This is a genomic window from Gimesia alba (genome assembly GCF_007744675.1).
Taxonomy (GTDB): Bacteria; Planctomycetota; Planctomycetia; order Planctomycetales; family Planctomycetaceae; genus Gimesia; species Gimesia alba.
Genome location: NZ_CP036269.1, coordinates 1,238,187 through 1,295,857, shown reverse-complemented (window position 1 = coordinate 1,295,857; position 57,671 = coordinate 1,238,187). Strand labels below are relative to the sequence as shown.

General features: G+C 48.8%; 43 protein-coding genes (2 of these 43 cut by a window edge). 25 read left to right on the top strand and 18 right to left on the bottom strand.

Annotated elements, in window-relative coordinates:
* Together Pan241w_RS04975 and fbaA are read left to right on the top strand one after the other, a co-directional pair.
* Positions 1 to 13, top strand: the final stretch of a protein-coding gene (locus tag Pan241w_RS04975; RefSeq protein WP_145211843.1) for a hypothetical protein. Its footprint begins 2,855 nt before the window's first position; only the last 13 of its 2,868 coding nucleotides appear in the window; its start codon lies beyond the left edge, outside the window; the stop codon is at positions 11 to 13.
* A gap of 437 nt (positions 14 to 450) precedes the next feature.
* Positions 451 to 1,482: a class II fructose-bisphosphate aldolase gene (gene fbaA, locus Pan241w_RS04970; RefSeq protein WP_145211841.1), complete on the top strand. Its 1,032-nt coding sequence runs from the start codon at positions 451 to 453 to the stop codon at positions 1,480 to 1,482.
* Between the two features lie 69 nt (positions 1,483 to 1,551).
* On the opposite strand, the gene Pan241w_RS04965 is transcribed toward fbaA, so the two are convergent.
* Positions 1,552 to 2,436 (bottom strand): hypothetical protein, encoded by an 885-nt coding sequence (locus Pan241w_RS04965; RefSeq protein ID WP_145211838.1) that lies wholly within the window; start codon positions 2,434 to 2,436, stop codon positions 1,552 to 1,554.
* 325 nt (positions 2,437 to 2,761) lie between these two features.
* On the opposite strand from Pan241w_RS04965, the gene ispF reads away from it, so the two are divergent.
* The 5 genes from ispF (at position 2,762) to Pan241w_RS04940 (ending at position 7,735) form a co-directional block, all read left to right on the top strand.
* Positions 2,762 to 3,268: a 2-C-methyl-D-erythritol 2,4-cyclodiphosphate synthase gene (gene ispF / locus Pan241w_RS04960; RefSeq protein WP_145211835.1), complete on the top strand. Its 507-nt coding sequence runs from the start codon at positions 2,762 to 2,764 to the stop codon at positions 3,266 to 3,268.
* 85 nt (positions 3,269 to 3,353) lie between these two features.
* Positions 3,354 to 4,910 (top strand): cysteine--tRNA ligase, encoded by a 1,557-nt coding sequence (cysS, locus tag Pan241w_RS04955; RefSeq protein WP_145211832.1) that lies wholly within the window; start codon positions 3,354 to 3,356, stop codon positions 4,908 to 4,910.
* Between the two features lie 43 nt (positions 4,911 to 4,953).
* Positions 4,954 to 5,484: a crossover junction endodeoxyribonuclease RuvC gene (gene ruvC, locus Pan241w_RS04950; protein ID WP_145211829.1), complete on the top strand. Its 531-nt coding sequence runs from the start codon at positions 4,954 to 4,956 to the stop codon at positions 5,482 to 5,484.
* Positions 5,485 to 5,522: 38 nt separating this feature from the next.
* On the top strand, positions 5,523 to 6,143 hold the full coding sequence (gene ruvA / locus Pan241w_RS04945) for a Holliday junction branch migration protein RuvA (protein WP_145211826.1): 621 nt from the start codon (positions 5,523 to 5,525) through the stop codon (positions 6,141 to 6,143).
* 263 nt (positions 6,144 to 6,406) lie between these two features.
* Positions 6,407 to 7,735: an HD-GYP domain-containing protein gene (locus tag Pan241w_RS04940; protein WP_145211823.1), complete on the top strand. Its 1,329-nt coding sequence runs from the start codon at positions 6,407 to 6,409 to the stop codon at positions 7,733 to 7,735.
* Positions 7,736 to 7,781: 46 nt separating this feature from the next.
* On the opposite strand, the gene Pan241w_RS04935 is transcribed toward Pan241w_RS04940, so the two are convergent.
* The 6 genes from Pan241w_RS04935 to Pan241w_RS04910 form a co-directional block, all read right to left on the bottom strand.
* Positions 7,782 to 9,140, bottom strand: coding sequence for a glycerate kinase type-2 family protein (locus Pan241w_RS04935; RefSeq protein WP_145211819.1), 1,359 nt, complete (start codon positions 9,138 to 9,140; stop codon positions 7,782 to 7,784).
* Between the two features lie 50 nt (positions 9,141 to 9,190).
* Positions 9,191 to 9,748, bottom strand: a complete 558-nt coding sequence (locus Pan241w_RS04930; protein ID WP_145211816.1) for a nuclear transport factor 2 family protein — start codon at positions 9,746 to 9,748, stop codon at positions 9,191 to 9,193.
* Positions 9,748 to 9,966: a hypothetical protein gene (locus tag Pan241w_RS04925; RefSeq protein WP_145211813.1), complete on the bottom strand. Its 219-nt coding sequence runs from the start codon at positions 9,964 to 9,966 to the stop codon at positions 9,748 to 9,750. The genes Pan241w_RS04930 and Pan241w_RS04925 overlap by 1 nt, the downstream gene beginning before the upstream one ends.
* Positions 9,967 to 10,329: 363 nt before the next feature.
* Positions 10,330 to 10,971 carry an HAD family hydrolase gene (locus Pan241w_RS04920; protein ID WP_198000327.1) on the bottom strand — a complete coding sequence of 214 codons (642 nt, stop codon included), beginning with the start codon at positions 10,969 to 10,971 and terminating at the stop codon, positions 10,330 to 10,332.
* A 27-nt stretch (positions 10,972 to 10,998) separates the two neighbouring features.
* Positions 10,999 to 11,310: a Rieske (2Fe-2S) protein gene (locus tag Pan241w_RS04915; RefSeq protein WP_145211808.1), complete on the bottom strand. Its 312-nt coding sequence runs from the start codon at positions 11,308 to 11,310 to the stop codon at positions 10,999 to 11,001.
* Positions 11,311 to 11,456: 146 nt separating this feature from the next.
* Positions 11,457 to 12,437: a lysophospholipid acyltransferase family protein gene (locus Pan241w_RS04910; RefSeq protein WP_232107357.1), complete on the bottom strand. Its 981-nt coding sequence runs from the start codon at positions 12,435 to 12,437 to the stop codon at positions 11,457 to 11,459.
* A 270-nt stretch (positions 12,438 to 12,707) separates the two neighbouring features.
* On the opposite strand from Pan241w_RS04910, the gene Pan241w_RS04905 reads away from it, so the two are divergent.
* The 9 genes from Pan241w_RS04905 (at position 12,708) to mnmA (ending at position 29,771) form a co-directional block, all read left to right on the top strand.
* On the top strand, positions 12,708 to 13,112 hold the full coding sequence (locus Pan241w_RS04905) for a hypothetical protein (RefSeq protein ID WP_145211805.1): 405 nt from the start codon (positions 12,708 to 12,710) through the stop codon (positions 13,110 to 13,112).
* Positions 13,113 to 13,267: 155 nt separating this feature from the next.
* The gene (locus Pan241w_RS04900) at positions 13,268 to 16,081 is read left to right on the top strand and encodes a multiheme c-type cytochrome (RefSeq protein WP_145211802.1); all 2,814 of its coding nucleotides are present in this window, start codon (positions 13,268 to 13,270) and stop codon (positions 16,079 to 16,081) included.
* A gap of 65 nt (positions 16,082 to 16,146) precedes the next feature.
* Positions 16,147 to 18,057 carry a CRTAC1 family protein gene (locus Pan241w_RS04895; protein ID WP_145211799.1) on the top strand — a complete coding sequence of 637 codons (1,911 nt, stop codon included), beginning with the start codon at positions 16,147 to 16,149 and terminating at the stop codon, positions 18,055 to 18,057.
* Between the two features lie 424 nt (positions 18,058 to 18,481).
* Complete coding sequence (locus Pan241w_RS04890) at positions 18,482 to 19,780, top strand: DUF1501 domain-containing protein (protein WP_145211796.1); 1,299 nt, start codon at positions 18,482 to 18,484, stop codon at positions 19,778 to 19,780.
* Positions 19,781 to 19,914: 134 nt separating this feature from the next.
* A complete protein-coding gene (locus Pan241w_RS04885) occupies positions 19,915 to 22,368 on the top strand; it encodes a PPC domain-containing protein (protein ID WP_145211793.1) in 2,454 nt (817 codons plus the stop codon).
* Between the two features lie 99 nt (positions 22,369 to 22,467).
* Positions 22,468 to 25,107: a DUF1549 and DUF1553 domain-containing protein gene (locus Pan241w_RS04880; RefSeq protein WP_145211790.1), complete on the top strand. Its 2,640-nt coding sequence runs from the start codon at positions 22,468 to 22,470 to the stop codon at positions 25,105 to 25,107.
* A gap of 74 nt (positions 25,108 to 25,181) precedes the next feature.
* Positions 25,182 to 27,314, top strand: coding sequence for a c-type cytochrome domain-containing protein (locus Pan241w_RS04875; protein ID WP_198000326.1), 2,133 nt, complete (start codon positions 25,182 to 25,184; stop codon positions 27,312 to 27,314).
* A 150-nt stretch (positions 27,315 to 27,464) separates the two neighbouring features.
* Complete coding sequence (locus tag Pan241w_RS04870; RefSeq protein WP_145211784.1) at positions 27,465 to 28,472, top strand: cation diffusion facilitator family transporter; 1,008 nt, start codon at positions 27,465 to 27,467, stop codon at positions 28,470 to 28,472.
* A 189-nt stretch (positions 28,473 to 28,661) separates the two neighbouring features.
* On the top strand, positions 28,662 to 29,771 hold the full coding sequence (gene mnmA / locus Pan241w_RS04865; RefSeq protein WP_145211781.1) for a tRNA 2-thiouridine(34) synthase MnmA: 1,110 nt from the start codon (positions 28,662 to 28,664) through the stop codon (positions 29,769 to 29,771).
* Between the two features lie 9 nt (positions 29,772 to 29,780).
* Here mnmA and Pan241w_RS04860 read toward each other — a convergent pair whose 3' ends face one another.
* Positions 29,781 to 32,759: an MMPL family transporter gene (locus tag Pan241w_RS04860; RefSeq protein WP_145211778.1), complete on the bottom strand. Its 2,979-nt coding sequence runs from the start codon at positions 32,757 to 32,759 to the stop codon at positions 29,781 to 29,783.
* Between the two features lie 618 nt (positions 32,760 to 33,377).
* Between Pan241w_RS04860 and Pan241w_RS04855 the strand changes: the two genes are divergently transcribed.
* The gene (locus tag Pan241w_RS04855) at positions 33,378 to 34,529 is read left to right on the top strand and encodes a hypothetical protein (RefSeq protein ID WP_145211775.1); all 1,152 of its coding nucleotides are present in this window, start codon (positions 33,378 to 33,380) and stop codon (positions 34,527 to 34,529) included.
* Positions 34,530 to 34,614: 85 nt separating this feature from the next.
* Here the strand turns inward: Pan241w_RS04855 and Pan241w_RS04850 are convergent, their stop codons facing one another.
* Together Pan241w_RS04850 and gltX are read right to left on the bottom strand one after the other, a co-directional pair.
* Positions 34,615 to 36,333: a glutamine--tRNA ligase/YqeY domain fusion protein gene (locus Pan241w_RS04850; protein ID WP_145211772.1), complete on the bottom strand. Its 1,719-nt coding sequence runs from the start codon at positions 36,331 to 36,333 to the stop codon at positions 34,615 to 34,617.
* Positions 36,334 to 36,390: 57 nt separating this feature from the next.
* Positions 36,391 to 37,962, bottom strand: a complete 1,572-nt coding sequence (gene gltX / locus Pan241w_RS04845) for a glutamate--tRNA ligase (RefSeq protein WP_145211769.1) — start codon at positions 37,960 to 37,962, stop codon at positions 36,391 to 36,393.
* A 238-nt stretch (positions 37,963 to 38,200) separates the two neighbouring features.
* Between gltX and Pan241w_RS04840 the strand changes: the two genes are divergently transcribed.
* Positions 38,201 to 38,863 carry a hypothetical protein gene (locus tag Pan241w_RS04840; protein WP_145211766.1) on the top strand — a complete coding sequence of 221 codons (663 nt, stop codon included), beginning with the start codon at positions 38,201 to 38,203 and terminating at the stop codon, positions 38,861 to 38,863.
* A gap of 50 nt (positions 38,864 to 38,913) precedes the next feature.
* On the opposite strand, the gene Pan241w_RS04835 is transcribed toward Pan241w_RS04840, so the two are convergent.
* A complete protein-coding gene (locus Pan241w_RS04835) occupies positions 38,914 to 39,288 on the bottom strand; it encodes a DNA polymerase ligase N-terminal domain-containing protein (RefSeq protein ID WP_145211763.1) in 375 nt (124 codons plus the stop codon).
* 11 nt (positions 39,289 to 39,299) lie between these two features.
* Complete coding sequence (locus Pan241w_RS04830; protein WP_145211760.1) at positions 39,300 to 40,421, bottom strand: glycosyltransferase family 4 protein; 1,122 nt, start codon at positions 40,419 to 40,421, stop codon at positions 39,300 to 39,302.
* A 277-nt stretch (positions 40,422 to 40,698) separates the two neighbouring features.
* Here Pan241w_RS04830 and Pan241w_RS04825 point away from each other — a divergent pair, with 277 nt between their 5' ends.
* Positions 40,699 to 41,730 carry an endonuclease/exonuclease/phosphatase family protein gene (locus tag Pan241w_RS04825; protein WP_145211757.1) on the top strand — a complete coding sequence of 344 codons (1,032 nt, stop codon included), beginning with the start codon at positions 40,699 to 40,701 and terminating at the stop codon, positions 41,728 to 41,730.
* A gap of 13 nt (positions 41,731 to 41,743) precedes the next feature.
* On the opposite strand, the gene Pan241w_RS04820 is transcribed toward Pan241w_RS04825, so the two are convergent.
* Positions 41,744 to 42,907: a metallophosphoesterase gene (locus Pan241w_RS04820; protein ID WP_198000325.1), complete on the bottom strand. Its 1,164-nt coding sequence runs from the start codon at positions 42,905 to 42,907 to the stop codon at positions 41,744 to 41,746.
* Positions 42,908 to 43,154: 247 nt separating this feature from the next.
* Between Pan241w_RS04820 and Pan241w_RS04815 the strand changes: the two genes are divergently transcribed.
* Together Pan241w_RS04815 and Pan241w_RS04810 are read left to right on the top strand one after the other, a co-directional pair.
* Entirely contained in the window at positions 43,155 to 44,984 is a 1,830-nt protein-coding gene (locus tag Pan241w_RS04815; RefSeq protein ID WP_145211752.1) for a UbiD family decarboxylase, read from the top strand.
* 197 nt (positions 44,985 to 45,181) lie between these two features.
* Positions 45,182 to 46,129, top strand: coding sequence for an alpha/beta hydrolase (locus Pan241w_RS04810; RefSeq protein ID WP_145211749.1), 948 nt, complete (start codon positions 45,182 to 45,184; stop codon positions 46,127 to 46,129).
* A gap of 43 nt (positions 46,130 to 46,172) precedes the next feature.
* Here the strand turns inward: Pan241w_RS04810 and Pan241w_RS04805 are convergent, their stop codons facing one another.
* Together Pan241w_RS04805 and sppA are read right to left on the bottom strand one after the other, a co-directional pair.
* On the bottom strand, positions 46,173 to 47,003 hold the full coding sequence (locus Pan241w_RS04805; RefSeq protein ID WP_145211746.1) for a tetratricopeptide repeat protein: 831 nt from the start codon (positions 47,001 to 47,003) through the stop codon (positions 46,173 to 46,175).
* Between the two features lie 41 nt (positions 47,004 to 47,044).
* On the bottom strand, positions 47,045 to 48,097 hold the full coding sequence (gene sppA / locus Pan241w_RS04800) for a signal peptide peptidase SppA (protein ID WP_145211743.1): 1,053 nt from the start codon (positions 48,095 to 48,097) through the stop codon (positions 47,045 to 47,047).
* A gap of 594 nt (positions 48,098 to 48,691) precedes the next feature.
* On the opposite strand from sppA, the gene Pan241w_RS04795 reads away from it, so the two are divergent.
* Positions 48,692 to 50,371: a hypothetical protein gene (locus Pan241w_RS04795; protein WP_145211740.1), complete on the top strand. Its 1,680-nt coding sequence runs from the start codon at positions 48,692 to 48,694 to the stop codon at positions 50,369 to 50,371.
* Positions 50,372 to 50,456: 85 nt separating this feature from the next.
* Here Pan241w_RS04795 and Pan241w_RS04790 read toward each other — a convergent pair whose 3' ends face one another.
* Positions 50,457 to 51,353, bottom strand: a complete 897-nt coding sequence (locus Pan241w_RS04790) for a phytoene/squalene synthase family protein (protein WP_145211737.1) — start codon at positions 51,351 to 51,353, stop codon at positions 50,457 to 50,459.
* A gap of 468 nt (positions 51,354 to 51,821) precedes the next feature.
* On the opposite strand from Pan241w_RS04790, the gene Pan241w_RS04785 reads away from it, so the two are divergent.
* From Pan241w_RS04785 to Pan241w_RS04775, 3 genes are all read left to right on the top strand, one after another.
* Positions 51,822 to 52,724, top strand: coding sequence for a DUF1559 domain-containing protein (locus Pan241w_RS04785; protein WP_145211733.1), 903 nt, complete (start codon positions 51,822 to 51,824; stop codon positions 52,722 to 52,724).
* A 264-nt stretch (positions 52,725 to 52,988) separates the two neighbouring features.
* A complete protein-coding gene (locus Pan241w_RS04780) occupies positions 52,989 to 54,611 on the top strand; it encodes a CehA/McbA family metallohydrolase (protein ID WP_145211730.1) in 1,623 nt (540 codons plus the stop codon).
* A gap of 111 nt (positions 54,612 to 54,722) precedes the next feature.
* Complete coding sequence (locus Pan241w_RS04775) at positions 54,723 to 54,980, top strand: hypothetical protein (RefSeq protein WP_145211727.1); 258 nt, start codon at positions 54,723 to 54,725, stop codon at positions 54,978 to 54,980.
* Positions 54,981 to 54,988: 8 nt separating this feature from the next.
* Here the strand turns inward: Pan241w_RS04775 and Pan241w_RS04770 are convergent, their stop codons facing one another.
* Complete coding sequence (locus tag Pan241w_RS04770) at positions 54,989 to 57,475, bottom strand: CehA/McbA family metallohydrolase (RefSeq protein ID WP_145211725.1); 2,487 nt, start codon at positions 57,473 to 57,475, stop codon at positions 54,989 to 54,991.
* A gap of 78 nt (positions 57,476 to 57,553) precedes the next feature.
* Positions 57,554 to 57,671, bottom strand: partial view of an aldose epimerase family protein gene (locus Pan241w_RS04765; RefSeq protein WP_232107356.1) — the 3' end only. Its footprint extends 932 nt past the window's final position; the window shows 118 of its 1,050 coding nt (coding positions 933–1,050); its start codon lies beyond the right edge, outside the window; its stop codon occupies positions 57,554 to 57,556.

The window sequence follows — 57,671 nt, the reverse complement described above, 5'->3', positions numbered from 1 at the left end:
CTCATTGGAATAAGCCAACGAAAAGTAAGCCAGCTTCGAATTATTGAAAAAGCTGCGGAAACCCGGTCCATTTCCAGAGAAAGAGTAGGGACTTTTGAGGTTTTTGGCTTTCTGAAACAGGCAACATTCATGAAAGCGAAATCGCCTGACACTTGAATGCCGGGGCGGAACTTGATAATAAACGGTATAGAAACAGGGTAAAAGCTGACTCAACGTACGAATACCCTGTGTAAAAAAGTTCTTGAATGGCCGGAGTGCGCACCCCGATCTCTCTAAGAATTCATCTCCGGTTCCACGCCGTTCGGATTCATTACTGAATCTGGACAATTCAGCCTCATCCGAGAAACAAGCGTGGACAGGCCAGAAACATTTTGTCAGATTGACTTTGAAAATTCAGAATCAACAGACTGTAACATCTTTTAATCTTTTTAAACTGAACAGGAAAATCCAATGCCAATTGCAACCCCAGCTCAATACGCAGCGATGCTGGATGCCGCCCAGGAAGGTAACTATGCCTATCCCGCAATGAACGTGACCTCCTTAACGACCATCAACGGAGCGCTCAAAGCATTTGCAGATAAAAAATCAGACGGAATCATTCAGGTTTCAACTGGCGGAGGTCAATTTGCTTCTGGTCTGGATCAGAAGGACGCTGTATTAGGTGCGATCATTCTGGCTGAAGCAACACACCGACTGGCAGAGCGGTATGACGTGCTGATTGCCTTACACACAGACCACTGCCAACCTGGTAAAGTCGATTCATTCCTGAAGCCGCTGATCGCAGAAACAGCGCGTCGTCGCGAAGCAGGACTGCCAAACCTGTTCCAGTCTCACATGCTGGATGCATCAGAGTTGCCTCTCAAAGAGAATCTCGAACTGTCTGTTGACCTGCTGAAATTGTGTGCCGCAAATGAAATCATTCTGGAAGTCGAAGCCGGTGTTGTTGGTGGGGAAGAAGACGGAGTCGATAACTCTGACCAGCCCGCCGACAAGCTTTATACCTCTCCCGAAGATATGGTCGCCGTCTATGAAGCACTCAACGGCCTGGGCCGCTATATGTTTGCTGCCACATTCGGTAACGTGCATGGCAGCTACAAACCAGGAGCCGTCAAACTGCGACCGGAAATCCTGAAAGAAGGTCAGGAAGCTGTGATTGCCAAGTATGGCAAAGAAGCTGAGTTCGATCTCGTATTCCACGGCGGTTCAGGAACCCCCGAAGACCAGTTGCGTGAAACACTGGAATATGGTGTTGTGAAGATGAATATCGACACCGACACCCAGTATGCATTCACGCGTCCTGTCGTAGATCACATGATGAAAAACTACGATGGCGTATTAAAAATTGATGGAGAAGTTGGAGTCAAAAAAGTTTACGATCCTCGCAGCTATCTCAAAGCCGGAGAAATGGGCGTCGTAAACCGCATGGGTGAAGCCTGTGACGACCTGTTCTCCACAGGAAAAACCATCTTCGGTAAAGTCTAATCAGACAAGCTGAAATGAAGACAAAAAAACGGTCTGTTTCTAACGAAGCAGGCCGTTTTTTTGATTCCATTATTTCGAACGGACGATATCCATCTTCGACATGTTCGCCAGTCGCACAACCAGGATCTTCTGGATATCAGATTTGTCACCTTCCCCGCGGAAGAACAGATGGCCGGCAGAGTTGGCGGCCACTTCATCTGCCGCGGTAATGACAGTCATTTCACCGACGTTGAGTGTGACTTCAAATTTTTGATTATATAACGGCGTCGTATTCTGCCGATTTTCGAGCTGCCAACCAATCGTGGTTGGCGTGCGTCTCAATTGCTGTGCGCCATAGTGCATTTCGGGTGTAAATTCCAGACGGGCCCAGCCATCCTGAACTTTATGTGCCTTCACACGCATCACGCAACGGGCCTGCTCAAACTCCTTGATTTCCAGTTCCTGTTCCACGTCTTCGCTGAATAACTCCAGTTTGCATTTGTCGTAAAAATCACTGGTCTGAATGTCCGTCGGCACACCAGAACGTAACATCAATCGCCGTCCGGATAACAGTAGAGATTCTTCCTGTTTCGAGACGCCTCCCAAGTGTGACTTCAAGCCAAGTAACGTCTGCAATGCCATTGGGGGAACCGAACTAACGTGTCCTACACGGAACCCATTTAGTTTCAGGTTTTCCTGATCCATGAGATCGACCGCACCAATTTCATCGATCTCATTCCAAAGCGTAGAACCCAAAAGTGGATCGCTCACCGGACGTTCAATAAATACGATTTCTACCTGCATCGCATCCTGAGAAACCGGAATGGATGGTAGTTTTTTTGTTGTTCTCTTATCAACATACTTCCCTAATCCTAAAACAGCTCCTTCTTCCATCAACGCGCAGCCCGTAATCGTGGCGACCAGAAAAACCAATGCCAATACCAGGAACCATGATTTGTGAAGAAGTATCTTCATGAAAGTTTGAGGATAAGTAGAGATAAGTTGAGAGAAATGAGATCTGCTTGAAGATTCAGAAGGGATGAGGAGTCTATCGGGAATCCCAAATTGTGTCAATTTGAAAATCAAGCGCTTTCGTCAGGAGTCAGTCAAACCGCGTAATTCAAGAAATTGCTCAACTGACAATCAGAAAAGGACTTGGAAACCGCGGCTCATATTGCCATCTCAGACGGCTCCAGCTATGATCTGCGTGCTTTCATCCAAGACGTGAAACCACCTATCCACAAGAACAGTACGACATTGTTTTTGGAACAAATTCCCTCAAACAACGTGACCCTAACTCATGGCAGCTCAACCTTCTTCAGATCAGTTACCCGATTTGCGAATTGGCTACGGCCAGGACTGCCATCGGCTTGAGTCCGGCTACCAACTGGTCCTGGGAGGGGTTCCTATTGAATTCGAAATGGGACTCGCAGGGCATAGTGATGCGGATGTTTTGTTGCATGCAATTACTGACGCCTTATTGGGAGCAGCCGGTCTGGGAGATATTGGGGAAATGTTCCCCAATACTGAGGAACGGTGGAAGGGCGCGGATTCGCGCGATTTGCTGGCAGCTGCGTTTGAGGAAGTTCAACAGGCCGGGTGGCAAATCGTAAACCTGGATTGCACAATTTCAGCGGAACGTCCTAAACTAGTCAGTTACAAACCATTAATTCGGGAATCGATCGCCCGGATTCTGAAGGTTGAAACAGAACAAATAAACGTTAAAGCAAAAACAGGCGAACGCGTCGGCCCCGTGGGTAGACAGGAAGCGATGACGGCCGATGCCGTTGTGCTGCTGACCAAATAAATCAGACATTGAAAACAACTCACAGCCTGCAAACAGACGGGCATATTTTTATTGATAACAGAAAGTAATTCAGGTATCTGAAACAATGACACTAAGAATTTACAACACTCTGAGTCGAAAAAAAGAAGATTTTCAAACGATGAAACCTGGAAAAGTGGGGATCTATCTATGTGGCCCTACTGTGTATAAACATGCCCATATCGGCCACATGGTCGGGCCGGTAATCATCGATACGATCGCGCGTTATCTCAAATACAACGGTTACGAAGTCAAATTCGTCAATAACATCACCGACATCGACGACAAGCTGATTAACAGGGCAGCTGAACTGAATACGACAGTCGAAAAGCTGGCTGCGGAAATGACGCAGGATTACTTCGATAATCTAGAAACGATGGGCGTCGATACCATTACCGATTTCCCTAAAGCTACGGATTACATCCCGGCAATGCAGGAGATCATTCAATCTCTAATCGACCAGGGATACGCTTACCCTCTTGATGGTGATGTTTATTTCTCTGCGGAAGCGGACAAAAAATATGGTTGCCTCAGCGGTCGTAAGATTGAAGAGATGATTGCGGGCACACGCGTAGAAGCAAATGATAAAAAGAAAAATCCCGCCGACTTTGCCCTTTGGAAGAAGTCCCGACCGGGTGAACCAGCATGGGATAGTCCGTGGGGCCCGGGTCGTCCGGGATGGCATATTGAATGCTCTGCCATGAGCCGCAAGCTCCTGGGAGATTCTTTTGATATTCATGGAGGCGGCCTCGATCTCATGTTTCCTCATCACGAAAACGAACGGGCCCAGTCTGAATGCTGCACTGGTAAACCCTATGTGCGCTACTGGGTCCACAATGGGCTGATGCAAGCCAGTGATGCTCCTGGAAAAGTAGGTGGCCAGCATGACCGTCACGGCGATGTCGTCGTCGATCAGGAAGCGCAAGAAGCAGACAAACTTTCCGGCTCCAAGGGAGCTGCGTCCGTTAAAGAACTCTTTGCCATCCATCCACCGGAACTGGTGCGCCTATTCCTGTTATCCACGCATTACCGCAGTCCAATTGCCTTCAGCGATGAAAACATCCAGGAAACCGGCAAAGGAATTGAAGGATTTTATCGCTTCTTCGAAACGTTCGAACGAATTACCGACGAAAGTTTTTACGACCTTCTCACATCGGAAAAGCGCGAGCAAACGGTTGCTCTCGAAGGAACTCCGTCTGAATACTTCCAGCAACTCTCAGAATTGCGTCAGCGTTTTCTGGAAGCGATGGACGACGATTTTAACACCGGCGGTGCAATTGGTATTCTGTTTGAAATTCGATCCACGCTCAACGCGTTGATCCATTCGCAGAAACTGGACGGCGAAGGAAAACAGAATGAGGAAATGGTGGAAGCGCTTAAAACTGGCGCCAGCCTGCTGAAGGAACTGGCGAATCTGTTAGGTGTTTTCCGCAAGGCTCCTGAAAAAGAACAGGCCGCCGACGATGGACTTGTCAATCAGTTAATGGAACTGGTCCTGGAAATTCGCAAAGATGCTCGTGCCAGCAAAAACTGGGATATCGCAGATAAAATTCGCGAAGGCTTAGCCGCTTGTCAGATCACCGTTGAAGACCGCCCGGAAGGCAGCTTGTGGCGCCGTGGTTAGCGTGAATGTTGTAAGATCAATACTTTGATCGATTGAGCCATGCATGAATTTAAACTCGACAACGGATGATGAAGAGTTAACAACACCAACCCGTTTTCTGGGAATCGATCCGGGATTGAATCGGACTGGTTACGCACTGCTGGAACATTCTTTGAAAGGTCCTGTACTCTGTGAAGGGGGAATCATCCGTTCAACACAGGACGGCAATCTCGCTTCGCGCGTGCATGAAATCGGATCGGGAATTCGGGAAGTCATTGAAGAATTTCGACCAGACATCATGGTGATCGAACAGGTTTTTACGACACCCAAGTTTCCCAAAAGTTCGATTATCATGGCACATGCCCGTGGTGCGATTTTATATGCGGCCCATGATGGCGGGGTGCCGGTTGTGCATTATACACCGACTCAGATAAAGCGATTGATTACCGGCAGTGGTCGTGCTTCCAAAGAACAGATGCAGCACGCCATCAAAACAGAGCTCGGACTGAAAACAATTCTCGAACCAAATGATGTTGCGGACGCGTTTGCTGCCGCTTTATGTCATTATCATACAATTCGCGTCACCTGCTTCTGACAGGTGAATTTACAAACTAACATCCTGAATGAGCCAACATGATTACAAATATTCGCGGCGAACTAATTGAACTCAGTTTATCCGAAGCGATCATCTCGGTAGGTGCCTTTGATTACCAGGTCTTTATTCCCGAATTTGTGCGCCGCCAGCTGCAGCCTCTGATCGGCAAAGAAGTCAGTTTGAAAACCATTCAGTACATCGAAGGGAATCCTCAAAAAGGAAGACTCACTCCCCGCATGATTGGTTTTATGAGCCATGCCGAGCGTGAGTTCTTTGAACTGGTTTGCTCGGTCGATGGAGTTGGTGTCAAAAAAACGTTGCGTGCAATGGTGCGGCCGGTTAAAGAAGTCGCGACTGCGATTGAAGAAAAAGACGTCAAGCAACTCACAACACTTCCTGGTATTGGCCCTGCGGTTGCGGAACGAATAGTTGCCAAGCTCAGACGTAAAATGACAAAATTTGCACTGATTGTTGCCAAAGAGTTTCCCACTGACGAGGCAAGCACAGACGTTTACGGTGAAGCATATGAAGCGCTACTCAGCCTGGGATATTCGGCGACCGAAGCGCGTCAGAAAGTCGAAACGATCTCAGCCGAAGGGAAAAAGTTCAAGAGTATCGAGGAATTCTTAACTGCCCTCTACCAGCAGGAACGCGGCTAAACGTCTAAAATCAGTGTAAATTCATTTCCTTCATAATCGATACAATCAGTAGATCAGTTGTGAACCGGGGCTATATCAGCCCCCAGTTCCTCTCAACGAGCTTTGCGTTTGTTCTAACGCATTACCTGACCTAGGTTTCATTAATCTCCTGTCTCCCTGATCGGCATTATGAATCTGATAAATTTGGACCATTGAGAAGTACTCTCAATTCCAGGTCCTCAAATTTCATTGCAGGTAATCAAAGAATATCGGCGTCTCAATTCATGGTTGCAAAATCAATCAATAAGAAGGCCAGTCCTTACTCATCTTTGGGTATTGACCGACTCCGCATAGGGGTCAAATTACAGGCTCCGATCTTTGATGCAGACAGTGAGAAGAATCTCCTGCTGTTGGCCAGCGGCAAAACCATCACCAAAGGAACTATTGAGAATTTAAAAAAGCGAGGCATTCGAAGTGTCCGGGTTCACGAACGGGACCTGCACAACTTGATGCTGGCCCCGGGTGAGAGCCAGGATTCTCAATCAGACTCTCCACAGGACATTCGGCGCAAACGACTCCAGTTAGCTTCCGCAATTTCGGCTGCCCAGAAGCAAGCTGCGTTGGAGACACAAAGAACCCATTCGCCGTGGCAAATCCAAACGAGTTCTTTTTTGCATGAAATCAGGCCAGTTCCCGTCGCGGGATACTCGAATCGATTGAAAACTAAATATCGAGAACAGTTCACAGTCCTGACGAAAATCACAGATGATATCTACAAACAATTGCTGCTCACAAAACGAATCAGTATGCCGCAGATTTACGATATCACCAGCATGTCCTTTTCACAGATGGCTCAGGACATGGATCTGTTTGTACTGGAAGGAATCGCTCCCATTGATAACGGGAACTTTTGCAGACATGGTTTGCAGATGTCGAGCCTGGCAATGGCGATTGGCACACAGCTGGGACTCAGCCGTGAAAACCTGACTCAACTTTCGATTGGCTGTCTGTTACATGATACAGGCATGAATAAAATCAATTACAAAGCCCTGATGAGTGAAACACCACTGAGTCCGATTGAAAGTCTGGAACTGAAAAAACACCCCATCATTACCTTCGATTTATTAAGTAAGGTACATGAAGTCCCGACGATTTCAAAACTCATCGCTTACCAGATCCATGAACGCTGCGATGGCTCAGGCTATCCTCGAGGTCAGAAAAACAATCAGATTCATCCACTCGCTAAAATTGCTGCTGTCGCCGATGAATTTATAGAACTGGTATCATCGCGGCCTAATAAAATGGGACTGCTTCCCTATCAGGCTGCCGAAAATCTTGTCTTTGACGCTTCACAGGGATTATTTGACCGGAATGCCGTGCGCGCACTACTGCAATCGATGTCGCTGTATCCGCTGGGCTCCCTCGTTGAACTCAACAATGGACAACGTGCGATTGTCGTTCGCACGAACCGGATTCATTATGACAATCCGATTGTCGAAATTCTGGATAAAGATGGCATGCCTCAATTAACGAACCTGTTGGATTATGATGACATGCATGTCGTCCGCGCAGTTTCGAATGAAGAAATGACAACCCCCATCTTCGCGATCTAAGCCAGTTCCAGTCTGAAGCGATTTGTTCCAGCCGAATAGAGCTGCTTTATTCCACTAAAGCCACTCTTAAATCCATGACATTTGTCTGGGTCGCTCCCGTTTTTAATAACCCACCAACCTGAGCAAGGCAGGGATAGGAATTGTGGTCGTTTAAAAAGAGACTGGGATCAATCTTTAGTGCGTGTGCACGTTGTAGAATTTGAGTATCAAGAATGCCGCCAGCGGCATCGGTGGGGCCGTCTTCCCCGTCTGTCCCTCCAGACAGAATACAGATGCCAGAAAGGTCTTCTTCCCATAGACGCTGCATTGCAGCCAGTACCACTTCCTGGTTCCGCCCTCCTTTGCCGGGGTTTTGTGTAGAAGACAAATCGACAATGGGCTCTCCCCCACTCAGGATACAGGCCGGCTTGGAAACAGAGCTTGCACCGTCTCGAATTTTAAGGCAGAGTTCTGCCAGTTCGACTCCGGTTCCAGACGCCGTCCCTTCATTTTCAGAGCCCAGCGAGACGATTTCATAACCTGCTTCCTCAGCCTCTTGCTTCGCGGCTTGGAGAGCGGTCGCGTTACTGCCTATAATCTGGTTGATGACTTTTGTCTGTCCCGATACTTCTTGTGTTGGTGCACTTGATTGTCCCGCCTCTAATACGCTCCAGACACTCTCAGGCACCTGTTGTGGATCAAACACAAAACGACGCAAGATTTCCAAGGCATCAGCTGGAGTGGATGAATCAACGACGGTTGGTCCTGAAGCAATAATATCCAGCGGATCACCGACAACGTCGGAGATAATCAAAGTAATCAATGTTCCACAGGTCGCTGCTGCAGCGAGCCGACCTCCTTTAACTTGCGAAATCTGTTTGCGTACACAGTTCAATTCCTGAATGGTCGCACCAGACGACATCAGTAACCGCGTGACTAATTGCTTGTCTTCCAGAGTGACCGGAGGCAAAGGTGCCGGTAATAACGCACTCCCCCCTCCTGAAATCAACACCAGGCAAATATCATCCGATTGTAAGCTGGAAATTTTTTGGAGAATTTGCCGGGAGCCATATACGCCTTCCGCAGTGGGTTCGTTCAAGCTCGCTGGTCGTGCGGGATAGAGGTGAATATGAGATAAAGGCCGTACACAATCTGCAGGTACATTCACCCAGCCGGAGGTGCGTTGTTCCAGCAATGAGCCATCCAAGGCAGCTTCAACACCCGCAGCCATACCGCTGCCCGCTTTTCCGGCTCCAACGACCAGCAGATTTTCATGTCCCTGCAGGGAAATCGAATGCCCACAGACAGTCAGCCGGTGATCGGTAATCTGAATAGCCTCACGAACAAGGGCTTCTGAATCGACGGCTTTGACACCTGCTTTCCAGATTTGCAATGCGCGTTCGGACGCAGAAGAAGCCTCAGACATTAATACCTCGCAAGAAAGAAATCGGCATGAACGAAAAAACGAGCAACTCGTCAGGGATCGACCTTGTCCGGTGATGATTCCTCGACAGTTGTATTTAACGAACGTGCGAGTTCTTTTGCAAGGACGCGTCCCTGCACTTCTTCCGGGGGAACGTTTTCTTTGATTAATTTTTCCCGATAGCGCTGATCTTCCTGGTCGTACCAGAGCGGGTCGACCTTTGCCTGTGTGATCGCATCAATTTTCCAGACACCGGTCTGACTTTTGACTAAATGAATATCCGGCTTGATGGCATATCCATTTTTCTGAATCTGAATACTGACCTGGGCTTTATCGCCCGCTAATTTGACGTCAAGAATTCGATAGTTGAGAGGCGCAGAACTGTCTTGTGAGTCCTGTTTCAATTTCTTAGCCAGATCCGCTTTTTCAGGTGTAAGCAGACCGCGAATTTGCTTTTCATTCCCTGTTTCCAGAGCCTGCACAAACTCAAGCGAAATCTGCTTCACCTGATAATGTTCATAAACCCGCTGTGCTCCCAGAATGACCAGATACAGCCCCACCAGAACCAGTGCGGTAATCAGGAATTTTTGAGACAGAGGCCGCGTGACCATCAGGCGCCCGGACGAAGATGGCTATAGGCAGTTAAGATGGCGTAAAGATCAGAGGGAATTTTTACTTCGTCTTCTGAAAAATCAGAGACCCATGTGCGACGATAGTAGACTGCTTCTGCCAAAGCATCTGCAATTTCCCCAAAACGAACGTTGACAAGACTGTCATTCTGTTCGAGCGATTCTTCTTCACCTGTGAAAATTCGAAGTCGATGTTGCATGGAGGATCCTTCCTATATCGATCTCGTTGATTTTTGACTGACTGAATCCGCAGCCAGGCAGAGGCTTTTCCCTGCAAACAAAAATCATTAGACTAAAGCTGAACAAGTTAAATCATCGGAAAAAATCCGACTCAGTTATTAATATCGGCTTAATCAATTTGGCTTCTTGACTGAAAAGTTCAGTTTTTTTTGATTTTAGCGGCTGCAAGGTCTACCCGGTTTACCCACTCTAAAATCAGGTGTGTAAAAATTACCACCCAACCGGCGATTTTCGCGCATTCAAGCTGATCAGGGAATTTTCAAACAGCAATCTTTGCCGGGCCTTCACGCCTCCGGCAAAGTGCCGCTTTAGGAATGCGGCGATTAAAATCCCAGTAAGCCGGGAAGTTCATGCATGGAGCGAAACGTTTTGGCTCCGATTGCTTCGAGTTCCGCTGGTGAACTGTGGTCTGCATAACCGAGCACGGGAATCCCCGCAGCCACCGCCGCCTGCACTCCTAGATGACTGTCCTCAATCACCACACATTCTTCGGGTTGGACTCCCATCTGAGACGCCGCATAGAGATAGAGATCCGGCTCGGGTTTCCAGACTCCCAAAGTATAGGCAGAAAAAATACGCCCCTCAAAGAAGTGGAGCAGATCTGTAATCTTGAGAGTCAGAGCCATCTTTTCTTCCGGCCCATTAGAAGCAACACATTTGGTCACCGGAATGGACTCCAGTGCTTCACGGACTCCCTGAATCGCCTGCAGTTCGGTCTGAAACACTTCTGCCATCTGCGCTCGGACCTGAGTTGCGAAATCATCCGGCAATTTTTGCCCCATCTGATCTTCTACAACAGCCAGACAGTCGGCCAATTTTCCGCCTTTGAATTGCTGAACCGCCTGTGCGGGTGATAGCGGGAACCCGATCTCGCTGATCATTTCTGCCAACACACGGTTTCCCAGGGTCTCACTGTCAACCAGCACCCCATCACAATCAAAAATGACCGCTTTATATTTCGTCACGTAAACTGGCTCTCTCTTTATCAGAACTTACTCAGGGAGTTCGATGTAAATCCCATCTTCTTCTACAGAAACCGGAAATGTGGGATGGCACAGCCGATCATTCAGGCAATGTTTTCCTGTCGTCACATCAAACTGCCAACCATGCCAGGGGCAAGTGACGACAGTACCATTCAGGCTCCCCTCACCGAGCGGCCCCCCCGCATGCGGACAGACGCCGTCCATCGCATAATATTGCTGATCCACATGAAATAAAGCGATCACCCGATCTTCGGCGACAAACTCCCCCGCTGAACCTTCGGGAACTTCACTCGCATCCGCAATCCGTACTTTTTTCCCCATTTGCTCCTCCGGATGGTGTTTTCTCAGACCAGACGCCTGTCACCAGTGAACTCAATCAAACTGGTCGCTTCTCAGTCCGCTGGGTCTTTCTTAATGACACAGAACCTCTGTTTCAGGTTGTAATTCACTGGACCCTATGAATCAATTCAGGCTGCCTTTTTTTCCTGAAGCGGTTCTGGCTGGCGTTTCTTTTTCGCACGAACACGCGGTTCACTTTTCCAGCGACGATGAACCCAGAAATATTGTTCCGGAGATTTTCGCACCGCATTTTCCAGGGCTGTCGTAAACTGCTGTGTAATCTCACCCACCGGATCATTGGAAACACACTGAGTGGAATCGATCAACTGTTCACACCCCATTTCAAACTTCACCCACTGATTCTTTTCGAAATCATCAGGGAGCCTGCGAGCATAACCCACACAGATATACGCCCGATATTCCAGAGCCAGCAGCGCGATCGATTTGAAAGTGGAAGCCGGTTTACCAAAAAAGTTGACAAACAACCCCCGCTTGCCGGCATCCTGATCGCCGAGCAGCGCCAGATGTCCGCGGCGTTCAATTGTGGCGACCATATCATCGTAGCCGCCCTTTTTCGCCATTGCCCGATGTCCAGTATGCTGGCGGAATTTCTCAAACCATTCATTCAGAAACGGGTTATCCAGTTCACGAGCGACAACCCCCATGGGAAAACCAAACAGTCCAAAGACCGAGACAGCCACTTCCCAGTTCCCATAATGTCCGCTCAGCAGAATGACAGGTCTGCCGGAACATAAGGCGGTGATCAGTTCCGGTGGATAATCAAAATCCAACACGTCAAAGATATTCCCTCGGTGTAACTTTCGAGGCAACTGGATGATTTCGACAACCATCCGAAATAGATGCACCCACATACGGTAGATTGTTTGCTCAATTTCTTTCTCGGAAAGTTCTTCGCCAAACGCGGTCCGTAAATTTTCCGCAGCCACTTTATATCGGGTCAGCTTGCGAGGCAGGCAATAATGAATGATAAATGCCAGGCCTTTTGCCAACGCCACCGATTCTCTCATCGGTAAAGATCGCACGATGCAGACCAACGTACGGAATACCAGATATTCCAGTCGATACCGTGCCATTCGCCAATTGATCATGAATTGATTCCCCCAAGCTTCCCTGCTCTGTTTTCCGATTTCGCCTGAAATTTCGACGAAACGCGGTAAAAGTGTCTTCGGAATTGGAAAATTCGTCAACCCCCAATTGGGGGCACACTCCCGGCAACCTCAGCTCAATTCCCCGATAAAAACGGAACAAAATCAACAGGATCCATATTTTATGCTCGGATTTGAACAGATATCCGTATATATTTAATAGGAGAGTTCGCGTTTTGGGGTCATTTCTCGTTATTTCAATACAAAGTTTCTATGCCAAACCGACCGTGCCCACAATCTGCCATCCGTTTCCTGCTGTTTGCAGGTGCGATGTGCGTATGGAGTTTGTCGGCGGTCCAGACAGCGAATGCGACGTGCGGCGATTACCTCTCACATGCAGGTCAGCCGGACGATTCTGAAATGATCCTGCTGCATCGACCTGACCAGTCTCCTCAAAAGAGCCCCTGCTCGGGTCCTGACTGCCAGAACCACCAGCCAGATCCATCGCCGGAGTCTCCGCTGATTGTGATCACGCTGATGAAACCTGCCTGCTCTGGCTCATCAGAAATGATGATGCCTCGCACACCTGATTGCGGATCAACGGGTTCTCACCCTTTGCTGCTGACAAGTCCCTCTCGACAACGAATCGACCGTCCTCCACAAAGCGCCAGCTTCTGAAACGCGCTCGTCAACAGAAACATGGTTTCTGTCGTTTCATGAAACTTGCAGCGTGCATACTCCATTAATTTCTAGCATGCGCGTGCGCTTCTCTTTAGCGCAATGGATACTGCAAGTTTTGTCTCAAGCCATTTTGTGCAGGATCAATTGTCATCATGAGTTCCTCTGATTCCCCCGTGACAGAATCACGGCCGCGTCGTATCGTCCGCCGCGCTATCGGACCAAAATTGCGTAAGGTTTTCTATCTCCTGTTATTATTGGTTGCCCTCCTAGGTGCGAATTCGATCTATCTGGTCAGCATAACGGTGTACGACTGGTTGAGCGGCGAGACCCTGGAAAACTGGTTTTATCAATATATGTTTCTGGCACATTTGATTCTGGGGCTGGTGCTTCTGGCGCCGTTCATTCTGTTTGGCATTGTTCACATTTATAATACGAAGAATCGACTCAACCGCCGCGCGGTACGAGTTGGCTACGCGCTCTTTATTACATCCTGCCTGCTGCTGGTCTCCGGAATTTTATTATTACGGATTGGTTCATTCGACCTGAAAAATCCGACGGCACGTTCCATCACGTACTGGTGCCATGTGCTCTCCCCGCTATTTGCCCTCTGGTTGTATTGGTTGCATCGTCTCGTTGGTCCCAAAATTCACTGGAAGGGGGGCCTGTCTTATATGGGTGTGATTACCGCCATGGTAGTCGGCATGCTGATGTTTCATTCGGCTGATCCCCGTAAATGGAATGTGGTCGGTCCTGCCTCGGGTGAGAAATATTTCTTCCCGTCCCTGTCACGAACATCAACTGGTGATTTCATTCCCGCTCAAGCTTTGATGATGGACGACTACTGCCAGAAATGTCATCCCGACACTCACGCCGACTGGAAAAACAGCGTGCATCATTTCAGTTCCTTTAATAACCCCGCCTATCTGGCATCGGTCCGGGAAACGCGCAAAGTTTCATTAGAACGCGACGGAAATCTGCAGGCATCTCGCTTCTGTGCTGGCTGTCATGACCCGGTCCCCTTTTTTAGTGGCGCATTTGATGACCCCAACTTTGATGATATCAATCATATCACGTCTCAAGCAGGCATCACCTGCACGACCTGCCATGCCATTACTCACGTCAACAGCGTGCGCGGCAACAGTGATTACACAATAGAAGAACCGATTCATTATCCCTTCGCATATAGTGAGAACCCGTTTCTACAGTGGGTGAATAATCAACTGGTGAAAGCCAAACCTGCCTTCCACAAAAAAACGTTCTTAAAGGATTTGCACAAGTCCACCGAATTCTGTGGCACATGTCACAAAGTACATTTACCGGAAGAACTCAATCAATACAAATTCCTGCGCGGGCAGAACCATTACGATTCCTTTTTACTAAGCGGCGTTTCAGGACATGGAGCGCGGAGCTTTTATTATCCGCCTGTAGCACAGGAGAATTGCAACAAATGTCATATGCCTGCCAAACCTTCGAATGACTTTGGCGCCCGCCACTTCTATGACTCGAAGGAACTCAGCGTACACAATCATCTGTTTCCCTCAGCCAATACCGCAATTGCCGCATTACGAAATGATCCGGAAACTGTTGCCGCACATCAGAATTTTCTCAAAGATAACCTGCGCGTCGATTTCTTCGGCATCCGGGAAGCAGGCAGCATTGATGGAAAATTGATCGCCCCATTGCGACCGGAAGTCCCGACTTTAAAACCGGGAAATAAATACCTGCTGGAAACGGTGCTCCGTACCTTAAAAGTCGGACATCATTTCACACAGGGTACAGCTGACTCGAATGAAATCTGGCTGGATGTGACCGTCAAGAGCGGAGACCGAATCATTGGACGCAGCGGTTCGCGTGAAGAAGATGGCACTGTTGATCCCTGGTCTCACTTTGTGAACGCGTTTGTGATTGACCGCGACGGCAATCGCATTGCCCGACGCAATGCACAGGATATCTTCGTCGCTCTCTATAATAATCAGATGCCCCCCGGTGCTGGGCAGACGATCCATTATGAACTGAACCTACCGGACGACTTGACTGCTCCCGTGACGGTGGAAGCCAAGCTGCAGTATCGAAAATTCGATACGCACTACATGCAGTTTATCGCGGAATCTCTCGAATCCAAAGGGCAGGAACTCTCCTGGAAGAAAAAGGGGGTTCCCTACATCAATACGCTGCCCATTACAACGATTGCCTCTGATACGATTACCTTTCCTGTGGAAGGAGTCACAGCCGACATCAAAAACAAAACGGTTGAAATTCCCGAATGGCAACGTTGGAATGATTACGGCATTGGACTGTTCTTGAAAGGCAAAGCGGAACTGAGACAGGCCGCTGAAGCATTTGAGCAAGTGGATCAACTGGGCCGCTATGATGGTTCCTTGAATCTGGCACGTGTTTATTTCCGTGAAGGTCGCTTACAAGACGCTGTTGAGATTTTACAAAAAGCAGCTTCGTTTACCGATCCTCCCGCTCCTCCCTGGACACTGGCCTGGTTGAGTGGCAAGGTGAATCAACAACAGGGACACCTGAAAGAAGCCGAACGCAACTTCCGTAGTGTTCTGGAAGACCAGACCGAAGAACGCACCCGCCGCGGCTTTGATTTCAGCAAAGATTACGTGGTCATTAATGACCTGGGGCAAAACCTGTTTGATCAAGCCAAGCGATTCCGTACCAAAGAAAATCGGGATCAGCGCGATCAGCTTCTGAATCAGGCTGTTAAACAGTTTCAAAAGACCCTGGTACTCGACCCGGAAAATGTCACCGCGCATTACAGCCTGTCATTGATTTATGACCAACTGGATCAAACCGAACTTTCTGAACAGCATCGACAGCTGCATCAGAAATATAAAGTGGATGATACAGCCCGCGGACTCTCTGAACGGAAGGCTCGTGAGAAATATCCCGCAGCCAATCATGCTGCCGAGCACCCGGTGATTTATTCATTGAACCGGACGATCAAACCATAACAACTCGACCTTTCCTGGCAATTCAGGTCGGGAACGTCATAAGACTATATACGAAGGACAATACAATGGCAGATCAAAACAGTGCCAACCTTGATCCGAATCTGGAAGAAGAGACAGAGCAAAACGATGAATCCATCGGACGTGCTTTTTGGTATTCTTTGGCCGTCATGCTGGTCTTTGCAATAGTGGGAGGAACTTTCTTCCTGTTAAGTCAGCTTCGCCAGCCGGAAAACATCGTTAAGGAAACTCCTTTAGCGCTACCGACAGAACGGGAAGTCGAAGAACTCACACTTCCCAAGATTCCGTTTACCGATATCACGAAAGCGGCTGGGATCGACTTCGTTCATCATAACGGGGCAGCTGGTGAAAAGCTGCTGCCGGAAACAATGGGAGGCGGAGCCGCGTTTTTAGATTATGACAATGACGGGGATCAGGACCTGTTGCTGGTAGGTTCTAATGACTGGCCCTGGAGCCAGCCACAGAAAAAAGACAGCACACACTCCTCACTGGCATTATATCAAAATGACGGGACCGGAAAATTCAAAGATGTCACAGACGAAATGGGCTTGAACGTTTCGTTGTACGGCATGGGGATCGCCTGTGGTGACTATAACAACGATGGCCGCGTTGATCTGTTTATCTCCGCACTGGGAACCAATCGCTTATTCAAAAATGAAGGAACACGCTTCACTGACGTCACAATGCAAGCTGGCGTTGGTGGCCCCGCGCAACTCTGGAGCACCAGTTGCGGCTGGTTTGATTATGACCGTGACGGAGATTTGGATTTACTCGTCTGTAATTATGTGGAATGGACGCGTGACTTTGACCGCGCGCAGAACTTCACGCTCAAAGGAGGTATCCGCGCATACGGTCGTCCGCAAAACTTCAATGGCGTTCCCCCCCTGCTCTACCAGAACCAGGGAAATGGCACCTTCAATGAAGTTTCCGAGCAGGCCGGCCTGAGAATATTCACCCCCGGAACGGGAGTACCGTTAGCAAAATCGCTGGGATTGAATTTCTACGATTTTGATCAGGATGGCTATCTCGATATCTTCATCACCAATGATACCGTTCAGAACTTTCTATTTCACAATCAACAGAATGGCATATTTACAGAAACAGCGGCGATTTCAGGAGTCGCCTTTGATATGAATGGGAATGCACGCGGGGCGATGGGAATCGACATCGCCCCGTTCCGAAATGATGAGACGCTGGGAATCGCCATCGGCAACTTTGCCAATGAAATGACGGCCCTCTATACGTCGCCCGGAAAAGAGATGCAGTTTATCGATGAAGCTGTCTCAAACGGACTTGGCCCCCAAACACGACTGGCTTTAACGTTCGGCGTTTTCTTCTTTGATGCCGACTTGGATGGACGACTTGACCTGTTTGCAGCAAACGGTCACCTGGAAGAAGATATTAATATCGTGCAGGAACGGCAGCATTACGAACAGGAACCGCAACTGTTCTGGAACTGCGGCGCACAACATGCGACCGAGTTCCTGCCTTTAGGAGAATCGCTGGTCGGTTCAGATTTTGTCCGCCCCCTGGTCGGCCGCGGCGCAACATTCGGTGATATTGACGGTGACGGCGATTTGGATCTATTGATCATGTCCACTGGAAAAACGCCGCGACTCTTACGAAACGATCAACAAACGGGCCACCATTGGGTTCGTTTCCAGCTCACAAGTGATCCTACCAAAGGAAACAAAGGTTCTATACTAGCCTCCAACCATGATGCACTGGGGGCTCAGATTCAAATCGAAACGCAGTCGGGTGTACAAAGTCGACTGGTGATGCCGACCCGCAGCTATCTGTCACAAACTGAACTCCCTGTTACCTTTGGGTTAGGTGACGAAACAGAAATCGCATCTGTTCACATCAAATGGCCTTCGGGAAAGACAGCCAAATGGGACAATCTGAAATCGGATCAGTTGTATCAGATTTCAGAGCAAAAAGGGCTTGTTGAAAAATAAAAACATCCTGTTTTACCGATGTTACTATTTTCGTTGAGTTAGTAGAAATGACTAAGAATTCCTTGACAGACTCACATCAATCGAGTTTGATGTATCGTGCTTTAAAGTAGCCCGAGAAGTCATGGTTTCTAAAATTGTCCTTGAATTACTGAGTGAAGATTTGGCATAATACGTAACAGGTGGTTTTAACCGATTCCTCCCCCCACTGGATTAATGTGTTAGAATTAGAAAGCATTACCAGAATCGCCTACTGATTAAACTCTGATGTGACTAGTGAAGATCAGAGCCATCCGCCAGATAAACTGGCTATAGTCCAACCTGAGATGATGAGTGCTCAAACCAAAATAATAAGTGTTAAGCCTCTGGCCTGAAAAAGCCATATACCAAACACAATTTATCCCCACCTTGAAATGGAGATTTCACTATGAGCTTGAAACAATCGCGTCGCGACTTTTTGCATGTTGGCTTTGCGGGCGGAATCGGGCTGACTCTGCCTCAGTTTCTGCGTATGAAAAGCGCACAGGCAGAATTGAAACACTACGAAAGCAAAGAAGGAACTGCGAAGTCAGTTATTTTCATCTACCTGCCAGGTGGGGCTGCACATCAGGAAACATGGGATCCGAAACCTTACGCTCCGATTGAATACAGAGGTCCCATGAACTCAATCGAGACCAATATCTCTGGAGTTCGGTTGAATGAAAAGCTGGTCAAGACAGCTAAGCTGATGGATAAATTGACCATCTGCCGTTCCATGTCCCACGGCGAAGCGGCTCACGAACGGGGAACACATAACATGTTCACCGGATATCGTCCCAGCCCTGCTCTGCAGTTCCCCAGCATGGGAAGTGTAGTCACTCATGAGTTTGGCCCTAAGAATAACATGCCACAATATGTATGTATTCCAAATCAGCCGAACGAATTCGCTGGTACAGGCTACCTGAGTTCATCCTTTGCTCCCTTCAGTGTCGGATCAGATCCTGCATCGAATGGCTTCAAAGTGCGTGACTTGAATTTGCCTGGTGGTGTTGACACCAATCGATTTACTCGTCGTCGGTCTTTGCTGGATTCGGTCAACGAGTACTTTGTTTCCAAAGAAAAATCAGATTCTCTGGATGCGGTCGATACCTTCTACAAACAGGCCTATGACATGGTCTCGTCTAAAGCGTCTCAGGAAGCCTTCGATCTGAATAAAGAAGATGCGAAGGTGCGTGATGCTTATGGTCGAAACCAGGCTGGTGCCCGTATGCTGTTATCACGACGTCTCGTCGAAGCAGGTGCCCGCTTTGTCACCATGACATATGGCGGTTGGGATATGCACGACAGAATCCAAACTGGAATCGACAGAAACCTGCCTTCATTCGACCAGGCTTTCTCCACACTGATCTCAGACCTGAGTGATCGGGGGCTCTTGAAGAGCACTCTGGTTTGTGTCTGTAGTGAATTTGGACGAACACCAAAAATCAACGCGACTGCCGGCCGGGACCACTGGCCGAAAGTCTTCAGTGTTGTAATGGCCGGTGGTGGAGTCAAAGGAGGACACATTTATGGTTCCTCTGACGCCATCGCTTCTGAACCAGAAGACAATCCACTTTCCGTCATGGACTGGGCCACAACCATTTACCATTGTCTGGGAATTGTTTCTGACAAAGAACTGATGGCACCCGGTGATCGACCCATCGAAATTGTCAATGGTGGGAAAGTCATAAAAGACCTGCTTGCTTAAACCAGACAATAAATAAACGAATTGATTGAACCAGAATTGTTAGTACGGGCTTGTTTGCTCGTGCTAACATTCTCGTTCAAGCGAAAAATAAAACTGATTCTCGAACATCAACATTTCCAAGGGGGGGAACCGTGATGCTGCAGAAGTACAGATCTGTTTGCACCGGAATTTTGACAATCGCACTGAGCCTGGTACTCGTGGATCTCGCTGGGGCTGCTGACCCCAGCCTGAATTATGTTCGCCCGCGAGGGGGACAACGAGGCACCGAAGTCAGTCTGACATTCATTGGAGCCCGGCTCTCCGATGCAGTCGAAATTCTGTCGTACAAAAAAGGGTTCGAGTTTAAAGAGATCAAAGCCAATCCCAAGAATGCCAATATCTGTACCGCCATCGTTAAGATTGCACCTGACTGTGACCTGGGTGAACACACCTTCCAGGTTCGCACGAAAAGCGGTGTCTCTGACTACAAAACATTCTGGGTCGGCCAATTCCCTGAAGTCGCGGAAAAAGAACCGAACAGTGAGTTCGAAACACCACAACCAATTGAATTGAACCAAACCGTAACTGGTGTGATCCAGAACGAAGATGTCGATCATTTTGTTGTCACCGCGAAAAAAGGACAACGCATCTCAGCAGAGATCGAAGGCGTTCGTCTGGCAACGACGCTATTTGACCCTTATCTTGCAATTCTCGACGAAAAGCGTTTTGAATTGAAAGCAGAAGACGATCTGCCACTCCTCAGAAATGACTCGGCAATTTCTGTAATCGCACCTGCAGATGGAAAATACACGATCCTGGTTCGTGACAGTTCCTATGGTGGAAACGGTGCCGCCTTTTATCGTCTACACGTCGGAACCTATCCGCGCCCTACTGCCGTCTACCCGGCTGGTGGTCAGTTAGCCTCAAAACAAAAAGTGACCTTTAAAGGGAATACCGTTGATAACCTTGCTCAGGAATTTCAACTGCCAGATAAACCCAACGATGAATTTGAACTTTTCGCTGCTGACGCTGGCGGAAGCGCTCCTTCTGGCAATGTCTTCCGTTTGTTCCCTCATGGTAATTCCATGGAACAGGAGCCAAATAACGAATTCAAACTGGCTTCGCCTGCCGCGCTTCCGAATGCCTTTAATGGCATCATTGAAAAAGAGGGCGACATTGATTACTTCAAATTTCAAGGCAAAAAAGGACAGACACTGGAAATCGAGTGCTACGCACGTCGCGTTCGCTCTCCTCTTGACCCGGTGATGTACCTTTATAACGCGAAGTCACAACGAGTCGCCTCGAACGATGATTCACGAGGCCCGGACAGTTACTTCCGATACAAATTCCCCGCAGATGGCGAATACTTCCTTTCGATCACCGATCACCTTAAACGCGGCGGTGTTGATTTTGTTTACCGTGTTGAGATGCTTCCTGTTTCACCATCACTCGAACTGGGAATTCCCAGAAATGCTCGTTATTCCCAGGAACGACAGCGTATTGTCGTCGCCAAAGGAAACCGTTTCGCGGTTGTGGTGAGTGCCAAGCGAACTAACTTTGGTGGAGAAATTGTTCTCGATTCATCCAACCTTCCTAAAGGCATCAAAATGGTCGCCGAACCGATGGCAGCCAATTTAACGACAATGCCTGTTGTTTTTGAAGCAGCCGCTGATGCTGCCGTGGAAGGCGAGTTGATTGCACTCAAAGGACGACACGCTGATCCTAACCAGAAGATTGAAGGCGTATTCAAAAACCGGGCTGACCTGGTTCGCGTCCGCAATAATCAATTACTGTGGATGAAAGACGTAGCACAAATTCCCGTCACCGTTGTGGAAGAATTGCCTTTCAAACTCGATATCGTAGAACCCAAGGCACCTCTGGCCCGGAGTGGTTCTATGCAACTCAAAGTTGTGGTTACCCGCAAAGAAGGATTTGACGAACCGATTACACTGCAGTTTCCCTTCCGTCCACCAGGAGTGGGTGCTTCCAGTCGCGTTACAATTCCCAAAGGAAAAAACGAAGCCTTCTATCCTCTGAATGCAAATAGCAAAGCTGAGATCAAGAAATGGAAAGTATTTGTAATTGGTTCGGCAAATGTGGGTGGTAATGCCTGGGTTTCTTCACAACTGGCAAATCTGGAAGTCTCCGATTCCTTCGTTGATCTTCAGCTGGCGCGTACTGCGGTCGAACAGGGAAAAGAAACTGAAATTATCTGCAAGGTGAATATGAAAAACCCGTTTGAAGGCGATGCCAAAATCAAACTGGTTGGTCTGCCTCCCAAGGTGACAACCGAAGACATCTCCTTTAATAAAGAGAGTAAAGAACTGATCTTCAAAGTAAAGACGGATCCTGCTTCACCTCAGGGACGGCATAAGAGTCTGTTCTGCCAGGTGGAGATCCCCATGAATGGTGAGACAGTCGTGCATACGACAGGTCGTACTGAATTACGGATCGACAAACCACTCCCACCGAAAAAAGATGAACCTGCTAAACCCAAAGTGGTCGCGAAAAAAGCGGAGCCGAAAAAAGAAGCACCTCCCAAGCGACTGACACGGCTGGAACAACTTCGCTTAGAAGCCCAGAAACGTCTGGAATCCGGTACTAAATAAATCAATAACCATTAGTTCGCTCAGTTTCTCAATAAAAGAACTCTTAGTTTATATCACTTTCCTCAACTAATTCCTGTTGACGAAAAAAGGTTTTCGATTATGTGGCGTCATCAAAAATTATTTCGTAGTGTTCTCTCTCTACTGTTTATTGTCAGTGGACTCTCTCTCACAGTAGCAGATGATAAAACACAACCTGCCAAGCCAGCTCCGGCAAAACCAGCCGCAACTCCGGCTCCTGCCAAACCTGCCCCGGCAAAACCGGCTGAAGTGAAACCGGCACCCGCGAAGCCTGCTGAAACAAAACCGGCTCCCGCGAAACCCGCAACGCCAAAGCCCAAGCCTGCTGCTCCGAAACCAGCGCCTGCCAAGCCAGCTCCCAAAATGGTGAAATTGAATGTTTATCCCCAGGACATCCAACTCACCACCAGCCGCGATCGGCAGTCGATCATTGGTCAGGCTGTTTATGACAATGGGCTTACACAAGATGTCACCAGCCAGTTACAAATCAAACCTGCTAAAGCAGGCATTGTACGGGTTGATAAAAACATGGTTTATCCCGCCGGAGATGGTGAAACTGACTTGCTTGCCAGCTTTGGTGGTGCGACGATCAAACTTCACTCAAAAGTAGTCAAAGCAAAAGAAGATCGCCCGATCAGCTTCAACCTGGACGTGATGCCCACCTTTATGCGAGGTGGCTGTAACACCGGTAGCTGTCACGGTGCCGCCCGTGGAAAAGATGGATTCCGTCTTTCTCTTTTCGGATTTGACCCCAAGGGGGACTATGATCGTTTAACTCGTGAACTTAGTGGACGTCGTATCAACCTCAGCCTGCCCCGGGAAAGTCTGTTGCTGGAAAAAGCCATCGGTGCTGTCCCGCATACGGGTGGTAAACTATACGAAAAAGATTCCGAACTCTACACGCAAGTGCTCCGCTGGTTAGAAGCGGGAGCTCCCTACGATGCAGGTGCAATTCCTACCGTCACGAAAGTTGAAATTTATCCCGAAGGCGGGGTCATGGACGGCAAAGGAACCAAGCAACAGGTTTCCGTACTCGCCTATTATTCTGATGGCACAACTCGCGATGTGACTTCGCTGTCTTCATTCTCTTCCAACAATGACAACTCGGCAACAATCACCAAAGATGGTTTGATTACGGCAAGTAATCGAGGTGAAGCCTTTATTATGGCCCGCTTCGACACACACACGGTCGGATCACACTTTGTTGTATTACCCAAGGGTCTCAATTTTGAATGGCCGAATGTCCCTGAAAATAATTACGTCGATACTTTGATCCACAACAAACTGAAAAAACTCCGTGTCGTTCCTTCTGAAGTCTGCTCCGATGCCGAATTTCTGCGTCGTGCCAGCCTTGATATCTGTGGCATCCTGCCCACCATCGAAGAGTTTAACCAGTTCGCTGCTGACAAGGATCCCAAGAAACGAGAAAAGCTCGTTGACAAACTTTTGAACCGCAAAGAATTCGTAGAAATGTGGGTCATGAAATGGTCAGAGCTGTTACAGATCCGCACAGTCAATAACCGGATCAGCTATAAGTCAGCACTATTGTACTACAACTGGTTGCAGGAACGGATTGCCTCCAACGTGCCAATTAATATCATGATCCAGGAAATCCTGGGGTCCAACGGTGGTACGTTCGCCAACGCCGCAACTAACTACTACGAAAACGAACGGGACACATTGAAAGTGTCTGAAAATGTAGCTCAGGTCTTCATGGGAATGCGGATTCAGTGTGCTCAGTGTCACAATCACCCATTCGACCGCTGGACCATGGATGACTACTACAGTTTTGCAGCCTTCTTCTCACAAATCGGCCGAAAACGGAGTGAAGACCCTCGTGAATCAATTATATATAACCGAGGTAGCGGAGAAGTTCGTCACTTGGTTGATAAACGTGTCATGAAACCAAAGTTCCTGGGGGGTGAAGCACCTGACACCCGTGGTAAAGACCGCCGCGTTGTCCTTGCACAATGGCTGGCTTCAAATGACAACCCCTACTTCGCGACCAACTTGAGCAACATTGTCTGGGCTCACTTTTTCGGTAAGGGAATCATCAACGAAGTTGATGACGTTCGCGTCAGTAATCCTCCCGTCAATCCGGAACTACTCAATGAGCTCGCGAAACGCTTTACAGAGTACAATTATGACTTCAAGAAAGTCGTCCGTGATATCTGTACTTCACGAACCTACCAGCTCTCAACCCAAACGAATCCGTCTAATGAACGTGATCTGACAAACTTCTCCCATGCAATGCCTCGTCGTTTACGGGCTGAAGTATTACTGGACTGTATCTCTCAGGTCACGAGTGCTCCGAACAAATTCCGCGGACTCCCCCTTGGTGCCCGTGCGGTTCAGATTGCAGATGGAAACACTTCTACTTACTTCCTGACAACGTTCGGCCGCGCCAAACGTGATACGGTTTGCTCGTGTGAAGTTCGCATGGAACCCAGTCTTTCCCAGGCATTGCATCTGTTGAATGGTGATACCGTTAATAACAAGATCGTCCAGGGTAAGTTTGTGGCATCTCGAGTGAAAGAGGGCAAAAAACCACTGGAAATTATTGACGAGATGTATATTTCCTGTCTGTCACGTAAACCTACTGACAAAGAATATTCATCCTTGATCCAGGTACTTGATGAAAACAAAAAAGACGAAGCCAATACGTTGAACGATGTGTTCTGGTCATTATTGAATTCCAGAGAATTCATCTTTAATCATTAAGCCAGCCCCTTGTATCAACTTGTCAACTTCAGGGAATTCCCATACGGAATCCCGCTTTGAATATGGTTATGACTATGAATAAATTATTTTCCGATCTCTGTTGTCATCAAATCTGCAAACCACTTGTGATTGCTGGTTTGATCGTATCAATGATGTCAGCAGCCGTAGTCGCTGAAGACAAAAAGCCAGCAGATAAAACGAAACCCAAAATCACATTTGACGAACACATCAAGCCGATTTTTCGAGCAAAGTGTTTCGCCTGTCATAACACAGACAAAAAAGCATCCGGCCTGGATTTAACAAACTACACCGGTTTGATGCAGGGTGGTGCTGCTGGCGAGTCAATCGAACCCGGAGATGCAGATGGCAGCTATTTATATATGCTGGTGACGCATGATTCTGAGCCTTTCATGCCTCCCAAATCAGACAAAATGCCCGACAAAGAACTCGCCTTGATCAAGGAATGGATTGACGGTGGTGCACCGGAAAATGCGGGCAGTAAAGTCGTCATCAAGAAACCAAAATTCGACTTTGCTTTAAAAGGAGCTTCGTCAGGTAAACCCCAGGGACCACCACCAATGCCGCCGCGATTGAGTCTGGAACCGGTTGTCCACACCAGCCTCTCGACAGCAGTCACTGCTCTCGCAACCAACCCCTGGTCTCCTTTAGCAGCGGTTGCCGGCCAGAAACAAATCCTGCTGTATAACACTAAAACGTTACAATTATTAGGCGTTCTACCTTTCCCCGAAGGCGTTCCTCACGTTCTCAAATTCAGTCGCAACGGTAGTTTGCTACTGGCCGGTGGTGGACATGCTGCTGCCAGTGGGCGTGTCGTTGTCTGGGATGTCAAAACGGGAAAACGTCTGTTTGAAGTCGGCGATGAACTTGATTCAGTCCTCTGTGCCGACATTAGCTCAGACCAGAGATTCATTGCTCTGGGAAGCCCCAGTAAAGTCATTCGCGTTTACTCTACCAGCACCGGAGAACTTGCCTACGAAATCCGTAAGCATACCGACTGGATGACCTCTCTTGCTTTCAGCCCGGATTCGGTTCTGCTGTGTTCCGGCGACCGCAATGGGGGTGCTTTTGTCTGGGAAGCTGCCACCGGTAGTGAGTACCTGACATTGAAAGGACACAAAGGCGGTATCACCGGAATCACTTGGCGTTCTGATTCCAATATCGTTGCCACCAGCAGCGAAGATCAGTCGGTCAAACTCTGGGAACTGGAAAACGGAAATAACATCAAGTCCTGGAACGCTCATGGCGGCGGGACTTCCAGTGTCGAATTTGCTCGTGACGGACGGCTCGTCACCTGTGGCCGTGATAAAGTCACCAAGCTCTGGGATCAGGCCGGGAAGCAACTCAGAGCCTTCCCTGCTTTCGCAGATATCGCTGTCGGCGTCACAATCTGCGATGAAACCAACCATGTGATTGCCAGTGACTGGACTGGAAAAATCAAAGTCTGGAATGCCGCCGATGGCAAAGAAGTTGGCGAGCTGACAGCCAATCCATTACAGCTTTCTCAACGACTGGCTTCAGCCACATCCAGTCTGCAAGCCTCTCAAGCTAACCAGAAGAAACTACTGGCTGCCGCTCAGGCAGATCAAGCAGCTGTCGCCAAAATCAATGCCAACATCGCAGCGACACAAAAACAGCAAACCGACCTGCAAAATAAATTAAACGGATTGAATTCGAATCTGGCAGCAAGTCAAAAAGCAATCACGGCTGCTCAGGCAAGTGCCACGAATTCGACCAAGCAAATTGCCGCAATTGAAGCACCGTTGCCCGCGATTAAAGAAGCATACGCGAAAGCGGTTGCCGTTAGTAAACAGGTCGCTGGCGACAAAGAACTGGCCGAAGCAGCGGCTAAATTGAAAGCAGCGATCGACAAACGCGAAGCGGCCAAAGCGGCCGAGCAGAAAAACCTGGCGACGCATCAGGCAACAGTGAAAGCCAACCAGCAAAAAGTGGCCCAGTACACTCCCCAGATCAAGCAGACCACCGATGCCGTGAACGCTGCGAAAGCCAAAGTCGCCGCCATTCAGAAATCATTGAAGCCTGCGACCGACAAGGCAACGGCTTCCCAAAACGCAGCCAATGCAGCAGCGGCAGCTTTGACCGCGGCACAAAATGAAGTCAAACGCTGGCAGGCCGAAATTGAATTCTCCAAGAATTCCAACAATGCCCAGGCAAGTGCTTCCAAATAAGTAAACCCTTGATTCATACGAAAGCCCCTCGAGTAAACAATCGAGGGGCTTTTTTTGCGCATCCACCAATGGCACTTGGTCTCTTATTCTGTTATTTTAATCCACAATATCACAGCGAGATCCTATCAGCATCAAAAGGAGCAGTTCAAGATGGCACAAGGCAATTCCCGGTTTGCAGTCGTTGCCGCATTAACGGGTAATGCAGTGATTACAGTTGCGAAAGGAGCCACGTTTCTGATTACCGGTTCTGGAGCCATGCTTTCCGAAACAATTCACTCCGTCGCTGATTTTTTGAACCAGCTATTATTACTCATTGGGTTAGTCCGTGCTGACCAGGCCCCTGACAAGCGATTTGAATATGGTTACGCCGGCGAGCGCTATGTCTGGGCGTTGATTTCTGCAGTTGGTATCTTCTTCCTGGGATGTGGCGTCACGATCTATCACGGTGTGCAATCATTATTTCATCCCCCCACACTGGATATGGGAGAAATGAAGTGGGCCATCGGAGCCCTGCTGTTTGCCCTCGTGATCGATGGAATTGTGTTTATACTGGCTCTGAAAGGGGAATGGAAAAATGCATCCAATCACGGTCACCCCTTTCATCATTACTTGCGACACGAAGCCGATCCGGCTGCTGTCGCTGTGATTCTAGAAGACGGTGCGGCCTGTCTGGGTGTGGTAATCGCGCTGATTTCAATCCTGTTAACCCAGTGGACGGGACATCATTACTGGGATGCGATCGGGTCTATTGGAATTGGGATCCTCTTAGGCGGCATCGCTGTCTGGCTCATCATTCGCAATCAGGAACTCTTGGTGGGGCCCAGTATTCCACCTCAAACAAAGCAGCAAGTCATTGGCATTCTCAAAAATAATCCACTGATCGAAGAAGTCATTGATCTTCGATCACGTATTCTTTCCATCGACAATTATCGAATCAAAGCCGACCTGAGTTTTAATTCAAAAGAACTTTCCAAACGCCTTAAAAAGAAAGCACTTGCCGCCTATCCTGAAATTAAAACCGAACAGGACTTCGAAAAATTTTGTCAGAACTATACAGAGGATGTACTGGAGACTCTGGCTGAAGAGATCGATAAAATTGAAGCCGAGATTCAACGGCAGATCCCGGAAGCACAACACCTTGACCTGGAAGCAAACTGAATGAGTACTGAGCCCGTGCTTGCAACTCATTCCTTTCAAGGAACAGTTTTGAGCCGATAGCCCGTCAATTTCAAATGAAATCGGCGGTTTCCTCCGTCTTCCTGCCTGTGATCGCATCTGCGGCCGCCTATAATAGTACGAGATGGTTTCTGATGTCTTCTTTCTAATTTTGCATTGAGTTTTCCTGATATGTCCCAGCGAGTCGTTTTGGCGATGAGTGGCGGTGTCGACAGTTCCGCAGCCGCTCATTTACTTTTGGAACAAGGCTATGAAGTCATCGGGCTGTTTATGCGGTCCGGTGCGACAGAAGAAACCGCCTGCACCGTCGAGGATAAAAATAGTCTCCCCGTGCTGAATGTGAAACCGCACAAGCAGGGTTGCTGCTCGGCCAGCGATGCCGCTGATGCACGCCGCGTTGCTGACATGCTGGATATCCCATTCCATGCGCTGAACTTCCAGGATGCATTTGGGCGTATCAAAGATTACTTCGCTGATGAATATTTAGCCGGCCGCACTCCCAATCCTTGTGTGATGTGCAACAACTGGCTTAAGTTTGGCAAACTCTGGGATTTTGCAGAGCAAGTCGGGGCGTCCTACATCTCAACCGGACACTATGCCCAGTTAAAATCGATTGCCGACGAAAGTCGCCCGGCGCTGGTGCGCGGCCTTGATCGCTCCAAGGATCAATCATATGTTCTATTTGGAATTCAACCGGACTTGTTGGAGAAAATAATCTTTCCTGTTGGTGGATTTGTAAAACCGGAAATCCGAGAGCTTGCAGGAGAAGCCGGCTTACGCACCGCCAACAAGCCGGACAGCCAAGAAATCTGCTTCATTCCCGACAACGATTATTTTGGTTTTCTCAATCGCTATCGTGGGCAACAGGAAACAGCGGGAGAAATGGTAGACACGCAAGGGAACGTCGTCGGCCATCATAAGGGTTACGAAAATTATACCATCGGTCAACGCAAACGACTGGGAGTGGCATTTGGAACTCCACGGTTTGTCATTAAAATCGAACCTGAAACGAGGCGTGTGGTCATTGGAACGCGCGATGATCTGGCGCGTCGAACATTAGAAGCCAATCGCAGCAACTGGCTGATTGATAGCCCCGGCTCCGAACTTCGCTGTCAGGCACAAATTCGTTATCAACACAAAGAAGCAGACTGTACTGTCGAAATTCTGGACGAAGATCGCTTCCGAGTCACGTTTGATGATCCAGAATATGGAGTGGCGCCGGGTCAGGCAGTCGTGCTGTATGAGCAAGATCGCGTACTGGGTGGCGGCTGGATCATGTAGAACCGGTCATCAGGCAGCCGCTTCGGCTTCCATTCGGTCACGATTCTGCCGCTTTTTCTTACGGTTGCTTTGTCGATCATCGACATCATCCATGCTCACGGAATCAGCGGCTTGTGAGCGATTCGAAATCCAGGTCAAAAGTGCCGGTAGAGTCACCAGCGAAACAAACAGACAACAACCGACGCCAATCACAAGCACCAGGCCCACGCTGTACAATCCGCGATGTGTTGCCACCATCATACTGCCGAAACCAATCATCGACGTCAGTGAGGTCATGACGATCGCATTAATCGTGCTGGGCGAAGTCTTGTAGTCGCCGCGTTTCATCCGGAAATCATGTACTACATGCACGCCATCATCGACGCCAATTCCTAAAATCAAAGGTAGTACGATCAAATTCGCCGGATTCAAATCGATCGAGGTCATCGCTAGAATTCCGAACATGACGATGCCTCCCACAACAGGTGGCAGCATCGTTAATAACATATGTCCGACACTTTGACGGTCTAAAACGAAAGCCACGCCAAGACACATGATCAAAAACAGGCCGATGGCCGCTTCCACGCTGATTGGTGTTCCTCGATTAAACAGAATAAACCAGGTACAAGTAGCCAGAATGATGGCTGGGACCATTGCCAATACAACATGGCGGCGGCTTAAATAATCGATTAACAATACTACACAAATCACGGCAAGAGCATATATTGAGGCAGTCTTATAACTGACTTTGATCTGTTGCGCTGCTTCATAGTTTTGTAGCGGCGTTCCCGTCACATCCGGATCAACAGAACGCACATCCTTGACAAACGCCTCCAGTGGCTCAATCTCCCAGATATGATCACGCGGGTAGATCTGAATCAGCCACTTTCCTTCGGCACTGACAAAACGAGAAGTCAATGACCGGGGAAGATCTGAAAAGCGGACTGGCGTTGAATCGGAAGCGCCATGCAGGGCTTTGAACTGACCTAATAAGGATGCTGTCGTACGATACTGAAACTCATCCAGAAATCGGGACTGCTGTGCCAGTGTCATCGATTCAAAATGGTTTAAAAACCGATCTAGTACACGCGCAGTTGATTGCGCTGTCGGGTGGTTATAGCGAGACAATAACACATAAAACTGTTCAAGCTTTCGCCCGATAACCGAGGGATTAAGACGATTGACGGGAGGAATATTGTGAGGTAGATGAGCCAGTTGAGCCCGAAACGACTGGACCAGCAAATTCGTTTTTTGAGAAGAATGAGCGGGCACGCGAGATGCCAGTTCTTCCACATGATGTACAGTGGGTAACGCTTCAAACTTTCGCCGTAGTACACGCGCTTCTTCAGGACTGTCAGCAACCGCGACAGCGAACAGCAGTGAATTCTGTGCGTCGTTAAAAATTCGTTTCTGTACCTCTACCGACTCCAGACCAGCCGCCTGTAGATTGAGTAAATTGTAATCATAGACTACTTTTGAAGACCAGCCATTGTCCGTTTTTTGAATCATCTGGCTACCACAAAAGGCAACCACTGCCAGCGATCCCAAAGCCACGCTTCGCGGAAACCGCACAATCATTTTTTGCAGCCATTTTCCCTGGAACGGAGTCGGCATCTGTTTGACTTCTACATCCCGATCGGCCCGCGACAAGAGTGCCGGCAAGACGATAAACGTTGCTACAGCACACAAAAGAATTCCACCACCGCCAATGAATCCGAGTTCGGCGATTCCCAGAAACGGAGTCAGTCCTGCACAATAAAAGGCCAAAGCGGTAGTCACAGCGGCAGCAACAATCCCCGTACCTACAGTGCGTGAAGTTTGCAGTAGTGCGGGTTCCAAGTCTTCACCACGGTGGCGCAGTTCAATATATCGTGCCAGATAATGAATTCCGAAATCAATACCCAGTCCAATCAGAATGACGGCAAATGAGACCGAGAGAATATTCAAATGCCCGATCGTCAATGTCGTGTATCCAAAGGCCCACGCCATGCCGACAGCCAGCATGATTAATGTCAACAATGGATGACGAATTCCTCGAAATCCGATAAACAGAAGTAAACCCACGCCAAGACAGGAAATGATCGAGGCATTGATCATATCCGCCTGAGACTTGCGCATCTCATCATTTTCTAGAACCGGAATCCCAGTCAGACTGATTTTTGCTTCCGGGTTCTCGGCTGCTACTTCACCGATAATGTTTCGCATCTTTTCAATGGCTTTGGTGGCCCCATCAAAGCCATCTTCCTGATGCACGGGAAAGACCTTGAGAAAGCCCATGGTCCCTTTTTCATTCAGCAGATAGATCACTTCCCGCGATCGCTCTCGCATACGTTCATTGACAGGAACGATTGAAGGCCAGGGGGACTGAAAATCGCTCTGATCAGCCAGATAGCGTGCCATGCTGGTTGAAAGAATCGCAGCATGGTTGAACAGAGGCTCTAACGACTGCTCTCTGTCAGCACCACGGTAACTGGTAGATCGTGATTGAATCTGATAACGCAATCGATCATAAAGTAAATCAACCTGCGTCAGATCCCAGCGTCCATTACGGTAAATGGGACCGTACTCGTCCAATCGCTCTAAACCCGCCTGCAACTGACGCGGCGTCAGGTATTGTAGTCCTTTAGATGGTAAATCACCGGGATTAATCTGATACAAGGGATTTTCAAATAATTCCGGATGCTGTTCAATCCGTTGCCCTAATGTCCGTAAGACAAATTTTATGGACTCAGGTGTATCCGACTCGACAACGCAGACGAGATCAGAAGAGCTGCCAAAACTCTCGGTATAATTGATCCATTTTTTATGAAAGGCAGCCGTGGGATCAATCAGATCTGCACGATCTGTTTTGAACTCCAGCCGGAATATGGTCAGTATCACACAACCAATGGAAAGGATCAGCGCAAACGACAGGCTGAGTTTGGAGTGGGTGACCACAAACTGGGTCATCGCAGCCAGTGTCTCGCTGAGAAACGACCGTTTCTGATTGTCGGAGGAGAGATTATCCACAGAACACTTCCGTGTGTTACTTAAATCGATCTCTCGTTCGATCTTAACAACCGGGTAGAAGTGAAGGGATCGAGTAAATGAGAGTGTTTACCGTATATGAAACAAATGATTTTACAGCAATATCCTTATTGCCTACAACATGAATCTTGTCACTATTAAAGATGTAAGTCTATTAAAATCAGATCTTTAATACATATAAGATCATATCATGTCAGATCATCGCTTGAATACATGCTATCGAGGAGGAACCTCCCCAAAACACGTACGTATTTTGCCCGATAACAAAGATTTCATCGGCTATCTGACGTTCTTGAGATCAACTTTCTCTGATAATCCACTGAAACCGACTTTAAATTTTTAAAAATCTAGCCAACTCTCAAAAAGGTTCAATTTCCGTAACCCTTTTAAAATTCAACCATTACAATTCAATCCGTATCATTCAGACAACTCCCTATCGGCATTTGGTTGAATCCGACTTGACCCAAATTTCAATATTTCATAAAAAACCTGCCCCATCGCAATGATTGGTCAGCAAGCCTTAGCTTTTCCAGACATTGCACACTTCACTTTACTCTTTCAAATACCCCCTCTCAAAGACTCTCTTTGTAGGACATGCTCATGTTAAAACGCGTTATCCGTTCAATTCCCGTAGTGGGGATTACAGTGTTTTCTTTAGCTGCAGGTACTGCACAGGCTCAGTGGCTGCCCTTTAACAACTGTAATTCCTGTGCACCACCACCCGTCATCCAAAACTGCTGTCCACAGCCAGTGGTACAGTGCCCGATTCCAGTGACCCAGACCACCTATCGACAGGTGCCGGTGACTGAGTATCGTCCTGTTCAGCAGACAGTCATGAAACCTGTGGTCGAAACCAAATACGTCGATCAGCAAGTCACCGCCTATCGTCAAGTGCTTGAGCCAAGAACGGTCGACGTACCTTGTACGACCTATCAAAATGTCACAGAGTGCCGACAGGTCCAAAAAGACATGGGACGCTGGGTGACTCAACGCCAGTGTATCCCACGTGTCTCGCCCTGTGCCTATGACAGCCGCCCGAATTTGATGGGCTGGATGAACCGTACTGGTTACTCCATGCGAATGGCATTCACTCCGCAATATCGTACTACCAGACATTATGTACCGAATGTGGTCACACAGAATGTACCTGTCACACGTCAGGTTGCCGTGCGCCAGACTCGCAAAGTGACTTACAACGTGGCACGTATGGTTCCTTACACAACGACCCGTAAGGTTGCAGTGAACTCAACACGTTATGTCAAAACCACAGTGACCGCCATGAAGCCAGTCACTGTCATGCGATCCATTCCGACCACTCGCACTGCTTATGTCTATCCGTCCAACGGTGGATTCAACGGAACAGCAACTGCGTTGCTGCCCACACCTGAGCCTTACATGTCAGCGGGTGCTCCTGAACCAATCCACAAACGTTCGGCTTCGAACAAGAAAAAATATGATGATTCGTTTGATGCGAACGGTGACAAGTACGAACGTGATCCCGCTTCTGATCCACGACGATCCAGCCTGGATGACGACTCTTCCTTCCGTCGCTCTTCTTATGAAGCCCCTCAGGAATCAACGGCTCCGGCATTCCCCCCCACACGTCGTGCCGGATACGAACCTGATACATCAGATAGACCTCTGCCGTCTATCGTCCGTGCCAGTGGCTGGACACGTCGTGTTCCACGCTCTGAAAAGACAGCTCCGGTTACATCGAGCAGCGATATTACCGTGGCACAGCGAACACCCTGATTCAAAGTTTGAAACATGAGCACTTTGAAGTGCATGGGCTCACTCGTCGAACCTCAGTTCGACGAGTGTTTTTTTATGCGCTCTACTAATTCTTCTTGCCTTTGGGTTGATTCTGAGCCTGCTTTTCCAGTTTGGCCCACGTATCACGCAGGGTCACTGTTCGATTGAAAACGGGGGTTTCATCTGTTGAATCTCTGCTGTCAACGCAAAAGTAGCCCAGCCGTTCAAACTGAAAACGGCTGCCTGGTTTCGCGGCTTTTAAACTCCGTTCCAGTTTGCACCCTATCAGAACCTGCAATGATGCCGGGTTGAGATTGGTTTTGTAATCTTCGCCTTCCGGAAGATCTTCCGGATCGGGCGTACTGAAGAGATGGTCGTAGAGCCGAACTTCGGCGTCTACAGCGTGTGCTTCAGAGACCCAGTGGATCGTGGCTTTAACCTTTCGGCCATCGGGGGCATTGCCCCCCTTCGTTTCAGGATCGTAAGTACAACGCAGCTCGATCACTTCTCCAGCATCGTCTTTGATCACATCGACGCAGGTCACAAAATAGGCATACCGCAGCCGGACCTCTTTGCCTGGAGAAAGCCGAAAGAATTTCTTGGGAGGATCTTCCATGAAATCTTCTTTTTCGATGTAAATCACTTTCGAAAAAGGTACCTTCCGCGTTCCCGCAGTTTCATCGTTGGGATTATTCACAGCGTCCAGTTCTTCAGATGTACCTTCAGGATAATTCTCAATCACCACGCGCAGCGGGTTCAAAACCCCCATCACACGCGGTGCTACCTGATTCAGATGATCGCGAATACAATTTTCCAGAACAACTTTATCGGTCATGGAATTAAATTTGGTGACACCAATTGTCTTACAGAATTCGCGTAATGCTTCCGGAGTCACTCCGCGACGACGCATGCCACAAATGGTTGGCATCCGCGGGTCATCCCATCCCGAAACAAAGTTACCCTGCACCAGTTCCAACAATTTCCGTTTGCTCATGACGGTATAGGTCATATTCAAACGAGCGAATTCAATCTGCTGCGGATGAAATACTTCGAGTTCGTCCAGAATCCAGTCATATAAGGGGCGATGGTCTTCAAACTCGAGGGTACAAATCGAGTGCGTGATTTTTTCAATTGAGTCGGAAATACAGTGCGTGTAATCGTACATGGGATAGATACACCATTTATCCCCCGTTCGGTGGTGATGTACGTGCCGCACACGATAGATCACTGGATCGCGCATGTGAAAATTCGGTGACGCCAAATCAATTTTGGCTCGCAGAACAAACTCCCCCTCTTTGAATTCGCCATTTTTCATGCGTTCAAACAAGTCCAGATTTTCTTCTACAGATCGTGAGCGTCCCGGACTCGGTTTACCGGGTTCGGTCGCCGTTCCGCGGTACTCGCGCATTTTGTCGGCCGGTAAGTCACACGCGTAGGCTTTGCCTTTTTTGATCAGAGTCACAGCAAATTCATAAAGCTGATCAAAATAGTCGGATGCAAAATACTCACGATCGTCCCAGTCAAAGCCAAGCCACCGCACGTCTTCCTTGATGGAATCTACGTATTCCACATCTTCTTTTTCCGGGTTCGTATCGTCGAACCGCAGGTTACAGAGGCCGCCCGGATTTTCATTCGCGATGCCAAAATTCAGACAGATCGACTTGGCGTGACCGATATGCAGATAGCCATTCGGCTCGGGAGGAAAACGGGTATGCACACGCCCGTCATGCTTGTCCGTACGATTATCTTCCTGAATAATCGCGCGAATAAAATCAACTGACGTTTTTTCTTCGGGAGTTGACATCCCCTACTCCTTAAATGATTCATCAATCACAGGACCAGCCTGTTTTTGTTGCTTTAATTATTCACTCTGACTGAGGGCAATCGCCCGGTCAATCCGTCGAACGCAAGACTCTTTTCCCAGAATGGCCAGGCAATCGAACATCCCGATCCCTGTCCCTTTTCCACTGACGGCAACACGCAAGGCATGAATGATCTGCCCCATACCGATGCCCTCGGCTTCAACAAAATCATGCAGCAGTTTGTCTAAGCCTACTGCGCTGAAGTCACTGGTCTGGACCAATTCATTTTTGACTTTCTCCAACAGTGGTACGGCATCTGCCGCTTTCCGAATTCGCTTTTTGAACGCTTTAGGATCATATTCCAACTCATCGTCGGCCACAAAAAACTCATCAAAGTCCAGAATATCGCTGGCGATTTTCAGCCGGTCTTCCATGCCCACAATCACCTGGCTGATCCGTTGACTGGTTTCCGGATCGGCTGCATTCTTTACCAAGCCGGCTTTCTCCAGATACGGACCGCAGTGTGCCACTTTTTCATCCAGAGACAACTGGTTCATCCAGTGTGCCTGAAAACTGAGTAGTTTATCCGGATCCAAACCTGCAGCAGCTTTGACAATCCGATCCAGCGTAAAGTTCTCAACAATCGTATCTAACGACATGATTTCGGTCTTGTCATCCAGAGACCAACCCAGTCGCGCCAAAGCATTTAGGATCGCTTCCGGCAGATAGCCGATTTTTTCGTAATATTCGACCATCACCGGATCCAGGCCATCTGCGTTTTCCAATCCAATCCGAGGAAAAACGGCTTCCGCTTTATCAAACATTTTTTTGAACTGTGGACTCTTGCGATACTTATCGAGTTTTCGCTTACTCAGTTTTTCTTTCCCACCAGGTGCTGCCACAAACGGAATGTGTGCAAACTGCGGCAGTTCATAGCCAAGTGCCTGATAAATCAGGACCTGCACCGGAGTATTCGAAAGATGCTCCTCGGCCCGGATCACATGCGTAATCTGCATTTGTGCGTCGTCGATAACCGTCGCCAGATTATACAGAGGCGTACCATTGCCCCGCAAAATGACCGGATCGGGCATCAGACCGGCATCAAATTCAACATGCCCCCGCACAGCATCATCAATCTGAATTTTCTGATCGCGGGGCACCAGCAACCGCACCACTGACGGGCGGCCTTCTGCCTCGTATTGCTCCTTTTCACTCTCGGTCAACTCCAACGAACGACGCAAATTCAGGAAGTTTCGCTTTTCTTTCTCTGCAGCTTCGCGATCGGCCTGAATCTGCTCGGGAGTTTCATAACACCGATAGGCTTTTCCTTCCGCCAACAGTTGATCGACGGCTGCACGGTAAAGATCATTCCGTTCCGATTGAAAATAGGGGCCATGTTCGCCCCCAATTTCGGGGCCTTCATCCCAATCCAACCCCAGCCATTTAAACGCCTGCAGAATCGGACCGAGTGCTGCGGATATGTTGCGTTCCTGATCGGTATCATCAATGCGGAGAATGAATTGCCCCCCATTGTGCCGTGCCCAGAGCCAGTTAAATAAGGCAGTACGCATCCCCCCAATGTGCATATAGCCGGTCGGACTGGGGGCAAAACGGGTTCGGACGGTACTCATAAACGGGCTCTTATTCTTTCTCTTTCACAGTTGGAACTTATGGTTCCTGCTGGATAAAACAGGGAAGGCGCCAAAGCTTCTTTCAATAGTCCTGATTCGGACGACTGATCATAAAAGACCTTCAGCGGTTCGACAAGTATATTTAAAGATACAACTTAGCGTTATTTTGCCTTTTCTGTAGATTCTCACCCACCGGACCGGTCTTGACGCTTCTCCCTACCGCACCTAGCATTTCGGCATGAAACGTTTTCTTTTGCTCCTGTTTTTACTGCTGCTGCTCCTGGGAGGGGTCGCCAGTGGACTGTACTGGTCTGCTTCCCAAGTGCCTGAATTTTATCAGGAAGCACTGCAGGAGCAGTCACAGCCGGAAGTCAGGCAAGAGGAAGCAAAAGAATTTGTTCAACGTTCGATGCAAGTGGTCAATGACGTCCGCAATAAAGAGCCGACTTGGTCTCAGGAATTCAGCGAACAACAGGTGAATGCCTGGCTGGCAGAAGAATTACACCAAAAGTATAACGAATGGGTGCCTGAAGGTATTTCTGATCCCCTCGTAAAGTTCGAAAAAGATCATGTGGAACTGGGTTTTCACCTGACACTCAAAAAATGGTCGGGCATCATCAGCCTGAAATTCAAGCCTTGGCTGCTCAAAGAAAATCAACTTGTCCTTGAGTTGGATAAAGCCCGCGCCGGCCTGCTGCCCATTCCCATTGATGATGCCATTACCGATCTGATTCAGGAAGCGCGGGCAGACGGCTGGTATATTGAATGGAGCCAGATGAATGGAAACGATGTCTTAATCGTTTATCTTGATCGTGGAAAATCAGAGTTTCCCGACTTAACGGCACTTGGTGTTGAGCCGGGAATGTTTCGCATTGCTGGTAAGGCCGAGGTCAAAAAATAATTCTTACCGGCATTGTCTGAACAGTTTCACTCTACGATCGGCATACGACTTTAAAAAAACGCTGTGTAATTCAAACTCCACTGATTTTCCTGATCCGTTTTTTTGAGCGTCACACGTCCCGCCAGTTCTTCACCAGTCAGCAACGCGACTAGACTGTCATCGTTATATTCCAGCAGCGTCAGTGATCCACGATCCCAGCGGCTGACTTCTCCTCGATCGCCACTGACCGGCCCTTCGTATTCGAGATAGGCGATTCGATGATCGGGTAACGCTTCCACGAGAAGATCAATCGACGATTCATCTGAAGCAGGATCAATCTCTGGCGCGACGGGCAGCCGCCAGGTCTTGAGGACGCCTTCATGTTCCAGCATCAAATCCCAATGTAGCTCGGGAAAATCGTGACGTAAAATAACATACTGTTGCATATCGTGGCTTTTCAGGAAATGGTTTGATTAATGAGTTGATCCCAGGATTCAAAATAGCGGGCGGCTGAAAATTGCTTGGTGACTTGCAGATTCTGGACGGCCACCTCTTTACATAAACGTTCATCTTGCATGAGCTCTCTCATCGCCCGGGTTAACTCGCTTACATTTTCGGCAGGCACAAGCATCACCTGCAGGTCCTCGCGTGCAATATCAGCCGGACCACTTTCACAGTCAAAACTGATACACGCTAAGCCGCGGGACATCGCCTGGAGTAACGCATTTGGAAAGCCTTCATACCTTGAGGGTAACACAAATATTTCTCCCTGGTCCAAAAAAACTTCAGGATCGGCAACCCAGCCTGTTAATTCAATCTGTTCCTCTAATCCGCGCTGATTAATGGTTGCCTGTAACGAGTCGCGTAATGGCCCCTCGCCTAAGATTCGTAATTTCCACTCCGGAAATTCGTGAGCCAAGAACGAAAAGGCATCGATCAACATATCAAATCCCTTTTCATAGGAAAGTCGTCCCATTCCCAAAATCAGATGCGACGGCGGACGCTCAAGCACATCCTGTTCTGTGACAACGGGTACATCGGGTGTACGAGGCGAAGGCACCGCATTGGGAATGACTTCAATCGGAGTCGACTTGAGCCACTCTCGAAAATAATCGGCGACTCCCTCTGTCTGAACGACGACAGCAGTGGCGCGCGGATACATGTATTTACGCAAAACTGACCAGAGACGGCCGATTGGATGATGCCGTGGATCGGAACGTTCCGAGATCAGAACGGGGCACTTCGATTGGTGCGATGCCAGCAGAGTCAGTACATTCATCCGATCAGTCAGGCTGATGACCACATCCGGCTCGGACTGTGAAATTGCTTCCCGCAACTTTTTGATTCGGTACCAGTTGTTGTAGACCGCTTGCCACAGATTGTTTGAGTCCTGCATCAGACCCAACGCACGTCGCTGAACCGAATCTGACAGTTGAAACGTATCTGTCTCCGCAGAATCCAGGGTAATCAGCGTGACCGTCTCGCCTTCCAGAGCCCAATGATTGGCCATCATTGCAGCAACACCCTCCGCGCCGCCGAGGCTGAGAGAAGGAACAGTGATCGTCAGTCGTCGCGGCAAAGTATCAGGACCCCTTAATGTAAGCCGTTACCAGAATATAAGATACAGCGTCGATCGTCCACAGCGATCCAATCACCATTCAGCGTATCGCATCTACCCGTGATCGGCAAGGGGGACCGATTTGATCCTAAATACCAGCGGGGAATTGCTCTACACCTGCATCCCAATATTTGTTAAATTACGGCTCCTTTCTACGGTCTGTCTTAATGAGACAGACTCCATTCTCACTATCGATCCCTTCAGCATATTCGTCAGTCGCAATACCACGGATGGTACTATGGCCAGCAAACCTAAACAAAAAAAAACGTTCATCAAATCATGGAAACTACGCGGACTGACATTACTGTTGGTCGGTTTGATGGGCGGAGGTATGTTTCATTTCGGGATTAAACCGAAGCAGGTCACCCGCTGGGTTACGGATTTTGTCTCTTCTACAATTTCCTCCAATTCAACCCCCTCGGACTGGAATGCGACAGAAATCGATTTGCCACGTAGCGAGAATACGATTCGCATCGCTTCGTTTAACATTCAGGTTTTTGGTCAAAGTAAAATGCAAAAACCACAGGTTCCTCAGATTCTGGCGCGCATTGTCCAGCAGTTTGATGTCGTCGCAATCCAGGAAATTCGTTCACAAGACCAGACAGTCATGGATGATTTTTTGAGTATTGTCAATTCTGGAGAACACCGCTACGCCTATCTCCTCGGCACCAGACAAGGCAGGACCGCCAGCAAAGAACAATACGCATACTTCTACAACACGGAACGCATTAGAGTAAATGAGAAGTGGACCTACACGGTTATCGATAAATATGACAAATTACACCGTCCACCTTATGTCGCTCATTTCCAAACCCTGAGTCCGTCCAGTGAAAACCCTTTTACCTTTTCCCTGATCAACATTCATACCGACCCGGATGAAACCAAACAGGAACTCAATGTTTTGGATGATGTCTTCCGAGTGGTCGCCAACGACGGTAGCCAGGAAGACGATGTGATCCTGCTGGGAGATCTCAATGTCGATGATCAGCACCTGGGAGAGTTGGGGATGGTTCCCGATTTAATGTGGACCGTTTCCAAAACACCAACCAATACCAGGAAATCAAAACAGTACGATAACATACTGTTCAGCCGCCATCGCTCTCAGGAGTTCACGGGAAATTCCGGCGTGTATGATTTCCAGACACGTTTCAAACTGTCTGAGAAAGAAGCCCTGAATGTATCGGACCACCTTCCCATCTGGGCCGAGTTCCACATTTCTGAAAATGGAGCCGTGCGTCAGGCATCAGCGGGCGTCACTGAACCACGCTAAATCCTGCTCGAATTCAACGCGCTGCTTTATCCGTTATGTGTAATGTTAACAGGCTGATTTCCGGACGGCAGAACCAGCGTAACGGGTGAATTCCTGACACGCCCCGACTGACGTGCAACAGTGTCGAACCCCGGGCAAACGTACCGCTGGTATAACGCGTGCCATGCAGACTGGGGGCAAAGACAGGACCAATCACAGGAAATCGAACCTGCCCGCCATGCGTGTGACCGGAAAGCACCAGATCATATCCCTCTCGAACGGCCCAGTGAAAATTATCAGGCGTGTGACTGACCAGCAAGAGGAAGTCAGATTCTGGCTCGCTGCTTACTCCAGTAGTAGTTTGCCTGATTTCCGGAAGCGTTCCCATCCAGGGGGCTTCGGTTCCCGCCAACTGCAGTATTTTCCCTGCATACTGCAGCTGGAAAGGCTCCACAGAGAGATCAATCCATCCGGTATCCTCTAGAGCCTGTCGAATCTGAAGACTCTCCTGATTCCAGTCATGATTACCGAGAATGAAAAAACGCCCCAGCGGTGCCTGCATCGGCCCCAGCGTGTCGTCCAGCCAGCCGAGACATTTCATCTCGTCAATCAGATCGCCTGCAAAGATAATCAAATCAGGCTCCGTTTCCTGGGCAATCCGACACAGCTCGACAAAATACTCCCGTTTCAATGTACCGGAAAAATGCAGGTCGCTGACATGCAAGATCGTCAGGCCGTCCCAATTCGCCGGTAGTCGAGGGAGTTGGAAGGTTTTCCGGGTGAATTCGACACTGAAGATCTGATTCAACGGAAGCCCCGCTAAATAATGATAGGGTCCCTCTCCGATCAGATCCTGATTGAGTCGCTCTCGCATCTGGATCAGTTCAGACTGAGTTTCGGTCTGTTGTCGGGGTGGTTTGTATAATAAATGCCGGAAAGCGGAATACATTAAGCCGAGAAATCCCAGAGTGCAGAGTAGTAGAACAGGCTTCCACCAGAATGAAAGCTGACTCCAGACCCCGCCAACTAAAACACCCGGATCGTAAAGCCCCACGGAGAGAAACAGGACAATAGGGAACAGGACGATCACCAACTCCAGAACATGCCTCAACCTTTTGAGCGTGGTATCATGGATCGGCAGGGCATGCGTGCGATTGATGACCATGATCCAGAGCTCAGCATGGCCGATGGACAGCATCAGCAATATCATTCCATTGGCTATTGCTTCCATAAAGATCTTACTACACTTCGCTGAAAATGGATCAAAAGATAAATAAGCATCATACTGCAGTCGAATCATAGAAGATCAATGCCGGATTGCAAATGCCACAGGAACAGCAATCCAGTGTTCCCTGGACTTGTGCGTGGTAAAATTCCTCAGCAGCCGTTAATCTGCTGATTGCAACGAAGACAAATTAATTTTGTATGAATGGGACCGTGCTTCGATGGGATACCGTGGACTGCGAGAGTGTGTCAACGATCTGGAACGAACAGGCCAACTGATCCGGATCGAACAGGAAATTGACACCAATCTGGAAGCAGCGGAAATTCAACGCCGCGTCTATCAGGCGGGGGGACCTGCCCTGTATTTTGCCAATGTGCGCAATTGCCGGTTCCCGATGGTCAGCAATCTGTTTGGTACCCTGGAACGCACACGCTATATTTTTCGCGATGCCCTGGCGGCGGTCAATCACCTGGTCGAATTAAAAGTCGATCCGTCCCAATTCTGGAAGCACCCCTTCCGCTATTGCGATGTCCCCTTCTCACTACTGCATATGCTGCCTCGCTCTCGCTCGCGGGGACCTGTCATGGAAAATCAGATCCAGATCCAGGATCTGCCGCAACTCAAAAGCTGGCCCGATGATGGTGGACCTTTTATTACTCTGCCTCAAGTCTATACAGAGTCTCCCAAACGAGGCGGATTGATGAATTCCAATCTGGGCATGTACCGCATTCAACTCGACGGGAATGAATATCAGCCGAACAAACAGATCGGCATGCACTACCAGATTCACCGCAGCATCGGCGTGCATCATGCAGAGGCAATTGAAAAAGGAGAGCCACTCAAAGTGAATGTCTTTGTAGGTGGTGCGCCCGCGATGACTTTATCGGCCGTGATGCCGTTACCGGAGGGGCTATCCGAACTCACATTCGCCGGTGCCCTCGGCAAACGGGCGATTCGCATGGTTCGCAACAAACAGGGATTACCGATCTACGCGGATGCAGACTTTTGTATTACCGGCTGGATTGATCCGGAGCAGTTACTCCCCGAAGGACCGTTCGGCGATCATCTGGGTTACTACAGTCTGGCCCATCCGTTTCCGGTGATGAATGTGGAAGCCGTCTATCATCGAAACGATGCGATCTGGCCCTTCACAGTTGTCGGGCGTCCTCCCCAGGAAGATACGGCCTTTGGCGCCATCATCCATGAAATTACCGGACCTGCGATTCCGTCTGTGATTCCCGGCGTTCATCAAGTGCATGCCGTCGACGCCGCCGGCGTTCATCCATTGCTGTTAGCGGTCGGCAGCGAACGATATACTCCCTATGATCAGGAACGCAAGCCTCAAGAAATTTTGACGAACGCCAATGCCATCCTGGGACAGGGACAACTCAGTCTGGCCAAGTATCTGATGATCGTAGCACGCGAAGACAACCCGGAACTGGATGCCGAAGAGATCGAAGCATTTCTCTCCCACCTGCTGGAACGCATTGACTGGAATCGCGACTTGCATTTTCAGACCTGCACTACCATGGATACGCTTGATTACTCGGGAGCCGGATTTAATTCCGGCTCCAAACTGGTGATGGCAGCGGCGGGCTCGGTGAAGCGCAAGCTACCAACGACCCTCCCGGAAAGCGGGACACTGCCGAGTGACTTTTCTGATCCGCGGATTTGTCGACCGGGAATTCTGGCCGTCAAAGCACCGGCCTTTCAGGAACAGAATACGGATCTTCGACGTTTCTGTTCTGGGCTCTCTTTAACGCATTCTTTCAACCAGTTTCCCTTGATTGTCCTCGTCGACGACAGTCAATTTACCGCTGCCAGTCTGAATAATTTTCTCTGGACGGTATTCACGCGATCGAATCCTGCCTCTGATATCGATGGCGTTGAAGCCTTTACGAAGGACAAACACTGGGGCTGTCGAGGAGCGCTCGTCATTGACGCACGGATCAAGCCGCATCATGCGCCGCCTCTCATCGAAGACCCGGAAATCACCCGACGCGTTGATCAACTGGGGGCTCCCGGTGGACCGTTGCATGGAATCATTTAGCCCCCATTCCCAGATGACTTTTTCTATGAATTAGTTAACCGCGCCCAGGTGTATGGATCCAAACATACTGGAGTTTGCTGGACCAACGTTAAAGAATCATGATAATGCTTTTAGACACGAGGGGCACACCCGGTTACAATCTAGGCGATTCCCAGTAAGTAATGATGAGAAGAAAAACTCAGAAACAGGTACAAGCGATGCAATACCGAACACATCACCGAAAATTATATTCCACTCTATGTCTCCTCAGCGCAGCAGTAATGTTGCTCATCGCCAACCCCGTTTGTGGGCAACAGCAGAAGCCAAAAAAGAAGCGACCACCATTTCGCTGGGTGAATAAGCTCAAACAGGAACTTCCGGGGGTGCAACACGCAATCTTTCGCAGCCCTTCCATGAAAGTGGATGTCGGTTACTGCATCTACCTGCCTCCGCAGTATAACGATCCCCAAAATAGAACAGAGCGTTTTCCCGTGGTGTACTACCTGCACGGCGGACGTCCCGGCAGTGAAACGAAAAGTGTGCGGCTGGTGCAGCACATTCACAAACAGATTTCAGCCGGTAAGGTAACGCCGATGATCTATGTCTTCGTGAATGGTGGACCGGTCAGCCACTACAACATGCCAGATCGAGAACATGCGATGGGTGAAGATGTCTTTGTCAAAGAGTTGATTCCCCATATCGACGCGACCTATCGGACAATTGCTGCTCGTAAAGGCCGCGCAATTGAAGGCTTTTCCCAAGGTGGTCGCGGCACAACGAGGATCATGTTTAAGTATCCGGAGCGCTTCTGTTCGGCTGCACCGGGTGGAGCCGGTCATGCCACTGAAAAACGCATTTCAGAACAAAACGGGCGCGAAAGTGCGAATCTCGTTTTTGTGAAAGGCGACAACACCTATGACCTGGCCCGCAAATATGCAAAGCATCCCGAGCCGGCACTACGCATCCTGATTCATGTCGGCACAAAAGGTTTTAATTACCAGAATAATTTGGCGTACATGGAATTCTTGAAGTCGCTCAAGATTCCGTTTGAACAGCTCATCGTCCCCGATGTACCCCATAGCGCGGTGCAGATCTATGAGAAAGAGGGGCTCAAAATCATGCAATTCCATGCTGATAATTTTCGCCGGGCGGGTCAGAAAACCTGAGTTTGAAAAGATGCTGCGAAACAAAAATGTCCTTGCCGGCATCTTATGACTTAGGCAGCCGTTTCAGCATCCGTCGCGCTTTACTTTTCCAGCGAACAAACTTGCGGGCAATGCCACTGGGACTCCCATTAATATCCAGGAGCATTCCCTGCAGCGTTTTGCGTGCCGCCTGATGATCGCCGGCATCTGCTTCGAGTGTCGCCAGAATGAACAGTGCCTCGGGCTGCCGCCAGCGTTTGGTATGTTTTTCCAATTGTTGTCGTGCCGTTTCCGGAGAATCCAGCTCACATAGCGTTTTGCAGTACATCAAAGAGACATCGCCAAATTTATATTCCGGCTCCTCTTCGAGAATCTTTTGACAACGTAATTTCGTGCTTTCGAAATTCTTGAATTTCATTTCGATTTGTGCCGCACCCCATAAAGCCTGTAGGTTATCTGGTTCTTTTGCCAGAGCCTGTAAATAGGCATCCAGACTTTTCTGATCAATGCCCGCCTCTTTCAGCGCATCGCCCCAGCGGACAAACTGATAAGGATTTCCAATCTGTAACGCAGCGGTCTCGAGTTCATTCAATTTGCGCTGGCGGAAGAACGGTCTTGCGAATTCAGGAAGCTGAAACTGATTGGTTGGCAGCCAGCGTATGAAGAAATAAATAAATGCGCCCACAGGCTGAAAGACGAAAATCACCCAAAACCATAAAAAACGGTCCGGATCTTTCCGAATACAGTCAACCATCATCCAGATCCAGAACAGAAAATACAGGAAACCAAAAATATCCCAGATCACGCCCCATACCGGTGACGGTTCACCATACAGACTTGGATCATTCAGATAAGGATTCTCAGCAGGAGTTAATGGTTCTTCTTGTGCAAACATACGCTCGTTTTTTTCTGGTAGAGACACTCATCTGTTATGCGTTACTGCCAACCCGGCATTTCACCCATCCAGGAGGCAAAATACATGGCTCGTGGAACGGTCGAATCTAAAAGTGCCTGCTTTCGATTTTCGATATGACTCGCTTCCGCTGATCCCAGCAAAACATCAGCCAGTGATCTCGGATGAGAATATCTTATCACACAGACTTTGTTAAGTCCCGTGATTTCCTGCAGGCGCGCGAGCGCGTCTTCCTGATAGCCAATTTCATCGATCAATCCATTCTGTTTGGCATCCGTCGCAGGATAAATCTGCCCCGTTGCCAGTTTTTTGACCTGATCATAATCGAGATCTTTTCGATTATCAGTAATGACATTTAAAAAACGTTGATAGGACTCATCCAGAATATGATCCCAGATGGCTCGTTCCCGATCGGTAAGATTGCGAAACGGGTTCAACGCGTCCTTGAATTCACCTGTCTTAAGCGGATCGGAGACAACCCCCACCTTCTCTGCCAGACCACTTAAATCAAAGCGGGGAATGATCACCCCTAATGAACCGGTCCATGTAGTTGGTTCGGCAAAAATCACTCCTTCTTCACCAGCTCCCATCGCAACATAATACCCCCCCGATGCAGCCATCCGCTTCATGTAAACGACAATCGGTTTTGTCTTCCGCAATTCGACCAGTCGGTGATAAATTTGATGGCTGTCGGCCACCAACCCACCCGGGCTGTCGATTTCTAATAAGATGCCTTTAACCTGATCATCTTCATGTGCCCGTTTAATGGAGCGTAAGATCCGCTCGGTGAACGGGGGCATGATGGTCCCCGTAATCGAGATGATGGCGATCTTTTCCTTGGCAAACTGATCGCCGGTCTCAAACTGCTCCGCCGGCCCGCCACCAATGGTAAAGTATTCCTGATACCAGGCAAAAAAACCTAGATTGAATACCACTGAGATTAGCAACAACACAACCAGCCCGCGTATCAGCCACCGCCGCGAACGTGGAGGTGGGGGTGGACATGGTTTCTGGTGCTGATGAATTGATTCAGAATGTTTCTCTACAGGTCTCTCCTGTGCAGACTGCTCTTCCATATGCATAACTCCCTTTAATTACTCTATTTCTGCTAGAGAAACAGACTTTGCCCCTCGATTCCATTCCATGTTGGTAGGAAATCACCTGGTTTCACTCATTGTAAAACAGGTAATTTACAAACGATAGCCACACTGCAGCAAGATTATCAATAAAAACGGTCGTTCGGGTTGTTTCAAAGATCCCGCCAGAATCTATTCCTACAACCGACATAGGCATCAAAACCGGAGCAGATTAACGACGATAGAAAACCCAGCAGGGCTTAGTCTGCATGATTGTGTCGATTATGCAGAACCAACCAATTGAAAGCAATATTCCGATTAATGAAGTCTCGTCGAATCGAGAAATCATTCAAATCGGGACTATTTGAGTGCCGCTGAATGAATGTCATTAGGCCCACTCAAGACTCAGGAACCAGGAGATTTCAGGAGATGAAAGCAGGAACTCGCTTCTCCGCTCGCGTTTTAATATTCAGCGCGATTTCTGGCTTAGTGTTGACGAATTCGAATTTTCTGTCAGCGGAGGAAGACTCCGTTCAGATCAATTCCAGTAGGCAGCAAAGCACCAGGACAGTGCGGAACCCAAAAAACACTCTCATGAATGCCATTCAGCGTGAAATGCATTCAGCACGTAGTACTGCAAAACCGCGTGTTCTTTCCCAACAAACTGAAAAGCAACCATCTCAAATTCAGCAGGTAGGATTAACTCTGAAGCCGAGAGGATTCTTTCAGAAGAAGAAGAGCAGCAAGAGCAAGACGCAAACTAAGAAACCAGAGGAAAAGCGTCCGGTCATCGTCCGAGGCGGCAATCAAACTGCTGGCCCGCAATATCAGACTGCGGTCCCTCAACCGAATGCAAAGCCTGGTCAAAGTGAAATTCAGCGTCAACTGGAAGCATTGTACCGTAGAGATGGTCGGCAGATGCCTCCGATGCGGTTAGATGCATTACCGAAAACAGCCAACTCCGGTTCTGCTGCAGGACGGGGTGTGGTGAACCCGCCCCCTGCAACGCAGGCTGCTCCCGTCCAGCAGAATGTTGCCGGTGCAGCCCAACAACATCTCATTCCAAAAATGGAAGAAAAAAAGAAATGGTATGAAAAATTCTTACCAGCTAAAACAAAGCAAACTCCCAAGCGTCTTCCTCAGTCGCATCAAGTTGTGAAAAAGGCACCTGTTAACACTCCTGTAATGGAAAAAACAATAGCACCAGCCCAACCACAACTGCCAGCAGCACCGGCTCCGGCTCAACCATCGATTGTCGCAGGACCACAGACGCCTGTTGAAAACACAGAATCGATTGCCAAGACTCCGATGCCAGCAACAGAAGAACTGGATGATGAAGAGCTGAAAGAGTTAGAAGAAGAAGCAGCCGAACGGCTTGAAGAGCAACGAATTGCTGCTGCCAAAGAATCTGCTGCGGAAACTCCGCTGATCGAAGAAAAGACGGTCGAAGTGGCTCAAGAAAAAATCATCATCAGCCCGGAAGATGATTTCAAGAATCTGTTTCCGGAAATGTCAGAAGAGGAAGCTGACGGCCTCAAGAAACCCAAAGTGGCTCAGGAGGCACCGGCAAAGGAATCAACCAAGTCGACGCCCTTCAGTGGCCTGGTACTGGAAGAAGACGGCCTGAAAAAGTCTGCAGAAAAACCGACAGTACCTGCCAAAGAAGAGACGCCACAGGTGGCTCAGGAAACGCCGAAAAAAGAGGTGAATCCATTTGAACCGCAGCCCGCGGCTGAAGCGACTCCTGAAAAAGAAGTCAATCCGTTCGAAGTTCCCGCTCCTAAAGTGGCAGAAAAAGAAATGGAGAAACCAGAAGACAATCCATTCAAGCCACAACCGGAACGAAAACTGGATGCGCCACCTGTTCAACCGAAGAAACAGATCGCAACGACAGAGCCAGACAGCTCGATTGAAAAGAAACTGGCACTCATCGCCAGCCGGGGCAATATTAAAGGCCTGAAAGGCTTCTGCCCGGTCGCTTTACGCGACAACAGACTGCTCGTTGATGCTCGACCTGAGTTTAGTTCATCTTACAAATCGATGAACTATCAGTTCGCTTCACTCGAGAATAAACTGAAATTTGACCGGGAGCCTGCAAAATATGCACCCGCTGCCGGTGGAAGTGACCTTGTACTGTTAGTTGATCATCAGGATGACAAAGAAGGAACTCTGGATTATGCATCCTGGTATAAAGGTAGACTCTACCTGTTCAGCAACCAGACGAATATGAACATATTTATGAAAACCCCAGCATTGTATGTTGGCGTAGAATAAACCGTGAGCTTTGTTCCTGCTGCTCCTGGTAAGCTCCCGATAATCTCACCGATTATCGGGAGCTTTCTTTTTATGCCTCTGAGCTTCATCTGGGAGAGCGGCTGGAATTCCAACGTGAAGTGACAATGGCTTCGCCCGCGATCAACAACTTCCGCCACTTCGGAAGACCTGCCCGCGATGAATAGACGTCATATTCCATTCGCTCAATTTCATTCAGAATCCCACCATAAATACGATACATGGCTTTCAGGATCCCTTGACCGGCGGGGGAAATATAATCCAACAGTCGTTCCGAGTTTTGATAAAACGCTCTTGTCCGTTGAACCTCAAACTGCATCAGGCTTCGTAACCGTTGATCGTAAATCCGTGATTGAATGTCGGCGGGTGTGTAGTCAAAGCGGATCAGGTCTTCCTGAGGTAAATACACGCGTCCCAGTTCAATGTCCTCAGACAGATCTCGCAGGATGTTGGTCATTTGAAAAGCGAGTCCACATTCAATCCCCGCATCAAAGGCACGCTCATCATGAAATCCCCAGATGTGAATACAACACAAGCCCACAACCCCGGCCACGTGATAGCAATAGTCGGCCAGCGCATCAAATGTTTCATAAGTGACAGGCTCTAAATCAGATTCCACGCCCGTAATCACATCGAAAAAATACCGTTGCGGAATTTCATAACGACGAATGATATCCATCAAAGCCGGGAAACAGGGATCAAAGGGGGCATTCTCTGAATATGTCTGATCCTTTAACACCCGCTGCAGTTCACATCGCCACTGCTTTAAGGAAGCCGCCCGCTCTTCGGGTAAACGCTGCGGTTGATCTCCCAGGTCATCGACGGTCCTCATATATGCATACAGCACGCACATCGCCTGAAACTGCTCCCTGCGCAACGCGAGAAAGGAATAGTAGAAATTCCCTGCAGTCTGTTTTGCCAGTTGCTGGCAGTAAGCATAGGAATCAGAAAGGGATGCAGTCATCGAAACTCGTGAATCAGCTGAACACAGGCTGGTTATCAAACATTGATCCGCCATCATAACCACCGGCAATGTAAATTCAAATCCGCGTCTCTTTTTACGGAACAGATCCAGTTCATCAAATTTTCACGAAATATCATCCAGACACAGGAAACCATCATCGGGACAAACATACACACTGTCAGTCCAAAGGAATCAGCCCTGCTTTTACGAAGGATTTCCCCTTGATTTTGTCGGGAATCCCCTAAAAATAGACTAATTCATATCAACTCTGGCTCCTCTTGTGAGCGTAAGATAAAGACAGCATTCATTCCCAAATGCCGGATTCCCAAACCCAACTTAATCGCGCATACCAGGAGCTAATGCAATTTATTTGCAATAGACATTGACTACTGCAAATGATTTGCAATAATGATTGCATTGTTGCATTTATATTGTTCTCGATTTCCAAAAACGTTCTGGAGTCCAGTTATGAAGAGTATCAGGAATACCCGACGCGGCTTCACCCTGATTGAGCTACTGGTTGTCATTGCCATTATTGCGATTCTGATTGCATTACTTTTGCCAGCCGTACAACAAGCACGCGAAGCAGCTCGCCGTAGTCAGTGTAAGAACAATTTAAAACAGATTGGTCTGGCGCTGCACAATTACCATGAAACTCATAGCATCTTCCCTCCCGGCTGGATCGGCGTTCAGCCAGGCGTTGGTGCCAATGTCGAGTACGGCAGTGGTTGGGGCTGGGGAACAATGGTTCTGCCTTACCTGGATCAGGCACCTCTTTATAATAAACTCAACTTCGATCTCGATATCAATAATCCGGCGCAACCCACTGGATTGATTGATCAGACTCTCACGGTATTTCGTTGCCCTTCAGATCCAGCCGACAATACGTTCGATCTTGAAGAAGAAGGAAATCCAGGAAATGTCCTCGCTAAGCTGGCAACCGGTAATTATATCGGGGTGTTCGGTAGCGATGAACTGGATGATTGTGAAACCGTCCCGGCGGGAACTGCCTGCAAAAGTACGGGACTTTTCTACCAGAACAGTAATACCCGTTTCCGTGACATTACTGATGGTACATCACAGACTCTGTTTGTTGGCGAACGCAGAACCGATAAAACCGCCGGCTGGTATTCCACCTGGGTCGGCGCAGTCCCGGAAGGTGAAGAAACATTTGCCCGGGTTCTCGGCGCGACAGACCATGTCCCCAACGACCCTGCCTCTCACTTTGACGATTTCAGCAGTCATCATACTGGCGGCACTCAGTTTCTGTTTGGCGATGGGCGCGTGCGTTTTATCACCGAGAATATCGATTTAGGCGTCTATCAATCCCTCTCCAGTATCAGAGGAGGAGAACTCACCAGCTTCGACTAAGCTGTTTGCATAAACTACACGCGAGCGGTAGGCGCTGCATGTTATGACCAGGCATTAACTCAATGTCTGGTCATTTTTTATTTCCCGCTCAGTCCAGCAGACTTTGCAATGGATTCACGACCGGGTAATCTGAATGAAGCATGATTCATTCTGCCTTGCCGCCTTACCTGCCACCGAGGAGACACTGTGATGCACTTCAATCGAAAGCACACATTTTTTATATGTCTATCCTTTTCGTTATTTTGCAGCCTCAGCCTGTGCAGCATGCTACAGACAGCGTCTGCCGATCTGGCTTTACTGCAAGTGCCGCTCAAAGCGAAACAGACATCTTCCCAGCAAACTAAACAGCCACAGTGCAAAGTAAAACTACGTCTGATTGAAATCAATCCGTCGGGAAACAAGCAGACTGTCCCTGGCCTGCTGCGTGTTTTTGATGCCGAGGGGAAACGAGTTCTGTTACCCGAATTACTCAATCGGGGAACGGGAGTGAAGACCAGCCCAGAATCAGAACAGACGGGCATTCACAGTTGGTCGGTCATCCCGCAGGAAGTGCAGATCCAACTCCCTCAAACCAAAGTGACCCTCGAAGCACTTTCAGGACTGGAAACCGAGCTCACCCAAAAGACCATTGACCTCTCGCAACAGTCATCAGCCAACATCACATTACCGCTGACCCGTTTTTCGAAACGGACTTCCAACTATAAAACGGCTAACACCCATCTGCATATCATGAAGCTAAGTAGAGAGGAATGTGATCGCTATCTGACACAGGTCCCGTCAGCAGATCGGCTTGATCTGGTTTTCGTCTCGCATCTGGAACGTGCGATTGCTGATAAAACTTACATTACCAATCGCTATTCGAAAGCAGATCTAAAGACGCTCTCGAAGAAGTCGGGGGTTTTATTTGGCTGGGGAGAAGAGCATCGGCATAACAGCTCCGGATACGATGAAGGCTACGGTCATGTCATGCTGTTAGATATCAAACGACTGATCCAACCGGTCAGCATCGGTCCGGGAATCATGAAACAGGGTACCGATGGTATCCCTTTATCGCGCGGCATTAAAACCGCGCTCAAAGACCAAACAACAGTTATCTGGTGCCATAATGCCTGGGGGACGGAATCCACGCCCAACATCATTCAAGGCGACGTCCATGCCGTAAATATTTTCGATGGCGGCACCCGCAGCACATACGAAGACAGTTTTTATCGCTATTTAAACGCGGGTTACAAAACTCCTTTTTCCACAGGCACCGACTGGTTTCAGTACGATTTTTCACGCGTCTATGCGGCCCTGAATGCTCCCTTAACAACAAGCTGGCTGGAAAGTTTAAAGGCGGGAAGAACCTTTATCACCAATGGCCCTTTACTGGATTTACGGATCAATGAAAAAAGCATCGGCGATCAACTGCAGCTCTCAGCAGAAAATGATGAAATCACGATTCACGCATCTGGCAAAGGACGGGTTGATTTCGAAAAACTGGAGCTGGTTCACAACGGTAAGGTGATCGCAACCCGAGAAACGTCTCCTCTACAGAACCATTTTGAAGCAAAACTAGAATTGAAACTCAAGATAGACCAACCTGGCTGGATTGCATTACGCACTCCCTCTCCCTCTGTTCCCCAAAATCCAAAACGACAGCAGAAAACGCCCCTCAATGAATATGGACGGGAATTATTTTCACACACCAGTCCCATCTACCTCGAATGGGAAGGGAAAACAAAATTCGACCTGAAGCAGGCTCAGGAATTCCTGAAAGAAATGCAGCAAAACCGGGATCAAATCGCAAAACAATTTCTGTTCGCCGACGATCATGAACGAGCCCAGGTTCTGGATGTTTACTCTGACGGGATCGAAAAACTCTCACAGCAAATCAAAAGTCATTAAATTACAGACAGGATTCAACTCTTGAGTCTTACTGATGTTTATCCTAAAATAAGCAACCCGGCAGGAGTTGTGCTAAGACCTGCCCTCATTGACTTCAGAAAGATTTTTGAAATGAATCGATTCCAACTCACTCTGGTATGCCTGATCACATTTGTCAGTTGTCCACAACTGTTTGCTCATCCCGGTCACGGAGCGGAGCAAGCTACAAACCCGCATGGCATCCTGCATTACCTGACAGAGCCGGTTCATTTGATCCCTTTTGCCGCAGTAGGACTGTTTGTCTTGCTGTTTGTCAGTGGAAAAAAACTTCTGAAACAGAAACGCGATCAGCGGCAGAAAGTCACCGTCTCCCGCAACGACAGCAAATAACATCTGCCTCAGTTCGTGCGGACTGCTTCTTTGGCACGTTGGAGATAGGTGCGAATCGCCCGTTGGTAAGTTTGCTCGGCTTCAAGTCGCTCCTGTGCGGCAATGATTTTGTTTCGATTTTTCCAGAGCAACTTAATCGTCTCGGCACACCAGAGCGCACTCTCGCGCGAGGCGCGGATCGGTTTCTGATCAACAATCACATTCACCGGGTTCGTGTGTAATTGTGGAAACTGACGTAATGCAATCCAGCTGCTACGTTCAACGGGTACATTAAAACGAAGTTGATGAATTTTACCGTCTGCAGGTACGGTCTGCTTAGCGACAACCTGACCGTTCTGCACAATTTCAATCAGTCTCTGACCACCGGTCACATACTCGGAATTTCGCGGTGCATGCAGGATGCGTGTGTCTCCCTGTGCCCGGCGTCCCTCCGGAGCATCTAATAATCCATACGCAACCGCTTTGGGAGTTTCAGGAGCAAAGCAGACGGCTGCTGTAATCTCAACAGTTTCCGGCTGGTTCAAAGAAACATTTTCAAACCCGGGAGACGCACCATTCACTTGGAACTTCAAAGCATGGGCAAACCCATCGGAGACATAGGAACGTCCTCTCCTGATTCCATCACACCACTGGCTGAAATCCAGTTCGTCCACGTCACCGAGTTGCACATAGACTCTCCCCTGCCCGACACGTCGACTGCTCATGCAGGGAAAATCGGTCTCGCCACTGACTTTGAGTGGAAAACCACAATTCAAAATATGATACCAGGTATTCCATTCGGGAATGCGTTCTGTGTCCATCGCACTCACAAAATCACAAACTCCTTCTGCAGTACTCACACAAATCTCCATTGCACCGCCGCCGTTCATCTCGGGGACAGCCAGATTCGGCAGCTCATCCGCCGCCTGCTCTAACGCGTGTGTCAATTCCTGCACGCTCAATTCACCGTTGTCATCCTCATCGATTTGTTGAAATGGTTTAGCTAATAACCCTTGTGCTGCTTCGTTCGAGTTCAGGGTCTGCGACTTGTCCTGATCCAGATTCTGTAAAAAACGTTGTGCGGCCTGGGGAGGATTGACCCTGAGCGCTGAATGGGGATAACCAGTCACGCCCCCCTGCTCTTTACACCAGCGCAGCACAGGTACAGTCCAGCTCGGCCAGCCCGTTGTGGTTCCCAGAGTGCCGGGGTAAGTTTGGTTCTGCAGGTTCAACAGACAAACATGCCCCAGCGCGGCGGAACCAAAGCCGCTGATTTCCAGATCATATTTCAAAACCGTCAAAGGCTCACTCACCCGGTCTGCCGTCGAAGCAAAAAACTGCCGCTGCACATCAAAGCAAGGTCCCCAGGTTAAAACGCAACCTACATTCAACCCTTCCCCTTTCACCTGACTGAACATATCGCGCGGCGTGACTCCCTTGGTCGGGTTGTCATAATGCGCACAGCCGGCAGCATGAATATGATGGTCGCCGGAATAAAAACCGTAGTCGCGTGGATTCACCCAGCGTTTCAAAGGAACGTCAATTGTCTGTGGACTGCCGGATGAAATCGTGACCTCTTTCGTGAGACGCTGGTACTCCGGTCCTCGACTATATTCCATTTGAAGTTTTCCAGCAGGTAGCAATACGGTCTCTCCATCCTGTCGGTAGATCTGTGGCTGAAAAAAGAAATCCGGAGCGAGCCGTTTGGCCTGCAAAGGAAAGACTCGCCCCTGTTGATCGCGGAATTCCAGTCTGGCAGCTGTTGGCTGGCCGTCAAAATCTCTGATCGAGAGTTTTACAGGAACCGCTGACTGTACATCAAACAGCACGGGAACTTCTCCCCGAAAGCCAATATCCTGTGTTCCCGCTCCCACATCAAATTCTAAAGTCACCTCCCGTTTTCCTGATTCATGACAGTAGATCAAGGCGATCGCATACTCCACTTCGAGTCCACTCAACTTGACGGTCATCGGACTCGCTTGAAACAGTTCAACTTCCAGAAAACGGTCTGACGCGTTTTTCGTATTCTCATTCCGATTTAATTCGGTTTGTGCCTGTCGTTTCAAACTGTTGAGCGCTGCGCCAGAATAAACGGGACCTGCCTGCGGGCTGGAAATCTGTAATTGCCGTGTTACCGTACTATGATTAATCACCTTGATCACGAACGGCGTAAACCCGCCTTGCTGCAACACGGCCTGAGCAGGTCCGCGGGCAACTTTGGTGCGGACTTCCGGGTTAAGAGAAACCACGCACAGGACTTCGGAATCGAGAAACCTCTGGATCGATTTCGCATCACGTTCATCACAAGCGGTTTTCAGTTTCTTTACCAGCAGCTTTGGAAGCGGCGTCCCCAGATAATCGAGTGCTGCCACCAGCCGTTTCACATTCGCCGCCAGTGGTTGACCTTCGACTACTTCCACCGCAGGCTGGTTTGGATCTGCCCAAACAGAATTCGTCTGGAACTGCACGAAAAATAGACAACAGAAAGCCCAGGCAAGGAAAGATACCCTACACATCTTTGTTTCATTGCGGAGGAAACCAGACAACGTCATTCAGCGTCTCCCACTCAAGCTTGAAGTTTCATTTTTTATGGATTACTCGACCGAAAATTTATGAACGGTCGTCTGTTCGTAAACTTCTCCCGGTTTCAAAATCGTGTTCGGAAACTCTGGTTGATTTGGTGAATTGGGAAAATGTTGTGCTTCCAGACAC

Coding starts and splice junctions, on each gene's coding strand:
- fbaA (WP_145211841.1), top strand. CDS start 451: ATGCCAATTGCAACCCCAGCTCAATACGCAGCGATGCTGGATGCCGCC.
- Pan241w_RS04965 (WP_145211838.1), bottom strand. CDS start 2,436: ATGAAGATACTTCTTCACAAATCATGGTTCCTGGTATTGGCATTGGTT.
- ispF (WP_145211835.1), top strand. CDS start 2,762: ATGGCAGCTCAACCTTCTTCAGATCAGTTACCCGATTTGCGAATTGGC.
- cysS (WP_145211832.1), top strand. CDS start 3,354: ATGACACTAAGAATTTACAACACTCTGAGTCGAAAAAAAGAAGATTTT.
- ruvC (WP_145211829.1), top strand. CDS start 4,954: ATGAATTTAAACTCGACAACGGATGATGAAGAGTTAACAACACCAACC.
- ruvA (WP_145211826.1), top strand. CDS start 5,523: ATGATTACAAATATTCGCGGCGAACTAATTGAACTCAGTTTATCCGAA.
- Pan241w_RS04940 (WP_145211823.1), top strand. CDS start 6,407: ATGGTTGCAAAATCAATCAATAAGAAGGCCAGTCCTTACTCATCTTTG.
- Pan241w_RS04935 (WP_145211819.1), bottom strand. CDS start 9,140: ATGTCTGAGGCTTCTTCTGCGTCCGAACGCGCATTGCAAATCTGGAAA.
- Pan241w_RS04930 (WP_145211816.1), bottom strand. CDS start 9,748: ATGGTCACGCGGCCTCTGTCTCAAAAATTCCTGATTACCGCACTGGTT.
- Pan241w_RS04925 (WP_145211813.1), bottom strand. CDS start 9,966: ATGCAACATCGACTTCGAATTTTCACAGGTGAAGAAGAATCGCTCGAA.
- Pan241w_RS04915 (WP_145211808.1), bottom strand. CDS start 11,310: ATGGGGAAAAAAGTACGGATTGCGGATGCGAGTGAAGTTCCCGAAGGT.
- Pan241w_RS04910 (WP_232107357.1), bottom strand. CDS start 12,437: ATGATCAATTGGCGAATGGCACGGTATCGACTGGAATATCTGGTATTC.
- Pan241w_RS04905 (WP_145211805.1), top strand. CDS start 12,708: ATGCCAAACCGACCGTGCCCACAATCTGCCATCCGTTTCCTGCTGTTT.
- Pan241w_RS04900 (WP_145211802.1), top strand. CDS start 13,268: ATGAGTTCCTCTGATTCCCCCGTGACAGAATCACGGCCGCGTCGTATC.
- Pan241w_RS04895 (WP_145211799.1), top strand. CDS start 16,147: ATGGCAGATCAAAACAGTGCCAACCTTGATCCGAATCTGGAAGAAGAG.
- Pan241w_RS04890 (WP_145211796.1), top strand. CDS start 18,482: ATGAGCTTGAAACAATCGCGTCGCGACTTTTTGCATGTTGGCTTTGCG.
- Pan241w_RS04885 (WP_145211793.1), top strand. CDS start 19,915: ATGCTGCAGAAGTACAGATCTGTTTGCACCGGAATTTTGACAATCGCA.
- Pan241w_RS04880 (WP_145211790.1), top strand. CDS start 22,468: ATGTGGCGTCATCAAAAATTATTTCGTAGTGTTCTCTCTCTACTGTTT.
- Pan241w_RS04875 (WP_198000326.1), top strand. CDS start 25,182: ATGAATAAATTATTTTCCGATCTCTGTTGTCATCAAATCTGCAAACCA.
- Pan241w_RS04870 (WP_145211784.1), top strand. CDS start 27,465: ATGGCACAAGGCAATTCCCGGTTTGCAGTCGTTGCCGCATTAACGGGT.
- mnmA (WP_145211781.1), top strand. CDS start 28,662: ATGTCCCAGCGAGTCGTTTTGGCGATGAGTGGCGGTGTCGACAGTTCC.
- Pan241w_RS04855 (WP_145211775.1), top strand. CDS start 33,378: ATGTTAAAACGCGTTATCCGTTCAATTCCCGTAGTGGGGATTACAGTG.
- Pan241w_RS04850 (WP_145211772.1), bottom strand. CDS start 36,333: ATGTCAACTCCCGAAGAAAAAACGTCAGTTGATTTTATTCGCGCGATT.
- gltX (WP_145211769.1), bottom strand. CDS start 37,962: ATGAGTACCGTCCGAACCCGTTTTGCCCCCAGTCCGACCGGCTATATG.
- Pan241w_RS04840 (WP_145211766.1), top strand. CDS start 38,201: ATGAAACGTTTTCTTTTGCTCCTGTTTTTACTGCTGCTGCTCCTGGGA.
- Pan241w_RS04835 (WP_145211763.1), bottom strand. CDS start 39,288: ATGCAACAGTATGTTATTTTACGTCACGATTTTCCCGAGCTACATTGG.
- Pan241w_RS04825 (WP_145211757.1), top strand. CDS start 40,699: ATGGCCAGCAAACCTAAACAAAAAAAAACGTTCATCAAATCATGGAAA.
- Pan241w_RS04820 (WP_198000325.1), bottom strand. CDS start 42,907: ATGCTGTCCATCGGCCATGCTGAGCTCTGGATCATGGTCATCAATCGC.
- Pan241w_RS04815 (WP_145211752.1), top strand. CDS start 43,155: ATGGGATACCGTGGACTGCGAGAGTGTGTCAACGATCTGGAACGAACA.
- Pan241w_RS04810 (WP_145211749.1), top strand. CDS start 45,182: ATGCAATACCGAACACATCACCGAAAATTATATTCCACTCTATGTCTC.
- Pan241w_RS04805 (WP_145211746.1), bottom strand. CDS start 47,003: ATGTTTGCACAAGAAGAACCATTAACTCCTGCTGAGAATCCTTATCTG.
- sppA (WP_145211743.1), bottom strand. CDS start 48,097: ATGGAAGAGCAGTCTGCACAGGAGAGACCTGTAGAGAAACATTCTGAA.
- Pan241w_RS04795 (WP_145211740.1), top strand. CDS start 48,692: ATGAATGCCATTCAGCGTGAAATGCATTCAGCACGTAGTACTGCAAAA.
- Pan241w_RS04790 (WP_145211737.1), bottom strand. CDS start 51,353: ATGACTGCATCCCTTTCTGATTCCTATGCTTACTGCCAGCAACTGGCA.
- Pan241w_RS04785 (WP_145211733.1), top strand. CDS start 51,822: ATGAAGAGTATCAGGAATACCCGACGCGGCTTCACCCTGATTGAGCTA.
- Pan241w_RS04780 (WP_145211730.1), top strand. CDS start 52,989: ATGCTACAGACAGCGTCTGCCGATCTGGCTTTACTGCAAGTGCCGCTC.
- Pan241w_RS04775 (WP_145211727.1), top strand. CDS start 54,723: ATGAATCGATTCCAACTCACTCTGGTATGCCTGATCACATTTGTCAGT.
- Pan241w_RS04770 (WP_145211725.1), bottom strand. CDS start 57,475: ATGTGTAGGGTATCTTTCCTTGCCTGGGCTTTCTGTTGTCTATTTTTC.